Source organism: Chitinimonas naiadis, assembly GCF_054780835.1.
The window spans coordinates 1,966,206-2,022,660 of record NZ_BAAGVO010000004.1 but is presented as its reverse complement, the minus strand read 5'-3'; the positions used below and the strand labels follow the sequence as shown (position 1 = coordinate 2,022,660).

Genomic DNA, 56,455 nt, shown 5'->3' with positions numbered 1-56,455 from the left:
CCTCGAACTGGCTGACGAAGTTCACCGCCTTCTTGACCTTGTGCTTGAGGAACTGCGACAGCGACCAGTAGCCCAGCCCGAATTTGCCGCGGATATGGTTGAACCAGCGGTTGAGCTTGAGCGTGACGGTGTAGGCGTGATCGCCGACGATGGCGAGCCAGCGTGCGCACTGGATGACGCCGTCGAACAGGTCGCCGTGCAGGACCAGGAAACGCCGACCATCTGCGGTGGTGTGGATGACTTCGTCCTGGATGTCGATGCCGCCGAAGGCCAGGCCGATGAACTGCCGGACGCCCTCGTCGTGGTTGCCTGCGATATAGACCACCTGCGTACCCTTGCGGGCCTTGCGCAGGATCTTCTGGATCACGTCATTGTGCTGCTGGTTCCAGTACCAGGAACGCTTGAGCGCCCAGCCGTCGATGATGTCGCCGACCAGGTAGAGATGGTCCGAGTCGTTCTGCTTGAGGAAATCCAGCAGGTAGTCGGCCTGACAGCCTGCCGTGCCAAGATGGATATCGGATATCCAGATGCTGCGGTAGTGATGCAGGGCTTTGTCGCTCACGATGATCGCGCCGGATGCAGATGGCGCGAGCATGGCGGGCGATTATGACAATGATGCGCATGTGGTGTCGTTGCGACACGGCCTGCCGGGATCAGTTGCCCTGCTGCTGGTAGCGTTGCGCCAGCTCGCTGCTGACCTCGTAGATACGTTCGCTGGTCGTCAGCACATTCTGTTGCAACTGCGGATCGGTATTGTTGCGGGCCAGCTCGTCGATGGCCTGCTGGAAGAACAGCCACTGGGTGTCGACCAGCTGCAATTGCGCACGTACTGACACGTTATTGTGCTTCGAGGCCTTCAACTCCTTCATGCCGGCATCGAACTCACTGCGGGCGCTGGCCAGATCCTTCGCGAGGAAGGGCAGCTTCATGCCGGCGCTTTGCAGCAGGTAGATCTTGGCCAGCCGCTGTGACAGGGCGGCAATGTCTTCGGCAAGGCGGACCGGCTTTTGCGCCGATCCGATCTTTTCTTCCAGCATCTGGCCACCTTTCTGGGCAATCCAGGCCATTTCCTCGGAGGCTTCCAGCATAGGCCGGGCGTTGCTGTTGTCCGGCCGGGCGCTGACTCGGGGGCGGAAGTCGGCCCATTGCTGGCTGAGCAGGGCGTAGTTTTCCGCCAGATCGGCATCATCGCGGGTTACGGCGCTGAGTAGCTGCAATTGCTTATCGAACTGGTTGGCTGCGCTTTGTAACTGTTTCTGCCCATCGACCGTGGCGGGTTGAAGCCAGCGCCAGGCAAAAAGACGGGCCATGCGTTCCACCAGGACGCGCTGGCTGGCCGCCTGCGGGACCAGCGCGGGTTCCAGTCGGGCGGCATGGGCGGGTAGGCAAAGACAGAGGGCGAGCAGGTATTTGTACACGTTGGCGTGTCCCGGGTAGAGGTAGACAACGCTTGGTCGTGGCCTGGCCGGATTGCTTACAGGAATGGCTGTCAGCCCAGCGGGTACTGGCTATAGCGCTGGCTGAAGAAGTCGATGAAGGCACGCACCTTGGGGGCCAGAAAGCGACCGCTGGGATAGACGGCCCAGATGGCACTGGGGGCGATATGCCAGTCCGGCAGGACCTCCACCAGGCGGCCTGCACGCAAGGCGGGGCCGATGATGAAGGTGGCGCTTTGCAGGATGCCGTAGCCGGCCTCGGCCGCTTCGACCAGTGCCTCGCCGTAGTTGGCGCGTAGTCGTCCCTTGACGTGTATTTCCTGCGTCTCCGCGTCTTTGTGCAGCCGCCAGAACTCACCCTCGCTGTAGAGTGAAAAGTGCAGGCAGCTATGCCGCGTCAGTTCGGCCGGGTGCTGCGGCATGCCGTGGCGAGCCAGATAGTCCGGGGAGGCCGCAAGTAGTCGGCGGTTGTCGGCCAGTTTGCGGGCGACCAGCTGGCTGTCGTCCAGCCGTCCGATACGAATGGCCACGTCGATATGGGCCTCCACCAGGTCGAGGTAGCGGTCGTTGAAATCCAGGTCCAGATCGAGTTCCGGATAGGCCGCGAGAAAATCCGGCAGGGCGGGTACGACATGCAGCCGGCCGAAGTTGCTCGGTACGCTGGCGCGCAGCCGGCCGCGTACATGGCCTTGCAGATCGGCGAGGGCCGCATCGGCGTCGTCCAGTTCCTGCAGCCAGCGTTCGCAATGTTGCAGGTACTGCAGGCCGGCCTCGGTCAGGGTGACGCGGCGGGTGGTTCTTTGCAGCAAACGGACGCCCAGCCTCGCTTCCAATGCCTGCAATTTGCGGCTGGTGGCGGAGCTGGTCAGGCCGAGCTGGGCGGCGGCAGCGCCAAAACTGGCGAGTTTGGCAATGCTGACAAAGGCCTGGATTTCGGCATAGCGGTCATGATATTTCATTGCATAACGGGATAGTTATTTGCTGTTTTGTCAGTTTATCCCGATAAGCGCAAGTAATACGCTGTGGCCTTCTTTGCGATTGCCCCGGAGGCACACCATGCAACAAGTCGAGTTACAGCAGTTTGGCCTTGAACATCTGGTGCTGGGTGATGCGCCCAGGCCGGAGCCTGGCCCTGCCGAGGTGCTGGTACGCCTGCAAGCCCGGTCGCTCAACTACCGGGACCGTGTGGTGATTGATGGCAGCTATATGCCGAACCTGCGATTTCCTTTCGTGCCGGTATCCGATGCCGCGGGTGAGGTTGTGGCGGTCGGCAAGGGCGTCAGCCGCTTTACCGTAGGTGACCGGGTGGTAACGCACTACACCACCGGCTGGTTCGCAGGCCGGATGCGGGCCGAGCACCAGCAAAGCAAGCTCGGCGGGCCGCTGCCCGGCATGCTGCGGGAGTATGCCGCCCTCTCTGAGCAGATCCTGCTGCCGGTGCCGGCGCACCTGAGCCTGGCAGAAGCCTCGACCTTGCCGATTGCGGCGCTGACCGCCTGGAACGCCTTGCAGGAGAGTGAGTTGCAGGCTGGTGACACGGTCCTGGTGCAAGGCACCGGCAATGTGGCGCTGTTCGCCCTGCAATTCGCCAAGCTGCTGGGGCTGCGGGTGATCATCACCAGCAGTAGCGACGACAAGCTGGCGCGCGCCAGGCTGCTGGGTGCGGATGAGGGCATCAATTATCAGCACACGCCCGCCTGGGGGCAGGCCGCACACGAACTGACCGGCGGGGTGGGGGTGGATGCAGTGATCGAGGTGGGTGGCATGGCAACGCTGGCGCAATCGCTGGTGGCGGTACGGGTGGCTGGCACGATCGCGGTAATCGGCTTCCTCGGTGGGGTCAGCGGTACGGCCGATGGGCCGGATGTGACTCGCGCACTGGTGGCCAAGCGGGCGCGCTTGCAGGGTATCAGCGTGGGGCACCGCGACAGCTTCGAGGCCATGAACCGGGCGATCGCCCTCCATGGCCTGCGGCCGGTCATCGACAGCGAGTTTGCCTTGGCAGACTACGCCGCCGCATTCGCGCGCTTTGGCAGCGGCGAGGCCTTTGGCAAGGTGCTGATCACGGGTTGAACCATGGCAAAACGGCCACCCAAGGGTGGCCGTTCATTCAGCAAGGTAACGGGGTCAGGTCATGCCGGTCGGTTTGACCCGAAACCAGAACCACCAGAGGACGAACATCACGCCCACGACGAGCAGTCCGCGCAATACCCAGAACCAGTCTCGCCAACTGCTGGCTGCAACACCCGCCACCACGACGACGCGCATGGCGTTGATTTCAATGTTCCGGGCGTTGACCAAAGCGAGGACAGGGCGGGCCTGTTGGTCGGAATTGAAGCGCAAGGGTTGGCTCGCTGCCGTGATGATCAGCTTTTCGCCCGCCTTGGCATCCGCCTTGGAGAGTCCAGGCACAAGGCTGCGGCGACTCTGGCCATTTTCCAGTTCCCAACCTGCCTGCCACATGGAGGTCGCCGGACCTGCGGCCTTGGCCGTCGCGTAAAGGGTGATAACCACGGTGTAGGGGCCGTCAGCTGCATCGACACCTACGGCATGTCCATACCAGTCCAGCGTCTCGGCTGTTGCGCTGTTGATCAGTGCTGACTCGTTGGGGTTGGGGCGGGATGGCTTGAAGGCATTGAAGCGGTCCAGCATCGCCTGAGGCATTTCTGCCTCGGCCAAAATCAGCTTGCCGTAGCGGGGCGTAACCTCGGCGGCCGGTACATAGTTGGTTCGGCCACAGCTGCTGCATAGCATGAGCAAGCCAAGGCATGCCAGCCATCGCCCGATGGTTGGATATGGGTGACGCACGGTTTCTCCCTTGTTCCCTGTTGGGTTGGTCTTGTCGTCGCACTTGTTGTTGGTTCCGGCGCGATCAATCCCTTTATGTTCTCACGCACGCAGGCAACTGCCGATGGCGGCGGCGAAAAATTCCTGCCGCTGCGGCGGAAATCGCACGGCAGGCCAGCAACAAGAAAGCCACCCGAAGGTGGCTCGCTTGTACGGCTGGCCTATCCCGCCGTGTGCGGGAGGGCCGGATCAGGCGGACAGGGCCAGCATCAGGCCGTTGAGACGGCGTACAAAGCCCGCCGGATCGTCCAGTTGGCCACCTTCGGCCAGCAGGGCCTGATCGAACAGGATGTGCGACCAGTCGCCAAAGCGCTCGCCACCCAGCTCGGTGCGGAGCTTGCCGACCAGCATATGGTCGGGATTGATCTCCAGGATGGGCTTGCTGCCGGGGGCGGCCTGGCCCACTGACTTCAGCAGGCGTTCCATATTGCCGCTCATGGCGTGCTCATCGGCCACCAGGCAGGCGGGGCTGTCGGTCAGGCGGTGGGTGACGCGCACTTCCTTGACCTTGTCGCCCAGGGCGGACTGCACCTGTTCGACCAGGTCCTTGAAGTCGGCCGCCTTGGTTTCCTGTGCCTGCTTCTCGGCTTCGTCTTCCAGCGCGCCCAGGTCCAGCCCACCCTTGGCCACGGAGGCCAGTGCCTTCCCATCGAACTCGGTCAGCGAGGAGACGAACCATTCGTCGACGCGATCCGACAGCAGCAGGACCTCGATCCCCTTCTTGCGGAAGATCTCCAGGTGCGGGCTGTTCTTTGCGGCGGCGAAGGAATCGGCGGTGACGTAGTAGATCTTGTCCTGACCGTCCTTCATGCGGGCGATGTAGTCCTTGAGCGAAACACCCTGGTCCTCGGTATCGGCCGTGGTGCTGGCAAAGCGCAGCAGGGCGGCGATACGCTCACGGTTGGCGTGGTCTTCGCCCACGCCTTCCTTCAGTACCTTACCGAACTCCTTCCAGAAACCGGCGTATTCCTCGCTGCGGTTCTCGGCGATGTCCTCCAGGAGACCCAGCACCTTCTTCACGCAGCCGGCCTTGATCGCATCGATATCCTTGCTGTGCTGCAGGATTTCACGCGAGACATTCAGCGGCAGGTCATTGCTGTCGATCACGCCGCGGACGAAGCGCAGGTACTGTGGCAGCAGCTTTTCGGTGTCTTCCAGAATAAAGACGCGGCGGACGAACAGCTTCACGCCGTGGCGACGCTCGCGGTCGTACAGGTCGAACGGTGCGCGCTTGGGCACGTACAGCAGTTCGGTGTATTCCTGACGGCCTTCGACTCGGGCGTGGCTCCAGGCCAGCGGCTCTTCCCAGTCGTGCGAGACATGCTTGTAGAAGGCCTTGTACTCGTCCTCGGAAATGTCGTTCTTGCTGCGGGCCCACAGGGCCGAGGCTTTGTTGACCGTCTCCAGCTCGTCCGAGACGATGACTTCGCCGTTCTCGCCGTAGCTGTTGCCCTTCTTCATGCGGATGGGCAGGGTGATATGGTCGGAGTACTTCTTGATGATGGACTTGAGGCGCCAGTCATCCAGGAATTCGTCTTCGCCGTCCTTGAGGTGCAACACGATCTCGGTGCCGCGGGCTTCCTTGGCCACGTCTTCCAGTGTGTAGTCGCCGGCACCTTCGCTCTCCCAGCGGGTGGCGGTGTTGTCACCGGCACGGCGGGTGGTCAGGGTGACACGATCGGCCACGATGAAGGCGGAATAGAAACCCACGCCGAACTGACCGATCAGGTTGGCGTCGGCCTTGGCGTCGCCGCTCAGTTGCTCGAAGAAAGCCTTGGTGCCGGAACGGGCGATGGTGCCGATGTTGGCGATCACCTCATCGCGGTTCATGCCGATGCCGTTGTCGCGCAGCGTCAGCGTCCGGGCATCCTTGTCGAAGGCGATGTCGATATGCAGCTCGCCATCGTTTTCATACAGCGCGTCATTGTTGAGCGCTTCGAACTTCAGCTTGTCGCAGGCGTCGCTGGCGTTGGATACCAGTTCGCGCAGGAAGATTTCCTTGTTGGAGTACAAGGAATGGATCATCAACTGCAGAAGTTGCTTGGTCTCGGCCTGGAAACCGAGTGTTTGCTTGCTCATGGCTATCACCTTGTTGCTGACAGGGTTTCTTGGTGGGATGAGCCAGCAGATGGGGGCACCTGCGCCTGTTTCAAGCCCGCCCGGCCCGGTAGCAGAGACGCCTGCCATGGGCTGAGAGCAAAATAGGTATCTGCGCCACTGTTTTCAGGCGGTTACGCTCTACAGCCCGGATGCCGGGAGCGCAGTAGGTCGTATCGGGAATGTGCCCAACGGCTCAGGGCTTGGTGGTCTGGGTGGCGAGATAGGCCTGGACCGCTGCGCGAATACGATCATGAAACGCAAAGGCACGGGCAGGGTCCTCGCCACGCCAGGCCGTGTTCTCGAGGATCACGACGTTGAGCTGCTGCCGCGGGTAGGCGAGCAAGGTGGCGATATAGCCCCCGATATAGCCGCTGTGGCTGTATTCAAGCCATCCATCCTGCTTGAGTACCTGCAGGCCATAGCCATAACCCAGCTCGCCCCAGCGGTGCGCCCGGTGAGCGCTGGGGGCAGGCTGGGTCATGGCCTGGTATTGGGCTGCCTGCAAGGCGGGGCCGCCATGCAGGCAGCGATTCCAGGCGGCAAGGTCGCCCAGCGTGCTGACCAGGCCGCCTGCCGGTGCTTCCGCCTGCAGGTAAAGGCGCGTACTGGGCAGCAGCCAGCCATCGGCCTGCTCCACCTCTCCGCCCAGCAGCTTGGGTAGTGAAACCTGCATGTCGGCGACCGTGCCGGAGTCCGGCACCTTGCTATGGTCCATGCCACAAAGCTTGAACAATGCCGAGGCCTGGCTGGCGTAAGTCTGACCGCTGCGTTGCGCCACCACCCGGCCAAGCAGCTCGTAACCCCAGTTGGTGTAGGCAAAACGTTGCCCCGGCCGGCTCTGCAGCACTTGCCCTGGACCGTTGATACCCGCTGTGTGGTCGAGTAACTGAGCGATGCTGACCTTGTCCGCCCATGGCTCTTGCAGGTCGGGCAGTGCCTGGTCCAGCGTGGTGTCGAGCGTCAGCCGGCCTGCTGATATCTCGCGCAGGACCAGGGTAGCGGTGATCTGCTTGCTGAGTGAACCGATCAGGTACTGGCTGTCCAGCGTCGGTGTAGGGCGGTCGTCCGGCGCCCCGGCATAGGTATAGAGCGGTTCGCCAGCCTGCTCCACGCGTACGCCGCCGCTGAAGGCGTGCGGCTGGGTGGCGCGCAATAGCTCGCCCAGCGTCTGCTGCAGATCGGTACGAGGATCCGCCCGGGCCGGGGAAAGGAGGCTGATCAGAAACAGGCTGAAGACTGCGCGTGCAATGAGCATGGTTAGGGGGCGGTTCGTCACGAAGATGGCCCGCATGCTAGGTGGCCGATCCTGATCCGGGCAGAGGCAGGGCTGCCACCTCGGCCACGACTGTAACGTCTGTAACATTGAATGGGTGGGCGGGAGGAATCACGGCACAATGGGCGCGACCATTCCTGATCGCTTCCCATGCCCCAATCCCTCGCCATTGAACTCGCCTCGCCCCAGACCGTGGCGGGTTGCCGTGCCGCCTACCAGTCACTCTGGCTGCTGGTGCGGCTCTGGCAGGCCCAGCAGCAGGGCGCGGGCGCCGAGCTGGTACGGTTGGCGGAATTGCGTGAGCAGTTTCCGGAGACGCGCAGCCTGCGCATGCTGGTGAGCCGCGCCTACAAGGACTTCGCCCGCTGGGGCGTCAGGGCCGGCTGGGGGGATGATCCGGGCCGGGACCCGCGCTTCCTGAACCCGGACGGACGTAGCCAGGGGCCATTCTGGCTACCGGCGAGCGAAGCGGCTCGGGTGGTCGTGATGGTCGAAGGTCGGCCGGCCCAGTCGGGCGAGGTGGCGGATTTCTTGGGCCAGGCGCGGCCGCATGCAGGCCTCGCGCCCATCGCCGGGCGTGGGATCGAGTTCTGGCTGGCCCTGGCGGGTGCCCAGCAGGATCTGCGTCAGGGCCGATTGCTGGCGGTGCTCGATACGGCCGGCGGCAGCAGCCAGTTGGGGGCGCTGGCGGGATTCAAGGCGGCCGGTGAGCTGGCCGCCAATGGCCTGCAGCAGGCCTTGTCCGCGCTGGGAGAGGCCAGTGTCTGGCGCCGGCTGGATGATCTTGGTTCTGCGCGGCAGACCCTGGCGCTGCTGCGGCGCGCACTGAAGGAGGCGGGGAGCGGCGAGAGCGGTTATCTGGATGCGATGGAGCAGATCCTGTCCGCCTGGGTTGCCTGGGGCCAGCGGGAAAGTGGCCAAGCCGAGGCGATATTGACAGGTATGCGCAGTGCCGAGCCCAGGGCCTCGGTCGTGCGGCACCATCCGCGTATCCGTTTCGAGTGGTACAACCTGGCCGCACTGATCGCCCGTGCCCGGGCCTTGCAAGGCCAGGGGCCTGATCTTGCACTGCGGCGACAATCGGCCGAAATTGCGCTGGCGCACTTCAATCGCGCGCTGGAGGCCGCGTTCGAAATCGGTTCCTTCGACGCGGCCCAGCAGGTCGCGGCCAATACCGGCATGGCAATCTGGTTGTTTGCCGGAGAGGGCCTGTGTGGCGACAAGGTCAGCGCCAGTCCCGAGGCGCTGCGCTGGCTGCTTTATAGCGAATGGCTTTGCCGTTGTGCCGGTAGTGGTGGGCAGTCAGCCTGGAACGCCATCTACCTGATGCGGATTGCTCGCGGACATTGCCCGCGGGATGTCGAGCCCTCGCTGGCGAGCTTCAAGGCCTATCGGCCCATCGTGCCGGCCGAGGTGCTGGGGCAGGCGGGCGCCTGGGCCGGGCTGGATGCGGCCACCTTGTTGCCGAGCAGTTGGCTGACCTTGGCGACCGATCTGATCCGTGCCCAGCGCGAGGGGAAAGCGCGCTTCAGCCTGCTGCAGCGCTGCGGCCTGTGGCTGGAGCACGCCTGGTATGCCCTGCACGCGGGGGAAACGACGCTGGCGCGACAGTCGCTCATCCAGCTTGCCAAGGAGCAACAGGGCCTGCCGGCAAGCGACCGGGCCTTCTTCTGCGAGGTACTGCGCAGCCTGCCTGCGTGCTGAAAGGCCGGTCTGGCGAAAAAGCGACAAGGCCTGGGCAGGAAGGCGACAGACCGCGTTGAACAATCCGGTGTTGCACTGCCGCATGATGTACAGTCTCAGCTGCATCCAACCCCCGGCCCAGACGGGGGTAGTCCATAAGCAGGCACTGTAAATCCCTGCAAACTCAATTGCTTAGAGGGGGCGCAGCATGAAGCGGGTCATCTTCAACCAGAAGGGCGGGGTCGGTAAGTCGACCATCGCGGTCAACCTTGCGGCGATCGCCGCGCACCAGGGTAAGCGCACGCTGCTGATCGACATGGATCCGCAGTGCAACTCCAGTCGCTACCTGATGGGCGAGGCCGCCAAGCAGGCCAGCCCCACGCTGGCAGAGTATTTCGAGCAGGCGCTGAATTTCAGCCTGTTCTCCAAGCCGGCATCGGCTTTCGTGCACGAAAGCCGTTTTGACAACCTGTCGGTCATCCCGTCACATCCGGAAATCGGCGAGCTGCAGGCCAAGCTCGAGGCGCGCCACAAGATCTACAAGCTGCGCGACACGCTCAATGAATTGAGTAAGGAGTACGAAGAGATCATCCTCGATACGCCGCCGGCCTATAACTTCTTTACTCAGTCGGCGTTGATCGCGGCCGACAGCTGCCTGATTCCTTTCGATTGCGACGATTTCTCGCGACAGGCACTCTATACGCTGATGACCAATGTGGCCGAGATCAAGGCTGACCATAATAATGCGCTGGAAATCGAAGGCATCATCGTCAACCAGTTTCAACCCCGTGCCAGCCTGCCGTTGCGGCTGGTGAACGAACTCAAGGAAGAGGGTTTGCCGGTACTGGACAGCAAGCTGTCCAGTTCGGTAAAGATCCGCGAATCGCATGATCGCGGACTGCCTATGATACATCTCGATGCGCGCCACAAGCTCAGCCAGGAGTTCCTGGCCCTCTACCAAGAATTACAGGCTGCCTGACCAGCCAGACTGCGAGCCGACATGAAGCGGCGGCTGGCGGCTGCCGCGGTCCTCGCCGGTGGCCTCGTATTGACTGCCGGGCTCGACGCCTGGCGCAGCAGCCATGCGAAGGAAGCAATGGTCGGGCAACTGGCGCGGCAAGCCCGCCAGCGCGTGACCACCGCCTCGGTGACGATTCAGCGGGCCATGAGCCTGGAGCTGGTCCGTACGCTTTTCCGGAGCGACCCACATCCCAAGCCGCAGGATTTCCGGCAACTGGTACTGGCCTTGCAGCGCACACCCGGCATCAATACGGTCCTGGTGGCTGAGGCTGTAGAGGAGGCGCAGCGGACCGAGTTCGAGGCGAACTGGCGGCGCAGCTATCCCGAATTTGCCCTGCGGTTCCGCAATGCAACCGGCCAACTGGTGAGATCGCCGCAGCGGCCCCGTTACCTCCCTGTCGTGTATGGACCGATATCGGTCATGGCGCGCTATAGCGTGGGTCTGGACGTGGCGGCCGACAATCTGGTGGGGCCGCTGTTGCAGGACCTGACACCACAGGCGCTGAGCCTGTCGGCACCTTTCCGCGATAGCGAAGGCCAGCTCACCACCTTGTTGCTGGGCTGGCAGGGTGGCCAGGCCGGTCCGGCGCGCTTGCTTGGCGTGGGGATCAATCCCGATGGGCTTGCCCGCAGCCTGCCGCGGGAAGAAGCCATACAGGACATCTGGTTCGATGTGACCGACAGCACGCGGGCGGAGCCGCTCTACCCGGCCGAGCTCGACAATGCCTCCCTGCCGTTGCGGCTGCTGGCAAAGCAGGAGTTGCAGCTCGGTGGCCGGCGTTGGTTGCTGGAGGCGAGGCTCAATGAGCATGCCCTGACCGTCGCCGCCGAGGCCGGCCGCGTACCGCACTGGTTGCTGGGCGGGGTGCTGTCGCTGTTGCTGTCGCTACTGGTCTGGCGTGGAGACCGACTGAAATGGCCGCGCGGCGAGAGCGTGGGGGACGAGGCGAGCCGCCTGCAGCGTGAGCTGGAGGCGGCCCAGGCAGCGGCCAACCTGGCGCGCCGCGATGGCACGCGGCTCAAGACCATACTGGATACGACCAGCGAGGCCATCGTGCTGATCGATGGCTTGGGGCGCATCGAGCACTTCAACCAGGCGGCCGAGCGCCTGTTCGCCTATACGGCGGAAGAGATACGTGGCCTGGGCGTCAAGGTGCTGATACCCGACCTGGAGAACAGCCGCCAGCCTATCCGGGTCGATTGGGCTGCGGTGGGTGGTTGCAGCTATGAGTTGCTCGGGCGCAAGAAGGATGGTTCGGCGGTGCCGATCGAACTCTCGCTCAATCCGTTCACGCTCGACGAGACGCGCTATTTTGTCGGGGTGATCCGTGATGTGAGCGACCGCAAGCGTGCCGAGCGCATGCTGTTCGAGAGCGAATACAAGCACAGGGCGATTCTCGATGCGGCCCATGTAGGCATCTATGTCTTGCAGGGCGACCAGCTACGCTACGTCAACCCGGCCTTTGCCGACTACTTCAACTGCAGCGCCAATGAATTGATGACGCGGGGCAGCCTGCATGAGCTGGTGGCCAGCTCCTGGCGCGAGGCGCTGGCGGTGGCGCTGGACCCGGAGCGCTCCGGCGGCAAGGCTACCGAGGTCCTGATGCAGCGCCTCGATGGCAGCCTGTTCTACGCGCTGATCACGGCCAAGCCCATCCTGTTCAATAACCAGCCGGGCCTTGCCGGTTCGCTGCTGGATATCAGTGAGCGCAAGGCGGCCGAGCAGGCCATGCTGCGCGCAGAAATACGCAATGTCGCCATCCTGGAGGCCATCCCCGACCTGATGCTGCAACTGGATGCGACCGGCACGGTCGTCGATTGCCGCGGCCGGGCGGGTTCGGGCGAGTTTGGTCTGGGGCGCGATGTGGTGGGTCAGCATCATCGCCGCCTGCCGGGCGAGTTTGGTGTGAAGCTCGATGCCGCCTTGTCCGAGGGATGGCCGGCACGGGTGCGCAGCTTTGAATACAGCCTGCCGCTGGCCGATGGTGAACACCTGTTCGAAGCGCGGATCACACCGGCCAGCGATGGCGAGTGCCTCGTCATGTTGCGGGATATCACGGCCCGCAAGCTGATCGAGACCGAGCTGATCCATCACCGGGACCACCTGGCCGAGCTGGTACGCGAGCGCACTGCCGAGCTGCAGGCGCTGTTTGCCGCCAGCCCCTTGCCGACCGTGTTCCTGTCGCACCGGCGCATCGTGGAAGTCAACGCGGCCTTCGAGATCCTGTTCGTCTACCCCAAGGCCGAGTTGATCGGCCAGACCACCGAAAAACTGTTTGCCGACCCTGCCGTGTATGCCCGTCTGCCGCAGGAGGCCTACCTCGCCATGGTGGGAGGCGAAGTGGTGCGGCTGGAATTGCGCTACCGGACCGGCGATGGCCGGTTGATCCTGTGTGAAGCCTTCGGCAAGGCCATCGATCCGGCTGACCCGCTCAGTGGCTCGATCTGGGTCTATCAGGATATCGGCGAGCGTCGCGCTGCAGAGGATGCCCTCTACAAGGCCAAGGAGCTGGCGGAGACCGCCAACCGGGCGAAGTCCGAATTCCTGGCCAATATGTCGCATGAGCTGCGCACGCCCATGCATGCGGTACTGAGCTTTGCCGAACTGGGCGAGCGACGCTCGCAGGATACGGGCGCGGAAAAGCTGCAGCACTATTTTGGCCGTATCCGGCAAAGCGGGCAGCGGCTGTTGCAGATTCTCAATGACCTGCTCGACCTGTCCAAGCTCGAGGCCGGCAAGATGAGCTACCAGATGCAGTCGCTGGACGTGACGCCCATCGTGGCGGAGGTCGCCGACGAATTCCTGCCGCTGGCCCGCGAGCGGGGGATTACCCTGGAGACGGTACTTGGTGAGGCCCTGCCAAGGGTCAAGGGTGATGCGCTGCGGTTGATCCAGGTATTGCGCAACCTGCTCTCCAACGGCATCAAGTTCAGTCCGGCCGGCAGCACCGTCCACCTGCATGCCTGGCATGAAGACGGCCAGGTGATACTGGCGGTCGACGATGAAGGCGTCGGCATACCGGCCGAGGAGCTCGCGGTGATCTTCGACAAGTTCATCCAGAGTTCCAAGACCAAGACCGGCGCGGGGGGGACGGGCCTTGGGCTGGCCATCTCGCGCGAGATCGTCGAGGCCCATGGCGGCGCCATCCGTGCCGAAAACCGGCCCGGCGGCGGCGCCCGCTTTGTGCTCAGCCTGCGGGCCCTGCAGGAAGCGCCCTTGCCGCAGGCGGACGACGCTGCACGCCACTGAGATGGCTGCAAAGACGGTCAGCCCTACGGACCAAACCGCCTACAATGGCGGTAGTGCACAGCTTGGTTTAGCCCCAGTCCCGGAACGGGCAATCGGGGAGGAGAGAAGTCGATGTCTGATAACAGCAAGCTGCAATCCACCCTGCTCTTGGTGGATGATGAACCGTTCAATCTGGAGATATTGGCCGAGCACCTGACCGAAGCCGGCTATGCGGTAGAGACCGCAGAGGACGGCGAGCAGGCCTGGGAGTGGCTGACCCGTGCCGGGGACCGGTTCGACGCCGTGCTGCTGGATCGCATGATGCCGGGTCTCAACGGAATGGAAGTGCTCAAGCGCATGCAGGCCAATGCCAAGCTGGCCGGCCTGCCGGTGGTGATGCAGACCGCTGTGGGCTCACCGGATGCCGTCCGCCAGGGCATGGAGGCCGGCGCCTACTACTATCTGACCAAGCCGTTCGAGCGTGACATCCTGCTGGCTATTGTCGCCGCTGCGGTGGCGCAGCACCGGGCACGTCGTTCCGTCAAGGCTGCGGCTGCGCAGCCACTGGAAGGCTTGTCCTTGCTCGACGAAGCCCGCTTCCGGCTGGCGACGCTGGACGATGCACAGCGCGTGGCCGCCCTGCTGGGCCGCCTTACCCCTACGCCGGAAAAAGTGGTGCTGGGCCTGACCGAGCTGATCGTCAATGCCATCGAGCATGGCAATCTGGGCGTGGGCTATGGCGAGAAGAAATCGATGATGCAGGCCGGTCGGTGGCGCGAGGAAATCGAAGCCCTGCAACGGACCGAGACCCATGCCCACAAGCGGGTACAGGTCGAGGCCCGGCGTGATGGCGACAGGCTGATGGTGGAGATTCGCGATGAAGGCGAAGGCTTTGACTGGGCCCGCTACCTGGATTTCGATCCCGATCGTGCCTATGACCCGAATGGCCGGGGTATTTCGATGGCACGCGCGATGAGCTTCGAGTCACTGGACTACAAGGGCGCGGGCAACGTGGTCGTGGCGACGATACGGCTTGCCAGCCGCGCAACGGACTGAAGCCGGCCAAGCGCCGGTGCCGTCAGTCCTCTGTCTGCGCGCGGGGTTTGCCCGGCCCCTGGTAGTGATAGCGAACGCCATTCACCAGCAAGCCTTGCTGCAGAACCTGCTGTTGCTTCAGTAGCGGGTCATCCACCGGCTGGGTCACGTGATAGTCACGGGTATCCAGGACGGTCGGTTTGCGTGTGGGTGTTTTGTGCTTCATGCGGTCTCGCGGATTGGGTCATGGCCGGATGTCGTGCAGATGGCGCTGATCGGGCCGATTGCAAGCGGCATGGGGCCGGCAGATGTCATGCCCGGCCATCTGCTGCCAGGCTCAGTGCTGACGCGAGCGGCTGTAGCGCGGCAGCTTGGCTGCCAGATAGTCGTGCTGGTCGGCCAGCACATTGCGGCCACTCAGCAGGAAGTGCTCATAGCGGCAGGGTGCATAAGGCACATAGATCAGCGGCCGGAAATCTTCGACCATTCTTGAACCCTTGGCCTGATTGCAATCCCGGCAGGCCGTCACGCAGTTGGTCCAACTGTCACGTCCGCCACGGCAGCGGGCGAGGATATGGTCGCGGGTCAGAAAGCGACGCTGAAACTGTTGGCCACAATAGGCGCAAATCCAGCGGTCCCGACGGAACAGCAAGGCATTGTCGCGGTCACTGAGGGGCAGGGGCGCCCAGGCCAGCGAAGCCATGACCTGACTGCCTGCAATGGCGATGATGGGGGCCACCTCAATCAGGCTGCGCAGGCCGTGGCGATTGCGCCCGCCATGGAAGGTGGTGAGGCGCCGGCCCAGCTCCCAGGCGACGCGACCCTTGGCGTAGTGGGTGACCGCCTCGTGCGGATCCAGCCACGCATACGGGCGTCCCGAGATATCCAGTGTGAGGACCTGTTGTGAAGACATGCTTCACCATAGCTGTATTGGCCTTTCATGATTGATTTGATTGATGAATGGCGAATGACGCTGCTGGCAGAAGGGGATGGGCAGGTTCTGCAAGCGGGACACAGGTAGCGGTAGTAGCGGGCTGGGTAATTGTGCCAATCTCAGCATGGCGTAGCATCCTTGCGTGGCCATCGCGTTGTGCTAGGATTTGATGGCATTGCAAATATGCAAGATACGGCACTGATGTGCCAGATATGTATGTTCATCTTTTGGGAGAGTATGCGTGTCACTTAAAAACTTCCTGATCAAGGCGAAGCTGGTGGAGCCCGATCCGGTCGAACCGGCCGAGACGCCACTGGATTTCGAATTGATCGGGGGCAGTACGGCGGTTCCCGACGTCGAGGCGCCCAGGCCGCCCGCAGCGCCCACCGCTGCGACGAGTCCCACGGGCGCGATCGCCGAAAATACGCCGCTCGATGCCATCTACGCCGTCTTTGGCGTGCCGGGCACCACGTTTCCTGCCGAGCGCCTGCTGAAGGTGCTGGAAGGCCTGCGCGCCATGGATGCGGCGAACCAGCGTGCCGCCATCGCGGCGATGGATGCCGCGGACGATAGCTGGGCGATCGAAGACGTGCTGGCCGACGCGGCGCGCAAGGTCGTCGCATTGAAAGCGCATGTGGGCAAGCTGAACGAGGCCGTTGCCTCGGTGCGTGAGCAGGAACAGAGCCAGAAGGCTGTCCTGACCAGGGATTACGAGGCGTTGCGCGCCTCCATCGCTGAGCAGATTGCCCAGCTGCAGGCAGCGGCAGAGCTGGCCGCCACCGAGAACGCGAATGCCCTGGCGGCGCTCGAGGCCAGGACCCTGGCTGCAAGCAATGCCGGCCAGCGCGAGCAACTGCGTATCCAGACCGAAATCGAGCGGCTCGACAGCATTGCGCGGCAGCTTGGCCAGCCAAGCAACTAGATCAACAAGAATTCAAATTTCCTGAGGATGCAAAGATGAAACTTACCCCGTTGTCGAAAGGCTTGCTGTCGTTGATCGTCCTGGCAGGCCTGGGGTCCGTGGGCTGGAATCTGTACAAGAACAAAGCGGCCGAGCAAGCAGCGTCGGCCCCTGCCGAGACGGCGTCGACGGCACCTGCCGCTACCGACGCTGCGCCGGCCGCGAGTGCTGCCACACCGGCAGCCAGTGCGCCGGCTGCCAACAATGCACCGGCCGCCAGGTCGGCTTTCAATACCTATCGGAATATCCTGGAAAAAGGGGTGGTCCGCGTCAGCGTGCAATCCCCTTCCAAGCCCTTTTTCGTGGTGGAGAACGGTGCGCCTAAGGGCTTCAACGTCGAGTTCATGAAGCTGCTGTTCGCGCAGTCCGAATTCACCCAGAAGCAGCCGAAGATCGTGCTGGATACCGACCATGCGGTGGACACCTACCCCGCGGTGCCGGAGCAGCTCACCAAGAACGATAGTCGAGGCAACCCGATGGTCGATATCGCCATCGACGGGCTGACCTTTGCCGACGATGACCAGCCGGGCGTGGTGTATACCGTGCCCTATGTGAGCGACTTCGGCTACTCGCTGATCACCGGCCCGAACTCGACCATCCGTGGCGCGAACGACCTGGCAGGCAAGAAGGTCGGCGTGCTGCAGGGCGATCCGGACGTCAAGGCCTACGCACAGCAGCACTTCCCTGGCGCGCAGATCGTTGAGCTCAGCGATGCGAGCACGAATGGGGTGCGGGACTGGATCAAGCGTGCGATCAAGTCATCCCAGGTGGATGCCCTGATCTACGACTACCCGTTCGGCGTGGCGGAAATCGCCGGTACCGACCTGGTGTTTGCCGTCGCCAAGCTGCCGCAGTCCGACGTGCGCTACAAGATCGGCGTGCGCAAGGCTGACACCGAGCTGCTGCAGAACCTCAATACGGCGATCAGCAAGGTCAAGGAAACACCGGAATACCTGAACCTGCTGAAGAAGTATTTCATCAGCAACAACCTGGGCCGGGTGACCGCCGCAGGCGCCAATGAAACGGTCTATGTGGTCAAGTCCGGCGACACGCTGTCCATCATTGCTACCCGTCTGCTGGGTAACAAGGCGCGTTTTGTCGAGATCGAAACCCGTAACAACCTGCCAAATCCCGACTTGATCCAGGTTGGCCAGAAGCTTGTCATCCCGAAGGGCTAAAGCATTGCAATGAGCGACCCTCAACCCGGCTATCTCTCTGAATTCCTGCAAAGCCCCGGCAACGTCACCCTGTTGCTGTGCGGCCTGGCGACCGCCGTCGTGCTGTCGTTTCCTTATGGCTTGCTCGGTGCGGCCATGCCGCTGCTGGCGACGGCGGCGGTGGAGTTCGTGGCTTGTCTGTTCGTGCCGGACATGAGCACGTTCCGGCGTTGGGCCGACCAGCGCCGCGGTCTGAAGGGGCGAGACGAGCTGGCCTTGCGGGTGATCGGGGAGATACGCAAGCGCTGCCCGAACCCGCACCAGTTCCGCAAGTACGAAGAGGATCACAAGGCCATCTCGCAGCAGGTTGCCAGCCTGCTTGATCTGGCGCCGAAGAAGCCGGGATCGCTCGGGTTGGAGGACATGGATCGTATCGCCAATGTGCCCAGCGAATACCTGAGCCTGCACCTGTCGTTGCTGGTGATGGACGAGCGGGCCAGCGCCATCGATCTGCGCGAGATCAACCGCAAGCTGGAACAGATCAATGGCCAGATCGAGCGCCCTGGCGATGGCAGCGATATCCGCCAGCTTGAACGCGCAAGGGACGAGTACAAGGCCTTGATCGCCCGTCATCAGCGCATGCTGAGCAAGCGGGCGGCCATCGAGGCGGCGGTCGTGGCCTTGCCGGACCAGTTGGCGGAGATCTACCAGATCGTAGTGGGGGAAAGCACCCAGCACGATGGTGCCCGCCTGGCCGACGCCATCGCCAGCCTGCGCCTGAGGCAGGATATCGAATCGGAAATCGCCGAAGACCTGTCGGGGGCCATACCCAACCCGACCATGAAAAAAACCACCGACTCCCATGGCGTGCGCTCGCTGCGCTAGCCGTCGTCGTTCACATCGAATAACCAGGAAGGAAAATCATGTCGGATATCAGCTTCTTCTCGCGGGTGGGCAATCTGTTCAAGGGCTTCATGTCCTTGTGGATACAGGACGTGGAAAAGGAACATCCGGAGATCGCCTATCAGAACCGCATCGACGCCATGGTGGCCAAGTACGCCAGGCTCAAGGATGTGACGGCTGCCGTGTTGCGTCGCCGTGAGGATATTGATGCGCGCCTGAACAAGCAGGGTGAAGAGCTCAAACGGGTCAATGCCGACCTGGATGCCGCGGTGGCTACCGGCCAGGACGACCTGGCGGTGGTGTTGATCCAGAAGAAGGAGGCCCTGGAGTCGTCGATCGCCTCGCTGTCGGTCGAGTTCGAGCAGTCGCGTCGTGATGCCGAGGAAGCCAAGTCCTCGCTGAACAGCATGAAGGCCGAGATTGCCAAGCTCAAGGATGAACGGGACACCATGCTGGCCAAGCTGCAAAGCGCCCAGGCGCGTATCCAGATCCAGGATCAGCTCGAGGGCATGTCGGTCGAGGCCGATGTCCGTGCGCTGGACAACGTCCGCGAGCACATCAACAACACCGCCGCCCGCGCCAAGCTTGGCGCTGAGCTGGCTGATTCGGACCTGGACAACAAGCTGGCGCAGCTGCGTGAATCGAGCGGCGCGATTTCGGCCCGCGCCACGCTGGAAAAGCTCAAGCAGGCGCAAGCCGCCAAGGCCGCCGGGACCAAGACGCTGTAAGGGTGGGCGGGCATCATGACGACTGAACCGATCAAGCTGCCGGCCTGGGCAGAGCTGCTGCGCGAACGCTACCTGGCGGGTGAGGCTTGCGTGTTCATCCTGCACGGCAATGTGTTCGACAGCTATGCGCTGGGTGACGGATACGCAACGCTGCCCCGGGTGCTGGATGCGGTGCTGGCCAGGAAGGACAGCCTCCTGGAGCTGAGCCTCGCACAGGGCGTGCGTATCGTCCGCAGCCAGCAGACCCTGCGGACACTGGACGGCCTGCAGGAAAAGGGGCTCGGTGGTGCTCTCCAGTATCTGGAGGGGCATATGCGTGCCAGCAGCAATACCGCGGTGGTGGTGCCCTATGCGGAAACCATCTTCCCGGCAGCCGAGACACATTTTCTTTCCTTCGAGGAGAGAGCGGCGGTTTCCACCTTGCACCGCTGGTCGCTGGACGAGGTGCTGGGCAAGTCTGATTCCATCATCGTGCTGGTGGCTGAATCACTGACGGCGCTGGCCCCCTCCTTGCTCAGCAACCCGCGGGTTGTCGCCATTGATCTCGGCTTGCCGGACGAAGCGACCCGGGCGGATGCGATCGGTAAGTTCGCGCCGGGGCAGTCTGCGGCCCAGATCGCACGCATCGCGGAGCAGACGGCAGGCCTGCGCCTCGTGCAGATTGCCGGCATCGTCAGCGATGGTGGTCGTGCCGATGGGCTGGGTGAAGAGGAACGCCGCCGCTATATCACCGAGCTGCTGGGTGATGCCGCCGATGCGGCCCGACGCGCCGGTGAGTTTGCCCGCGTGACGGCGGGCATGACCAAGCAAGCCATCCAGGCCCTGATAGCGCCGACGGCGCCGGTGGATACGACGGCGGCGGACGGCGAGGTCATGGCGATCATCCGGCGCCGTAAGCGGGAAATACTGGAAAAGGAATGCTCGGGCCTGATCGAGTTCATCGAACCCAAGCATAGTCTGGAAGTGGTCGGTGGCAATGCTGCGATCAAGACCGAGCTGCTACGCGTCGCCAAGGCACTGCGCGAGGGAGATACCCGCCGCGCGCCCATGGGCCTGCTGGCAGTGGGGCCAATGGGGTCGGGCAAGACTTTCGTCATCAAGGCCTTCCTGAAGGAGGCGGGTCTTAACGGCGTCATGCTCAAGAACTTCCGTTCGCAATGGGTCGGCGCGACCGAATCCAATCTGGAGCGGGTGCTGGCCATGGTCAAGGTCATGGGCCCCGTGGCGCTGGTGATCGACGAGGGTGACCGCAGCTTCGGGTCCCGCAGCGAAGACAGCGATGGCGGCACCAGTTCCCGCGTGATCGCCCGGCTGAAGGCCTTCATGTCCGAGCCGGAAAATCGCGGCCAAGTGCTGTTCATCCTGATGACCAACCGCCCCGACAAGCTAGATATCGATATCAAGCGACCGGGTCGGCTCGATGTGAAATTACCGTTCTTCTACGCCCAGAGCGGCGAGGAGCGAGTCGAGATCGTACAGGCCCTGTTCGGCCGGCATGGCCTCACGTGGGGTGGGACGGATGCGCAGCGACTGCAATCGTGCGAGCGCCTCGAGGGCTATTCCAATGCCGACCTGGAGGCGGTCGTACTGCTCGCCGCAGCCAGTATCAGCGATGAGGGGACACTGATCGGCCCCGAGCATTTCGATCGGGCAGTGGCGGATTTCATGCCACCGCAGGACAGGAACATGGTGCGCTATATGGAGCTGCTGGCGGCGCTGGAGTGCTCGCGCCGATCCTGGTTACCCGTCCATTTGCAAGGCCTGACGACCGAGGCCATGCAGGCGCAGCTCTTGCAGCTGCAGCAAATCATTCATTGAGGAGACAGCATGATTACCGATACCACATTGCCGGTGTTTTCATCCCAGCAGGTCAAGGCGAGCTGCCTCGCCATGCTGGCGGTGGCGCGCGCCCATGGCATACATTCGGCGGAACGGGAACTGATCGAAGGTTTCTGGACTCAGGCGACACCTGGGCTGGGCAGTTTTGACGATGCCACTGCCGAGACCTTCTCGCCCGAGCTGTTCGTCGAGGCCGGACACAAGCAGCTGCTGCTGGACCTTTGCCTGGCCTGTGCGTTTGCCGATGGCCACTACAGCCAGGAAGAGAAAGACGTGATCACCGGCATCGCGGCCAGGCTGGGTTTGTCCGGCCAGGCTTTGCAGGAGCGGACTGCCGAGGTTCGGGTGGCCTTCCTGAGTAATCTGGCCCATTTGCCCGATGCCCAGTCGGTGGCGGCGCTCGCCAAGAATCTGGAGTGAGGTATGGCCAGGCGTAGTCGCGATCCGGTGGTGCATGCCATGCAGCTCAAGATTGCAGCGGCGAAGGCTTCGTGTGGCTATACCTGGCAGCAGATTTCCGTCGCCCTTGAGGCCTGCGATATCCGCTTGAGCCCGACCAACCTGATGAGCAAACAGAGCCGCTGCAGCTTCAAGGCGAAGGAGCTGATCGTGCTCCTGCGCATGCTGGAGGTGGCGGCGCTGGATTTGTCGGATGTGGAGGTGGCCGGATTGGAAAGGGCGAAAGCGCTGCTGAAGCAGGATTGATATCAGCCAAAACTGATTTGGTAGATTTCGCCGTTTCTGCGAGGTCTACGCACAAGATTCTCTATTCCCCATGGCCCATAGTCAGCCCCGGTAATGCCGCAAGGCCGGGCAACTTGCGTGGACTGCGCCAATGAGCGCAGTGCTGCAAAGCGGGTGCCCAGGTAACCATGGACTCCACAAGGGAATAGAAAATGAAACCAATCCAGCATCAGCACTGGCTGGGCGCGCTGCTATTCGCCAGCGTCGCCAGCTTTTCCCAGGTTTACGCCGATACCGCCGAGCGCAAGCTGCCCATGCCTCAGGTCAGGCAGAGTCTGCCGCCCAGCATGGAGCAGAGCCTCTATAACCTGGCCCCCAGCCACAAGCCACGTACCGACCTGCTGCCGAGCAAGGCACGTGATCCGCGCATGGCTGCGGCGACCACGCCGGGTTGCCAGGATATGAACCTGCTGGCGAGCTATAGCGGCAATGCGCTTGCCAACTACCTGGTGAGCCTGCCCGACTACGAATGCCATTACGGCCTGTTCTCGCTGAACGCAACCCAGGCCGCCAAGGTCTACAATGCGGCCAACCTGACTGCCGTCGCCAGCCGTTTCGCCCAGGAGGCCGCCGGCTATAACGCCGACAACCGCAACCTGGTCAACCTCCTGATCTACCTGCGCGCCGGCTACTACCTAGCGGATGGCGGCACCGTGGCAGCGCCGTCGCCCAGCCTGCTGACGACCTTGCGGCCGGCGATCAGACAGTTGGTGGATGGCCAGATATTGTTCCGCAGCAATACGATCGCACCCAGCACCGCCAGCGAGACCCTCAAGCTGATCACCAATCTGCATGACGAGGCCTATCACCTCGACAGCATGCGCAGCCTGGTACAGCGTTATACCAACACGACCAGCAACCCGACGGCGGCCCAGGCCTTGCTGGAACGCTCGGCGGCGGACGGCTTTACCGGTGTGCTGACGGTGTTCTTCTATGCGAACGGCCGGGCCGATGCGCAGCCCTTGCTGCAGAACGATGCCTCCTATGCCACCGCGCTCAACAACTTCGTGCAGAACAACAAGGCAACGCTGCTCGGCAGCAACGCCAGCTACCAGCTGACCGACGCGGCGCGCGAGGCATTCCGCTTCTTCAGCTTTCCGGCCCTCAAGCCGGTCGTGAAGCCGATGATCCAGAACCTGCTTGCCACCACCAGCATGACCGGTGCCGACATGGAACTGTGGCTGGCCGCCGCACAGTCGGTGAAGTACTACGACAATGCCAACTGCAGCCAGTACGGTACCTGCAACTATGAGCAGCGGCTGTCCGACATCGTGCTGCCGCTGAGCAAGACCTGTAGCAGCTCCATCCGCATCAAGGCGCAAGACATGACCGCTGCGCAACTGCAGGAAGCCTGTAATTCCCTGCAGGTCGAGGAAAGCTACGTTCACGACATGCTGCAGACCAATCGCACGCCGGTCGCCGACGACAACAATACCTCGCTGGAAGTAGTGGTGTTTGACGACTACACCAACTACAGCAAGTATGCCTCGGTGATCTACGACATCGACACCAACAACGGTGGCATGTACCTCGAAGGTAATCCGGCCACGCCGGGCAATCAGGCCCGCTTCATTGCCCATGAGGCATCCTGGTTGCGCCCGACCTTCAAGATCTGGAATCTGGAACACGAGTACGTGCACTACCTGGATGGCCGTTTCGATATGTATGGCGACTTTGGTGCCGGTACGGCCAAACCGACCGTCTGGTGGATCGAAGGCATTGCCGAGTACCTGTCGCTCAAGAACAACAACCAGGCCGGCATTGATGCGGCACGTACCGGTACCTACCGTCTCAGCCAGATCTTTGGCAACAACTACAGCATGGCCGACTACACCAACCGCGCCTATCGCTGGGGCTATATGGCAACCCGCTTCATGATGGAACGCCATCGTAGCGATGTGGATGCCATGCTGGCTCGCTTCCGCGTCGGTGACTACAACGGCTATCAGCGCGCGATGACGCAGATCGGCACGGGCTACGACAGCGAGTTCGCGAGCTGGGTACAGACGGCCGGCACCACGGGTGAGCCGCCCATGCCTGGTGGCGGCATCCTGCCGTCGTGCAACCATCCCTACTATCTGGGCAAGGGCTGCTCGATCTCCGGCTTCAGCTCATCTACCCGCAGCTACGCCTACATCATGCTGCCGGCCGGTGCACGCAACCTGAAGCTCTGGACCACGGGGGGAACGGGTGATGTGGATCTGTACCTGGGCGTGGACCGCTATCCGACAACCAGCAGCTACGATGCGGCCTCGGTGCGGACGGGCAACAATGAAAGCATCAGCATTGCCAGCCCGACCAGCGGCAAGTGGATCTATCTGTTGATGCAGGCCAAGCAGCCTTTTAGTGGCGTTGCGATCAACGCCAGCTACGATTGAAGTAGCCCTTAACGCAAGGCGGGAGCCACTGGGAACACTCGGTGGCTCTTTGCTATTGCCCCGTGACCGGATTGCTGCGAGTAAATCTGGATTGTATAAGAAATGCAATTGGCATATTTTAGAAACGAGTCGTTGATACCAACCTAGTTGAACTTGGCGCCGGACTGTTTGATGCGCCCAGGAGTTGCCCATGCTTGCAACCCATGCCCTGACCAACTATCGGCCCTATATCGTCAGCCAGATGAGCGATGTGCTGTTTGTCGAGTCGCTGTTCGAGCGTCTGCCGGACGTGGTGTTTTCCGTCAAGGACCGGGAGGGCCGCTATCTGGCCATGAGCAATGCCTGCGTGGCGCGATGTCGTTTGCGCCACAAACGGGAGGCGATAGGCCGTACTGCGCATGACCTTTTCCCGCGCCATATGGCCGAGCGCTATCAGCGGCAGGACGAGGTGGTGTTTGGCGCCGGCCGCCCCGTGGTCGATAGCCTGGACCTGACGATCTACAACGATGGGCAGAGTGGCTGGTGTCTCTCCAACAAGCAGCCTATCCACAATATGGCCGGCGAATTGCTGGGATTGGTCTGCATTTCCAAGGACCTGACGGAACCCAGCCGCGAGGGGTTGATCGACGAAGGATTCGCCCGCACTGTCGACTATATCCAGGCGCATTGCCGCCGCCAGCTCAGCATTCAGGAACTGACCGAGGTCGCAGGCCTGTCGGCAGCCCAGCTCGACCGCCGCATGAAGCGGATCTTCCATGCCAGTACCAGTGAATTTGTCCGCCGTACCCGGCTGGAGGCCGCCTTGCATGCCCTGTGCGAGACCGACCGCTCGATTGCCGATATCGCGAGCGAGGCCGGTTTCTTTGACCAGAGTGCCCTGCACCGACAGTGCCGGCAGGCGACCGGCCTGAGCCCGCGCCAGGTCAGGCTGATGCAGCGTGGTACCGAAGGCCGGGCCTAGGGCGGGATGGAGGCCGATGACGAGCCCTCCGCAGCGGCACCACGACTTTCTGGCCCGTGCCAGTAGCGGGGTCTTGTGCCGCGCCAGCGCTGAGCCTGCCAGCCGCGTTCATCCGCCGCCAGAATGACAGCCCCATCATGGTCACTGCGCCAGAACGTGGCCCCTGCAGCCCGATAGCGCGCCACGATGTCGGGCCGTGGATGATGAAAGCGGTTGAGATAGCCGACGGTGGCGATGGCGAGCCTAGGAGCGACCGCCTGGACAAAGGCGGGCGATGAAGAGCTGTTCGAGCCATGGTGGGGCAGGAGCAGTACATCCGATTTGAGCTGGGTCGCGTTGGCTATCAGCTGGTACTCCTGCGCCACACCGATATCGGCCGGGATCAGCAGGCTACCTCCCGGGCTGCTGATCCGCAGCACGCAGCTCTGGGCGTTGTCGCCTTCCTTCGTGGGTAGCGCATCGTAAGGATGCAGCATGTCGAAGCGTACGCCGTTCCATTGCCATTGCTGACCGGCGAGACAGGGTTGGCTGTGCGGCAGCGCGACACCGGCCTCCATAGCCGCCACATAGGGTGTGACGCCCAGGACATGCGTGACCGGCGTCTGCGCCAGGATGGCGGAGGCGCCGCCGGTATGGTCGTTATCGCCATGGCTCAATACCAGTACATCTAGCGTGGAGACGCCGGCTGCGCGCAGTGCGCCGGGCAGGACCCGGCCACCGCCGCCGGGCGGGCCGGTATCGAACAGCAGGCTGTGTTCACGAGTCTGCACCAATACGGCCAGGCCCTGGCCGACATCGTAAACGGTGGCCTGATACGCACCTTCGGCCAGGCCGGTCGGCAGGGGTAGTAGCAGCGGCAGCAATAGCACGCTGGCAGCGAGCTTGCCGGGCGTGCCGCGCGGCAGTAGCAGGGCCAGCACGGCAAGGCTGGCGGGTAGCATCGCCCAGGCGGCCGGAGCGGCCTGGCTCCAGACCAGGCGGCTGTCGGACAGGGGTGTCAACAACCAGAGCGTGGCCTGCAATACCCAATGCGCCAGCAATAGCAACATCCCGCTCGGGTCGAGTGCACCGGCCAGTGCCAGTGGTGTTGCCACGCTGCTGATCAGCGGAATGGCGATCGCGTTGGCGAGCGGCGAGGCCAGCGGTAGTTGCTGGAACAGGATCAGCAGCAGCGGCAAGGAACCGAGCGTGGCGGCCCATTGCACGGCGCCCCACTGCGCGATCTTGGCACGCCAGCCCAGCGCCTCGCCCTGCTGGCCGGCCAGCGCCCACAGCATGGCACCCACCGTCAGGTAGGAGAGCCAGAAGCCTGCCGACAGCACCGCCCAGGGATCGAACAGGACGGTCAGACCTAGCGCCAGCAGCCAGATGCGGGATACGGACAGTGAGCGCCCACTGAGCAAGGCACAGGCGGCGACCGCCAGCATGAAGCAGGTCCGCTGGGTCGGGATCGAGAACCCGGCCAGCAGGCTGTAGGAGATGGCGGCAAGGAGGCCGACCAGCAGGGCGGCCTTGCGGGCTGGCAGGCGCAGGGTCAGGCTGCTATTGCGGCGCCATAGCCAGCCACCCAGGCCACCCAATAACCCGGCCACCAGCGTGATATGCAGGCCGGATATCGAGACCAGATGGGTGATGCCGGTATTGCGGAACAACTGCCACTGCGGTTGGCTGATGCCGGACTGTTCACCGACGACCAGGGCGACCATGACTTCGGTGTAGGGGCGGCCGGCCAGCGATTGCCGTATATGGGCGGCGAGCCTGGCGCGCGCGGTATCGAGCAGGGTGGACGGCGCGAAGGTCCTTTCCTCCAGCAGTTGCCGGCCCTGCCTGGCGATGCTGCCGGTGGCGCCTATGCCTTCACCAAGCAGCCAGGCTTCGTAATCGGCTGCACCGGGGTTGGCGCTACCGTGAGGGCGCTTGAGCCGTACCGACAGACGCCAGCGTTGACCGCTGGCCCAGTTGCCGGCTGGCTTGGCATAGTCGCTCAGCAGCAACAGGCCCGGCACGCCGTCAGGGGCGTGTTCGACCTTCAGCCGCAGTCGCGGACCATAGTCCGATGGTTGCGGCAGGCCGACGATCACGCCTTCCACGGTCACCGGCTGCTGTTCCAGCGTCGTGGCCAGCCGGTCCGACAGCCGCAGTTCGGCCCGGCCGGCAGCATAGCCGGCACCGATTGCGGCCGCAGTCAGGGCGAGCAAGAGATGGCGTGTCCATCGCTGCCTCACATGGGCGTTTGCTGCCACGGCCAGTCCGGCTAGCGCGACGCAGGCCCACCATGCCGGCAGCTCGGCCTGATACTGCAGCCAGACGATACCGGCCACGAATGCGATAATCGCAATCCGCACCTTTCCCCCTCGGTTTTTGAGATCTTGTGGTGCTTACTCTAACTGTCTCATCGTGAATACGCTGCCCCCTTTGTTCTGTACGACTCCCGCCCGGCTCCCCTACGCCGAGGCTTTGGCACTGCGCTACGGCCTGATGCTGGTGGCTGCGCTGCCGGAACAGGGCCACGCGCTGGTGCTGGATGAAAGCCGCCTGCTGCTGCATACCCTCGGGCGCGGGGCTCCCGGGCCGGTCGGCGTGGACCTGGCGGGTGGCGCGGCGGACTGGCGGCGCAAGCATGGTGGCGGCCGGGGGCAGGGCGTCGCCAAGGCCTGCGGGCTCAAGGGCGGGGCTACGCCCAGGGTCATGGATGCGACCGCAGGGCTCGGGCGTGATGCCTTTGTACTCGCCAGCCTGGGCTGTGAGGTCGACATGCTGGAGCGCTCGCCCCTGGCGGCGGCCTTGCTGGAGGATGGTCTGCTACGAGGTCGTGAGGACGCCGGTGTCGCCGAGATTGCCGCTCGCATGCGGCTGCACCATGGTTCGGCAGTGGCAACCATGCAGGCATGGTCGGGCGAACAACCGGAGGTGATCTACCTGGACCCGATGTTTCCGGAGACGAAAACCAAGTCCGCCTTGTCCAAGAAGGAAATGCAGGCTTTCCAGCAGGTCGTTGGGCCAGACGAGGACGCCGATGTGCTGTTGGCGCCGGCCCTGGCACTGGCGCGTAGCCGGGTGGTGGTCAAGCGCCCCCGTCACGCACCGTTGCTGGCGGGGGTGAAGCCTTCCTACAGCCTTGAGGGCGAAAGCGTGCGCTTCGATTGCTATATCGCAGCGAGTTCCAGCACCGGTGGCAACTGAATGGTCTGCAGATTGGGTTCGGTCGCATCGACGGACACATAGCTGTAGACCGCTTGCATGGGATCGCATCCGGGTAGGTTGCTGCGCAATTCGGCGATCATTTTGTCTTCCAGCTCATGGCGGCGGCGGTACTGCGAACGCTTGCGCGATGGGATGTCGATCACGGCCTTGCGGGGCAGGGTGCCGAGCAGATGGAAGCTGTCGCCCAGGCGTTGGCCACCCATCTCGGTCCAGAAGCTGTCGTAATCGGCCGATACCCGCTTATTGCGGCGCATCCGCGCCTGGTAGATATGGCTGTCGTTGCTGACGGCATGGAGCTGCCTGATGCGGTAGCCACTGGTCAGCGCGTAGAGGGCGGTCAGCACGGCCTGCTTGGGGCGCAAGCCGTACATGTCCTGGGTGGCCAGCTTGACGGCTTCACGACCGAGCTCGGGGCGCGGCCCCTGGAGGCAGCCGATGTTGGCGACCCAGGCATCGTTGCAGCGATGGATGGAGAAGGAGAGGAAAGCGAGCGGTTGCTCGTTGCATTCCAGCGCCAGTAGCAGGTCACCTTCCTTGTCACATTGCTCCGTGGGGCGCAGGAGCAGGCGATAATGCTCACCGCTGTCGCCGGTCATGCAAGCCAGTTCGATGCCGCGCTGCTGGTACAGGCGCAGGACGAAGGTCCAGGGCCATTGCGCCAGCATCCAGCCGTAATGCTCGCGTAACCACTCAAGCTTTTGCTTGATGCAGACTTTCTTGCGCAGGTAGGGGCGCTGCAGCTTGAACAGCAGCCTGGGCTGGAGTTGTAACAATTGTAAGCACTGCTCGTGCCGCAAAAGGTAACTGGCCCAGCGTTGCGAGGTACGGTAGGTAAGCAGGCCGCGCAGCAGGTATTTCCAGGCGTCCATTCCGCCAAAAAGCTTGTCAGACTTGGCTAAGTGGCGGGCGGAACGAACGAGCATCATGACAGCAGGAACCAGGATTTTTGATGCGCGAATGATATAGAGAAACAGCTTAAGGCGAGCTTAAAATGTAAAAATATGTAACGAATTTACATTTATGACTCAGCGGCACCCCCCAACCATCCACCCACCGGTAACCCGCTGGCGGATGAAAAAAATCGTCATCGCCAAGAGCGGTGCACGGAGAAGACAAGATGGCTATCAGTGTTTTTGATCTGTTCAAGATCGGTATCGGCCCGTCCAGTTCGCATACGGTGGGTCCCATGCGGGCGGCACGGCAGTTCGTGCACCGTCTGGAGAAAGATGGCCTGCTGACGCAGGTCGCAAGCGTACGCGCCGAGATGTATGGCTCGCTCGGCGCCACCGGCAAGGGGCACGGTTCCGACATCGCCGTGCTGCTGGGCCTGCTGGGCGAGGAACCGCAACTGGTCGATACCGATGCCGTGCCGGGCATCATCGCCGGTGTTCGGGCGCAGAAGCGCCTCAAGATTCTGGGCGTGCACGATATTGCCTTCGACGAATCCGAACACCTGATCCTGCACAAGCGAAAATCGCTGCCCTATCATCCCAACGGCATGATCTTCCAGGCGCTGGACGCCGCCGGAACCGAGCTGTCCAAGCGGGCCTACTATTCCGTCGGTGGCGGCTTCGTGGTGGATGAGCATGCGGTCGAAGGCGGCTTCACCCCGCCCACTGCCGAGGTATTGACCCACCCGTTCAGCTCCGGAGCGGAGCTGCTGGCGCTGGCCCAGCGACACGGCAAGTCCATCAGCCAGTTGATGCTGGAGAATGAACTGGCCTGGCGTAGCGAGGCCGAGGTCCGCAGCAAGCTGCTGGAAATCTGGCACGTGATGAAGGCCTGCGTGGAGCGGGGTTGCCGTACCGAGGGCATCCTGCCCGGCGGCATGAAGGTCAAGCGTCGTGCCTATGACATGTACCGGCAACTGGCGGGCAAGCCCGAGGCGGCACTGCGTGACCCGCTGACGGTCCTGGACTGGGTCAACCTGTATGCGCTGGCGGTCAATGAAGAGAACGCCGGTGGTGGCCGGGTCGTGACGGCGCCCACCAATGGCGCGGCCGGCATCGTCCCGGCGGTACTGCACTATTACGCCAACTTCGTCCCGGGTGCGAACGAGGATGGCATCGTCCGCTTTCTGCTGACGGCCGGCGCCATCGGTATCCTGTTCAAGACCAATGCCTCGATCTCCGGCGCGGAAGTTGGTTGTCAGGGCGAGGTCGGCTCGGCTTGCTCGATGGCGGCCGGTGCGCTGGCCGAGGTACTCGGCGGCACGCCGGGCCAGGTGGAGAATGCGGCCGAGATCGGCATGGAGCACAACCTGGGCTTGACCTGTGATCCGGTTGGCGGCCTGGTGCAGGTTCCCTGCATCGAGCGCAATGCGATGGCTTCGATCAAGGCGATCAATGCGGCCCGCATGGCGCTGCGTGGTGATGGAACGCACTTTGTCTCGCTTGATCGCGTGATCAAGACCATGCGCGATACTGGCCGCGACATGCATGCCAAGTACAAGGAAACCGCACGCGGCGGTCTGGCAATCAACGTGGTCGAGGTACCGGTCAACGTGGTGGAGTGCTGATCCAGCCACGCTGTAAGCGAGCGTGCTGCTTGCATTCTGTCGCAGCGGCACGCGTACCATCGCCTGCTGCTGCGCTGCATCGCATCGTTGCCGACATCCGTGTAGTGGCTGACGACAATGCAGTCATCAACCACCGGGAGCACAACAATGTCTGAAGTCCTGCTGGCCGATGAGGCCGAACAATCGCTGAAGAATACCGCCATGCTGGCCTACGTGCTGATCGGCGTGTCCTTGTTCACCGCCTTGCCGACGGGGCTCGTCGGCGTGATCATCGCCCACATCAAACGTGATGATGCTCGCGGCACCTGGCTGCAGTCGCACTATGACTACCTGATTGCGACCTTCTGGATGTCAGTCATCGGCATGCTGGCAGGTGGCGTGCTGTGCCTGACCATCATCGGCATTCCGCTGGCCTTCCTGCTGTGGATAGGCGTGTGGATCTGGACCTTGTACCGTGTCGTGAAGGGTGGCCTGCGCCTGAACGACCTCCGGGTGATCGAGAAATAAGCGGGCGAGGACGATAGATTTGAGAGTGTTGTTGCAAAGAGTGAGTCAAGCCAGCGTGGCGGTCGATGGCCGCTGCGTTGGTCGTATCGATGCCGGTCTGCTGCTCCTGGTGGGGGCGGAGGCCGACGATGGCGATGCCGATATCGCCTGGTTGGTACAGAAGATCAGCCGTCTGCGGGTCTTTGCCGATGATGCCGGGGTGATGAATCGCTCGGTGCAGGAGGTCGGTGCAGAGGTGTTGGCCGTGAGCCAGTTCACGCTCTACGCCAGTGTCAAGAAAGGCAATCGGCCATCCTGGAGCCGGGCGGCGCCGGGTGCGATATCGCAGCCCTTGTTCGATCGTTTTGTCGACGCCATGGCTCAGGAGCTGGGCAAGCCGGTACCGACCGGCGTATTCGGTGCCGACATGCAGGTCAGCCTGGTCAATGACGGGCCGGTAACGATCTGGCTCGATTCCAGAGCGCAGGAATAATCGACAGGTCGTCACCGGACCGGGACGCAGCGCTGCGGTTGTTGCCTCCCGTCCAGTGGTGCCGATGGGCGGCTGCCCAGCAGGCACCACTGACCGCCGCATCTAGTTCCCGCTGACTGTTTCCAATACCGTCCATTTGCCCTTGTCGGCCTTGTAGACCGTGATGTCGCCGAAGCGCAGGTCGCCGCGAGCGTCATAGGCGATCTTCGGCGAACTCGCGCCGGCGTACTGCGTCTTGGCCAGGAAGGGCAGGTAGCGTGCCGGCTCGGTCGAGTTGGCGGCCTTCATGGCGTTCACCATCACCATGGTTGCATCGTAGGAATACGGGGCATAGAAGTCGGCTGCGCCGAAGCGTGCCTTGGCGCGCTGGATGACGGCGGCGCCACCGGGCGCCTTCTCGGTCGGCAGGCCGGCCAGCGAGGCGATCACGCCGTTGCCGGCATCGCCGGTCAGCTTGAGGAAGTTGTCGGTACGGGTCATTTCACCCGAAACCAGTTGGGCCTTGAGGCCGAGCCGGCGCATTTGCGTCGTCAACGGAGCCGACTGGCTGTCCGCGCCACCGTAGAAGATCGCCGCGGGCTGCTTGGCCTTGATGCTGGTCAGGATGCTGGCAAAGTCGGTGGCCTTGTCATTGGTGTACTCGCGGCTGACGATGGTGCCGCCGGCGGCCTTGGCTGCCTTCTCGAATTCATCGGCCAGGCCCTGGCCGTAGGCCGTACGGTCATCAATGATGGCGATGGTCTTCATGCCCAGCTTTTTCACTACGAAGCCCCCCATCACGCTGCCCTGCTGCGTATCGCTGGTCATTGCGCGGAAGGTGGTCTTGAAGCCCTGCGCGGTGTAGGCCGGTGCGGTGGCCATGGCGATCTGCGGAATGCCGGCATCGGAGTAGATCTTGGACGCTGGGATGGAGGTGCCGGAATTGAAATGGCCGATGATGCCGCTGACCTGGGCGTCCACGAATCGCTGGGCAACGCTGGTGGCGGCGCGTGGATCGGCCTGGTCATCCTCGGCCAGCAACTCGAATTTCACCGGCTTGCCGCCGATGACCGGCGCGGTCTTGTTGATATCGTCGAGCGCCAGCACGATGCCGGCCTTCATGTCGGCACCGTAGTGCGCCTGCGGCCCGGTGAGCGGAGCGGCAAAGCCGAGCTTGACGATCTGTGGGTCGGCTGCGTGAGCAGACAGGGCCAGGAGGCCGCTGCCCAGTGCCAGGGTAATCGGGTGGGATGCAAAGTGTGGCATGTCTTCCTCTTTTTGGTCGTAGTGGTGGTGACAAAACGATGCGCTGATGCCGCGCTGGCTCCATAGTAGGCGCTCTGGCGCCGTGTGTTATTGCCTTTGCCGCTCTCCGTCCCAAAGCCGCCACAGCCCCAGCGGATTGGCCTGCTGCAGGGCCGGTGGCAGTAGGGCATCCGGCCAGTTCTGGTAGCAGACCGGCCGGGCAAAACGCAGCATGGCCATGGTGCCAACCGAGGTGCTGCGGCTATCGGCTGCGGCGGGATAGGGGCCGCCGTGAACCATGGCATGGCTGACTTCGACGCCGGTCGGGAAGCCGCCGAACAGGACACGGCCGGCCTTGCTTGCCAGCAAAGCCGGCAGGCCGGGCCAATCGACCAGCTCAGCGGGCTCGGCATGCAATGTTAGGGTGAGTTGCCCCTCGAGCTGGCTCACCACAGCCAGCAGTTCCGCCGCGGAGGCACAACGTACCAGCAAGGTGGCGGGACCGAAGATCTCGTGCGCCGAGGCAGGTTCCGCCAGCAGGTGGAAGGCATCGGTTTCCAGCAGGGTAGGGCCGCTGCGGCCTTCCGCCGGTGTCTGCCCCAGCAACTGCACCACGCCGGGCTGCTGTGCCAGGGTGGCGATACCGTCGTGGAAGGCGGCGGCGATCCCATGGCTGAGCATGGGGGCGGAGGGTACGAGGGCGAGCTTGGCGATCAGGCGGTCGCGCAGGCGGGCATAGCCTTCGCCGTCGATGGCCAGTACCAGGCCAGGACAGGTGCAGAACTGGCCATTACCGAGCGTGACCGAGGCGGCGAGGCCATCGGCGATCTGCTCGGCGGTACGGGCCAGTGCCTGCGGCAGGACCAGCAGTGGATTGACGCTCCCCATCTCGGCGTAGACCGGTATGGGCTGAGGGCGGGCCGCCGCGAGATCCATCAGCGCGCGGCCGGCACGCAAGGAGCCGGTAAAGCCAACCGCCCGTATGCCCGGGTGACGGACCAGCGCCTGGCCGACACCGATGCCGTCGTCGAACAGCAGCGAGAACACGCCCTCGGGCAGGTCGAGTGCGCGGGCCGCGTCGACAATGGCATGGCCGACCAGCTCGCTGGTGGCCGGGTGGGCGGGGTGCGCCTTGACCACGACCGGGCAGCCGGCGGCGAGTGCGGAAGCGGTATCGCCGCCGGCGACCGAGAAGGCGAGCGGAAAGTTGCTGGCGCCGAACACGGCGACAGGCCCCAGTGGCTGCAACATGGCGGCCAGCGCCGGCCTGGGTTGCGGCAACCGTGTGGGTTGGGCGCTATCGAATCGGGCATCGACCCAGCTACCCTCTTCGGCTTGCGTGGCGAACAGCCGCAACTGACCGGTGGTACGCACCAGTTCGCCGCGTATACGGGCCTCCGGCAGGCCGGTCTCCTGCGGGACCAGCCAAGCCAGGGTGTCGGCCAATGCTTCGAGCCGCTCGGCGATGCCACGCAGGAAGGCGCCATGCAGGGCCCCGCCAAGCGCGGCATAGCGGGGGGCGGCCCGCTCCGCCAGCAAAACGGCGCGCTCGACATCGTCCTGGCTGGCACGGTGAAAGAGTGGTGTCAGGCGCAGACCGGTGGCCGGATCACGCGCCTGGAAGGTAGCGCTGCCAGCCATCGCCGGTTCGCCGCCGATCAGGGACAGGCCCTGCAGCATGGCGGTGCTCATAGCGCAGGCCGGTGGGCCAGGGCGTGGCTGATGATGGCCTCGGCCTCAGCCAGTTCGGTGCCTTCGAGCGCCAGCCGCGGCGGACGGACCCGTTGATGGCAGATGCCCCGTTTCTCCTGCACCAGTTTGATCAGTTGCACGAACTTGGGCACGGTATCGAGCCGTAACAGCGGCAGGAACCAGGCGTAGAGCGCAGCGGCTTCCTCGTGGCGGCCGGCGCGGGCAAGCTCGAACAGGCGGACCGACTCTTCGGGTAGCGCATCGACCAGGCCGGCGATCCAGAACTCGGCACCGGCAGCGACCCCTTCGAGCAAGGCATCGTCGACACCCACGCCCAGTTGCAGGCGATTGTCGGCGAGGGCCTTGATGGCGGTGATGCGGCGGACATCGGTGGAGGATTCCTTGACGGCCTTGACGTTCTCGAACTCGTTGGCCAGTTCGAGGATCTGTTCCGGCGTAAAGTCGGTCCGGTACGCGACCGGATTGTTGTAGATGATGCAGGGCAGCCGGGTGGCGGTGATGACGGCAGTCAGGTGGGCTTTCATCTCGCGCCAGTCGGTCGAATACAGATAGGGCGGCAGGACCATGAGGCCGCGGGCACCGTGGGACTGCGCCGCCCTGGCGAGGCGCACGGCTTCGTCTGTCGAGAGGGCAGCGATACCGGGGATGACCGGCACGTCCACGGCTCGGGCGCAGGTATCGATCAGGGCGACCTTTTCCTCGAAGCTCAGCGTTGCACCTTCGCCCAGCGAGCCACAGGGCACGATGCCGCTACAACCGGCACCGACCAGCCATTGCACGGTGCGGGTCACATTGTCGTGGTCGATGCTCAGATCGGCGTTGAAAGGGGTGGTGATGGCGGGCATGACGCCCTGGAAGTTCACGGTCATGACGGCGAGGCCTCGGCGTGGGTTGGACAGATGCCCGGCTGGAGCAGACTGCCCAGCCGAACGGGTTGGATAGGGGGACGGCTGCCCTCTGGCGACCAGCCGTACAAGGTTTCGCAGGCGGCACCGCAGATGCGGCCCTGGCAGGGGCCCATGCCGCAGCGCGTCTGCAGCTTGGCCTCGCGCCAGTTGTCGTAGGCGCGCAGGCGGCCGTGGCTCACATCCTCGCAGCGGCATACCAGCGTGTTGTCCTGCGGTAGCGTGGTGATGGTGGGTCGCAGGCTGAAATGCCGGGACAGCAGGGCGGCAAACCCCAGTTGCTGCTGCCGCGCGGGGATCAGCGCCCTTGCCGCGTCGAGCGCGCCGCTGGCCGCCAGCCCTGCCAGGCGGCCTTCCAGCATGGCTTTGTCGACGCCACCGATGCCGGTGGCCTCACCCGCGGCGTAAACGTGGGGGACGCTGGTCTGCAGCAGCTCATTCACCAGCGCCGCGCCTTCCGCGAGTTCGCAACCCAGTGCCGCCAGCAGTTCGGTATTGGGTAGCAGGCCATAGCCCACACCCAGCCAGTCGCAGGCCAGCTCCACCTGTTTGCTGCCAACTTGCAGGCGGACCTGCTGCAGGCGTTGCGAGCCCGTCGCGGCGATGACATGGCTGCTGGGCTTATAGCGGCCGCCACGCAGGGTTCCGGCAAATCCGAATGCCTGTCGCAGCTTGGCCGGATAGCTACGCAGACCCCAGGCGAAGCCCGCCAGGCTGGCGGCGTCGGCCTGCTCGGCAATCAGGAGCAGCTCGGCGCCGGCCGCACGCAGGGTCTGTCCGGTAGCGAGCAGCAGCGGGCCGCTGCCGGCCAGGACCACCCGCTTGCCGGCGATGGCCATGCCGCCCTTGACCAGTGCTTGCAGGCCGCCCGCACCGCACACGCCGGGCAGGGTCCAACCAGGGAAAGGCAGCAGCTGTTCGCGGGCGCCGGTAGCGAGGATCAGCTTGCCGTAGCGCAGGCTCAGCGCACGGTCGGCTTGTTCGAGCAGGAGCAGGCCGGATCCGGGTGCGGCGACGACGCGACACTGGCTCAGTAACCTGACCTGGCTTTGTGCCAGCGCGGTGAAGCTGGTCCGGGCGGTGTCGGGAGCGACGGCCGGCCCGCCTCGCCAGATCTGCCCGCCAGGGCGTGGGTTGTCGTCGATCAGGCAGACATGGGCACCCTGTGCGGCGGCCGCGATGGCGGCGGCCATGCCAGCCGGTCCTGCGCCGACGATGGCGATATCGGTCTGCAGGTCAGTCTTCACGGCGGACCTCCATACCATCGCGCACCAGCAACTGGCAGGCGCGTTGATGCGGGCGGCCGTCGACCGTAGTCCGGCATTCGAAGCACACCCCCATGCCGCAGAGTGCCGCCCTGGTCTGCCCGTTGACCGAGCGGCGACCGGGCATGCCGGCCATCACGGCGGCGAGCGTGCTATCGGCCGGTGCGAGGCAGGGCACACCGTCTATGGTCAGGCGGACTTTCATGCGCTGGGCTCGAGCATCGATGTTTCCACCGGGGCGTGGCAGGCCGCAAAGCGACCCGGATCGTAGGGGCGCGGATCGAGCGTGGTGACCTCGCCGCAGAGCTGTTGCGCCAGGAGCTCGCCGCTGGCGAGGGCGGTGGTGATGCCCAGTCCTTCATGGCCTGTTGCCAGCCAGAGCCGGGGTCGGCCCGGGACCTGTCCCAGCAGCGGGAGCTTGTCGGGCGTGGAGGGCCGAAAGCCGCTCCAGGCGCGGATGGCCTGCATGTCGCGCAGGCCGGGCAGGTAGTCGAACGCGCGGGCCAGCATGGCCTGCATCAGGGGCCAGGCGATGGCGGGGTCGGTATCGTGATACTGACGGGAAGAACCGATCAGCAACTGGCCGGTTGCGCGGGGCTGCACGTTGAAGGCGACCGAGTCGGCCTCGCCGCTGTGGGCTGAACGTACATAGCCCAGCTCGACCAGTTGGTGCCGGATGGTGGCGGGATAGCGCTCGGTGATCAGCAACTGGCCTTTGCGGGGTTTGAGCGGCAGACCGGGCAGCAGGGCGGCGGAGCCATTGCCCGCCGCGATTACGATGCGGTCGGCTTGGAGTCGGCGGCCGTCGGCCAGTACGACATGGCCATCGGCCCCGAGCGACTGCACGGGGCTATGGCGATGCAGGCGCGCGCCGTAGCTTTGCGCCTGGGCAAGCAGCCAGGCACTCGCCACCGGTGGGTAGAGCACGGCGTCGCCGCGGACCCTGAGGGCACCGGCCAGGCCGGATGTCAGGGCGGGTTCCAGCTGCCGCAGTTCGGCGGCCCCGACCAGACTGCTGGCCAGGCCATGCTGCTGATAGACCGTCTGCTTGCGCTCGGCTTCGGCCATTTCGGCGTCGTCGCGCGCCAGCCAGAGCGTGCCGCAGGCACGGTACTCGGCATGGCTGGGAAGCAGGTGGCTGCAAGCTTGCCAACGTTGCAATCCGTCGCGGCAGAGTGCGAGTTCGGCAGGGTTGTCATCGAGCACCACCAGGTGGCCCATCCCGGCCGCCGTGGTGCCGGCTGCCGGGATGCCGGCTTCGAGCACCTGTACCGACAGGCCGCGGCGGGCGCAGCTTTCTGCCACCGCACTGCCGATGATGCCGGCACCGATGATCAATATCTCGCTGCCGTTCTTCACAGCCGGATGCCCCAGACGAAGGGGTCGGCGGGGTCGAGCAGCAGGGTGGATTCGGCGGTGATATGGGCTGTACCGGCGATGCGCGGATAGAGCTGTGCGTCATGCTGCTCGAACGAGCCCTCGAAGACGCTGCCGATCACGCTTTCCTGACGCCAGGTCTGGCCTGCAGCCAGCTTGCCGTCGGCGGCAAGGCAGGCGAGCTTGGCGCTGGTGCCGGTACCGCAAGGCGAGCGGTCATAAGCGAGGCCGGGGCAGAGCACGAAGTTGCGGGAGTCAGCCACATCGCTGGGGCCGAACAGTTCGATATGGTCGATCTCGGCACCGTCCGTACCGGTAATGCCGTGCGTGGCCAGGGCCGCGCGGATGCGGCTGCTGCAATCGGTCAGGTGCGCAATATTGTCGGCGGCGATACGCTGGCCGTGATCGTTGACCAGGAAGAACCAGTTGCCACCCCAGGCGATGTCGCCATGGACCAGGCCATAGCCCTCGACCTCGACGGCCACCTGGCGCGCCAGGCGAAAGCTGGCCACATTGCGCAGGCTGACCCGGTGGGCGCCCTCGAGCGTAGCCTCGATCACCCCGACCGGGGTCTCGATGCGGTGGGTGCCCGGGCCGATGCGGCCGAGGTGGGCCAGCGTGACCATCAGGCCGATGGTGCCGTGGCCGCACATACCCAGCGTGCCGACATTGTTGAAGAAGATCACGCCGGCGACGCAGCCGGGCTCTCTCGGCTCGCACAGCAGGGCGCCGACAAAAGGGTCGGCGCCGCGAGGTTCATTGACGATGGCGGAACGGAAATGATCGAACTCGGCACTGAAGCGGCTGCGACGCTCCGCCAGCGTGCCGTGACCGAGTTGCGGACCACCGCTGATCACGACGCGGGTTGGCTCGCCACCGGTGTGGGAGTCGATAATCTGGATGCGATGCATGGGCGGCCCCTGGCATAAGGTCAGCCTGGGCTTGCCGCCCAAGCAGGAATGCCGTCATGCTAGTTTTGGAGACCGGTGGCGATCTTGTGCGATCCGCGCATGAAACAGGCCACTTTGAGCAAAACACGGGAAAACCGGATGGATGCAACCTTGAAGGCCTGGCGTGACGACTTTGTCGCCCGCCTGGCGCAGCCGCTATTTGTCGAAACCCTGTTCGATCACATGCCCGACATGGTGTTCTCGGTGAAGGATCGCAGCGGCCGCTATATCTGCATGAGCGAGGCCTGCGCCGACCGCTGTGGCCTGGGACACAAGCGCGAGGCGATCGGCAAGACGGCGCACGAGCTGTGGCCGCCCCATATGGCGGACCGCTATGCCGAACAGGACGAGCTGTTGTTCCGCACCGGTCACCCGGTGCTCGATAACCTGGACCTGACCTTGTTCAACAACCGCGAACCGGGTTGGTGCCTGAGCAACAAGACGCCCTTGTTCGACGCACACGGCCAGGTGATCGGCCTTGCCTGCCTGTCGCGCGACCTGATCGAACCCAGCCATGCCGGCATCGTGGATGCGCGCATGGCGGAAGCGGTGGACCTGATGCTGGCGCAGTACGCCGAACCCCTGCGGGTGGAGCGGCTCGCCGAACTGGCCGGTATCTCGCCAGCCCAGTTCGAGCGGCGCATGAAGAAGATATTCCAGCTCAGCGCGGGGCAGTTCCTGACCAAGACCCGTATCGACGCCGCAACCCGCAGCCTGGCCGAGAGCGACGCACCGATCTCGGATATTGCGCTAGCGTGCGGGTACTGCGACCAGAGCGCCTTGTCCAAGCAGTTCCGACAGTTGACCGGTATGACGCCCAGGGACTACCGGCAGTGGGTAAGACGGCCTTGATTGGGCGATAGAGGGGGAAGGCGATGCGCTACGGGCGCCTTGCCGCCTCGGCTTCCCGTATTCAAACCGCACACCGCGTGGAGATCGCGGCGATAGCCGCTACAGCACGGTTACCAGACCCAAAACCAGAGCGACCATCCACCATCGACCATGAGGCAGGCTGCGAGCACGGTCAGCCACGCGACGCTACGGCGCGCAGTGGACGGCGTGTGCTGGCCCGCCACCTGCCAAGCCAGGTACAGCGACCATAGCGTGGCGGCGATCAGCAGGACGGCGCGGGTGGGCGAGACCCAGCTTACCGAGAGCTGCTCACCCTTGAGCAGGCTGACGGTCGTGGCCGACAGACCGAGGAAGACACCGACACCGGCCAGCGGCACCAGCGCCAGCGCCAGGTGGTTGAAGCCCTTCATGCCGGCTCGCAGCACGCGACTGGCCTGCGCCAGCAGGCCGGCGAGGGCGCCACCGACCAGCAGCATGCTGCCGAGCATATAGGCCAGCAGCAAGGCACCATCCAGCCAGGAAAAAACGTCATTGTTATCCGGGTAGTGGGTCAGCAGCCACCAGGGTGCATTGCTCTCCAGGGGCCAGTAGATGTCCCGGTTCACCAGCCACTCGGCGATGGCTTGCTTGCTGGCGATCAGCCAGGGGCTGGCCGACCATTCAAAGGCGCCCATGGCAAGACCGACCATGCCGAAGATCAGCAGGATGCTTTGCCACAGGCTGCCGTCGCGTTGGCCGCGCTGCAGGATCTCGGCGTTGGGGGAGCGGGCTTCCAGCTGGATGGCGTCACGATGGCCGCTGCAACGGCCACAGCTGTGGCAGTCGCTGGCGCTGTCGAGCCCGCGCAGCGGGAGCAGGGGGGCACAATTGACGGCGGCCACGCGGCCGTGGCCCATGCTGGCGTGCCAGGCGGCTTCGTCTGCCTTGAAGTGGACCGGCGCCAGCTTGGCCAGCAGACCGAATACGCCGTTGACCGGGCACATATAGCGGCACCAGACCCGCTTTTCGCGGGCGTACAACAGGCCGATGACCACGGCGCCGACCGTGGAGCCACCCAGTACCAGCAAGACGGCCTGCGGGTACTGATAGACGCTGACCAACTGGCCGTAGATGGTGGTGAGGGCGAAGGCGACAAAGGGCCAGCCACCCCAGCGCAACCAGCGAGGTATCGGACGGTTCAGCGACCAGCGGCTGGCGAATTCGGTCAATGCCCCTTCCGGGCACAGTACGCCACACCAGACGCGGCCCATCGCCACCATGCTCAGCAGCACGAAGGGCCACCACAACCCCCAGAAGGCGAACTGCGCCAGCACGGTCAGGTTGTTCCAGACGCGCGCCGTCTCGTCCGGCAGCGGTTCGAAGACCGGGGCGATCAGCAGGAAGGCGTAGGCCAGCACCACCAGCCACTGCAGGGCAAGGATGGCACGGCGATGGGTGCGCATCATCCCACCCAGGCGGGCCAGCTTGCCGGGGGGGCGACGGGAGTGGAACTGGATGGTGGAACTATGCATGGCGTTGGCTAGCAGTAGCGCCACCGCAGGGATGAGCCTGCGATGACGGTCAAACGGTGGCGGGCTTGCCGAGGGAGGGGCGGGACAGGCGGTTCAGCGCCCATTGCACCACGACCCAGTACGCGGCCAGGGCCAGCACCATGGTCAAGGCCGGGCGAGCCCGGTAACCGGTCAGGGCAGCGATCAAGCCGCCGACAGGACCGCCGTCGTCCAGCAGCCAGGTGCTGTTCCAGACCGGATCGACCAGACCGGACAGCCAGCCAAATGAGATCATGCGCTCCACGCTACCGACCAGCAGGGCGCCGGCCAGGAAGAGCAGCATCAGCTCCGAGAAGCGGAAGAAGGCGCGCCAGGAGAAGAGTCGGCCGCCCAGCTGCAACAGACCGAAGGTACCAAGCGCCAGGACAAAGCCGGCCAGTGCCGACAAGGCAAAGGGCAAGACCTGGCCACCTTGCTGGGCGGAGCCCAGGCCCCACAGGAAGATCACCGTCTCGCTGCCTTCGCGGGCGATGGCCAGCGCGACCAGGGCCAGCATGCCCCACCAGTTGGCGTTGCGGGCGTTGTGCGCCATGCCGGATTCCAGATCATGCTTGAGTGTGCGGCCATGCTTGCGCATCCAGAACACCATCTGCACGATCAGCGCGGCGGCGATCGACATCATGCCAAGCTGGAAATAGTCTTGCTGCTCGCCTTCGAAAAATTCGGCGAAGCCGAGGATGGCAGCGCCCAGGCCGCAGGCGGCCAGCACCCCGACACCGACACCGGCCCACAGATAGCGCTTGCCCTGGGCGGCCTCGGGATGGTTGCGCAGCCAGGCATAGAGGATGCCGACGATCAGCAATGCTTCGACGCTTTCACGCCAGACGATGAACAGGACTTCTCCCATCATGGTGCGATTTCCTTGAACTGAACCAACGGTGTTACTTGACGATCAACACACCACGACCGGTCTGCTGGTGGTAGTCGTCGTAGAAGTCATAGGTGCCGGGCGAGGGTGAGCGGATCACCACCACCGACTTGGCGCCCGGCGCCAGCACCTTCTCCTTGCGCAGCGAGTTGCTCTCGAACTCGATGGGCGTGTTGCCGGCATTGGTGATCTCGATACGGATCAGCTTGCCTGCCGGCGCGACCAAAGTGCTGGGCGTGAACTTCCCATCCTTCGCCACCAACTGCAGTGTGAATTCCTCTGCCGCAAAAGCAGAAAAGCTGGCGACCGCCAATGCGGCCAGAGCAAGGCGTACAAACATCCGGTTCTCCATCACCAGAGACGTCTCTCTGGCAGAAGTCTTAAAGTCGTATTGCGCAAATGGGGGAAATGCACCCCATCGAAGTCACTGACGAGCGTCAGCGAGGCACCCTCGCGGCGGCGAGGGCGGGGGGGCGAGGATATGAAAGCGAAAGCGCGCTTGCACATCAACTGCGGCTTAACACCCGGCTATGCCGGATGCTGAGTTGCCGCGTGGGCTCGCCACCCCGCTGGATCGGGTTCAGTACCCGCCCTTTTTCCCCGTACCCGCATAGGTGAATTCGTAGTTGGTCTCGATCGGCTTGAACCAGGGGCCTACGCCGGTTTCCTTGTCGACGTGGCGGCCGAAATGGGCGTGCTCATTGGCGGTCGGCGGCAGGATGGTGAGCTTGAGCTTGTACTTGCCCGGGCCTTGCAGCTTGACGTTGTCGCCGTAGTGCGGACCATCGCTGGCCACCATGGCCATCAGATCGCCGGACTGCTTGTTGCCGCCTACCTTCTGCAGTTCGTACTTGACGACCAGGTAGGGCATCCAGTCTCCCTCGGCAAAGCCGGTAGGGTTGTTCTTGACGGCGTGGATGTCGGCTTCCAGGTGGATGTCGGACTTGGTGGCGTCCAGCATCATGCCGGCTGGTTCCATCTTTACTGGCTGCAGGTAGACCGCGCCGATTTCCATGCCACCGGCGATGGTGGGCTTGCCCAGCGGGGTTTCTGCGGCAAAGGCAAACAAGGGGGTGACCAGGCTGGCGATCAGCAGGGGGCGGACGAGACGACGCATGTGGACTCCATGGAGGTGGGCTTGAACGTAGCGGACGGGCCGTTGCGCAGCGTGAGCGGCAACCGGCGGTTTTGCGTAAATATATTGATAATCGTTATCAACTAATGGGCGAAGTTTACCAGTCGATGCATGTTACGGGGAGCCCCGAGGCTTGATCAGGGTCAAGACTTTGTGTGTAAATTCGTAACAAAGCTGAGGATGATCAAGTGTTTGGGGCGAATGCATGGGTGGCAATGCATTGCACGATTCTGATCGTGCCGCAGTTTGCTTAAAAGAATCTTAAGGAGAATGATTCTTGATAAAAAGATAGTCTGCCTGGCAAGCATGAAGCGCTTGACGCGATTCTCGCCGCCGTAATACAGTGTGGTTACAGCGCCGATTTGACCCGATCAGCTTGCAGGCGCTTTATAAATTTGGCTAAAGCGTGGGCACAGGCAGACCCGGTCTTCCTCTGCCAGCAACCCGCTAGCCAACCAGGCAGCGGGTTTTTTGTTTTCCGTTTCAGGCTGTACCAGTTTCAACGCGCCGATTTAATCGACAACTTGCGGGGCGCGTGGCGATCAGACGCCGAACCCAGAACCGCTAAAGCGCCGCCCGGTCGTCGGGCTTCGCTGTCGCCAACCTGTTTTGGAGAAGCCATGTTTGATTACCTCGACGCCCCCCTGCCCAGTTTCGACGACAACGGCACCAGCCGCGATCGTGACACCACCCCTACCGTCGAACCGCTCGACACCCTCGCCATCACTCGCCGCCATCCTGGTCGCAACTGGGCGCGTTTCGTCGCCCGGCCGGGCCGGCAAGCCGCCCTGGCGCGCTTGCGCGAAGTGGCGCTCTATCTCAATGCGCAGGTCGAACGGCTGGCCGATGGTGGCCTGCTGGTGCTGGGCCTGAGCTTGAACGAGACCCTGAGCCTGGCGGAGCGCTTTGGCGAGGAACTGGCGGTCGAGGCCGGGATCTCGGGGCATGCGCAGTATCCGGCGTAAGCCTTTTCCTTTTACGAAAAGTATTTAACAGGTTTAACGGCTGACGCCGTGAGTCCGCACTGCGTGCGGTTTGAATGCGGGAGTCCGTCCCGCAGCCGGGTGACTTTCTTTTGCTTCGCCAAAAGAAAGTCACCAAAGAAAAGGCGACCCCGACAGCACCGCCCGCTACGCGGGTTCCTTGCGCTTCTCACCCGTCTCGGCCGGAGAGCGAAACTCGCCCTTCGGGCTCAGACAACGCTCCCCGGACAGCCCCGAGACGGGTTGCGATGCTCAGCGGCGCTCACGGGGACCCCGGCGCTCCGTAGCAGAGAGTCACGATGCGCTACCACCACTACCTCTGCCTCTGTCATTGTTGCCGTTGCCTTGGTAGGGTGGAAAAGCGAAGCGCCTTCCACCAGATATGTGCGAGAAAATCGGGCAAGGCTACTAACTAATTCGCGATAGACCGCACGCAACCCCCACTCAAATGCCAACCACGGAGTACCCAAAGCCCCCGTGAGCGCCGCTGAGCATCGCAGCGACCTGCGGGGTAGTCCGGGGAGCGTTGTTTGAGCCGGCTTGCCGGCGAGTTCCGCTCTCCGGCCGCAGGGCGCGAGAAGCGCAAGGAACCCGCATAGCGGGCGGTGCTGTCGGGGTCGCCTTTCTTTGCTTCCTTTCTTTGGCGAAGCAAAGAAAGGGAGCCGGCCGCGGGACGGACTCCCGCATTCAAACCGCACGCAGTGCAGACATCGCGGCGTCAGCCGCTTCAATAATCAAAGCCAGATCACACCAGCACCCCCAAGATATATCGCACCAAATCCGGGCATAAGTCACTGGGCTACAGCTAGAATATCCGGCCGGGCTTGCCCGTTCTTATTGCTTGCTTCCCATGCCGCTACGCCTGATCAATACCCCCGCTGTCAAAACCGAAGCCGCTGCCCTCTGGCAATTGGCCTGGCCCATGCTGATCGGCCAGTTGGCCACTGTGGGCATGGCGGTGGCCGACGTAGCGATGGCGGGGCATGCCAGCGCCAACGACCTTGCCGCCGTGTCGCTGGGCGCGTCGGTCTGGTCCATCATTATCGTGACCCTGATGGGGGTGATGATGTCGGTCAATCCGACCGTGGCCCACCATGTCGGCGCCGAGGAGTTCGACCAGATTCCGCACGTGGTGCGGCAGGCGCTATGGAAGGCGCTGGGGGTGGGGGTGGTGGCGTTCCTGATCGCCAACCTCTCGACCCTGGTGTTCGACACCATGACGCTGGACGAGCCTATCCGTGTGATGGCCAAGCGCTTCCTGCACGTGGTCAGCTTTGCCTTGCCGGCCTTCTCCTGCTACCGAGTGCTGTATGGCTATAGCGCCAGCCTGAACCAGACCAAGCCCATGATGATGATCGCGCTGGCGGCCTTGTTGCTCAACGTGCTGCTGAACTGGCTGCTGATTTATGGCCATTTCGGTCTACCGCGGTTGGGTGGCCTGGGTTGCGCCTATGCGACGCTGGCCTGCGTCTGGTTCAACGTGCTGGTGCTGCTGTGGTGGATGCACCGTGCGCCGGCTTACAGGCAGACCTGGCCGCTGGGGCAGTACGAGGCGCCGCACTGGCCAGAGATACGCAAGCTGATGAAGATCGGTGTACCGATCGGCATCACCTATTTTGCCGAATCCAGCGCCTTTGGCCTGATCGCCTTGCTGGTGGCCGTATTCGGCGCCGAGGAGGTGTCGGCGCACCAGATCGCACTGAACTTTTCCTCACTGGTGTTCATGGTGCCCTTGAGCCTGGGCGTTGCATTGATTACCCGGATCGGCCATGCATTGGGAGAGGGTGATCCTGAGGCCGCGCGTTTCCGGGCTTGGGTCGGCGTGGGCTTGTCGTTCGGCTTCGCCATCCTGTCGGCGGCCTTCATTGCCCTGTTCAACCACCAGATTGCTGCGGCCTATACCAGTGATGTTGGCGTAGCGGCACTGGCGGCACACCTGCTGGTCTATGCCGCCGTGTTCCAGTTGTCGGATGCCACCCAGGTGTCGACCAGCTGTGCCATCCGTGGCTACAAGGTGACCCGCCCCCCCATGATCATCCACATGACGGCCTTCTGGGGTTTCTGCCTGCCGCTGGGTTGTGCGCTGGGCCTGGCCCCTGCATGGCTGCCGTGGCGGCCGGCCGAGCCGATGGCGGCGGCGGGTTTCTGGCTGGCACTGGTGGTTGGTCTGACCATCGCGGCTGCGGGGCTGACCTGGTATCTCGATCACCTGTCGCGTCAGCGTTTGCCGGCTCGCGGTCAGTAAACGGCCGGCAAGAAAAAGGGCTCCCTAGGCGAGCCCTTTTTTCGTCCGGGACCGGCGCGTCCGCTATGCCGGTTTAGTCCAGCAGGCCCTGGAACAGGGCCGTGGACAGATAGCGCTCGCCAAACGAGGGGATGATCACCACGATCAGCTTGCCGGTGTTCTCCGGCCGCTTGGCGACTTCCAGTGCGGCCCAGACGGCGGCACCGGAGCTGATGCCGACCAATAGGCCTTCTTCGGTCGCCATGCGGCGGGCGGTGGAGAAGGCATCTTCGTTCCTGACCCGCACCACCTCGTCGTATAGCGAGGTATTGAGCACGCCCGGCACAAAGCCGGCACCGATGCCCTGGATGGGGTGGGGGCCCTTGGTGCCGCCGCTCAGGACCGGGCTGGCATCCGGCTCCACGGCGATGGCCTTGAAGCCGGGCTTGCGGGCCTTGATGACCTCGGCGACGCCGGTGATGGTGCCGCCTGTACCGACGCCCGAGATCAGGATATCGACCTCACCGTCGGTATCGTTCCAGATTTCCAGCGCGGTGGTCTCGCGATGGATCTTGGGGTTGGCCGGGTTCTCGAACTGCTGTGGCATGAACCAGCCATTGGTCTCGGCCAGCTCGCGCGCCTTGGCGATCGCGCCGCCCATGCCATCCGGGCCGGGGGTCAGTACCAGTTCGGCACCGTAGCCACGCAGCAAGGCGCGACGCTCGCGGGACATCGTCTCCGGCATGGTCAGCACGCACTTGTAACCGCGTGCAGCACACACCATGGCGAGGCCGATACCGGTATTGCCGCTGGTAGGTTCGACCACGGTGCTACCGGGCTTGAGGGCGCCGCTGGCTTCGGCACTGTTGATCATGCTGACCGCGATCCGGTCCTTGACGCTGTGCGAAGGGTTGAAGTACTCCAGCTTGGCGACCACGCGGGCAGCGAGGCCGTCGGTCACGCGGTTTAGTTGGACCAGTGGAGTGTTGCCGATCAGTTCGGTGATGTCGTGGGCGATGCGCATGGGGGCTCCGTTCGGGTTTGGTCGTCATTCTAGGCGTTCTGCCGGGCCATTGGGTCCAGGCCCGGATAAAGTTCGGCCGCCAAGGCCCGGTGCAGCCAGCGCTGGCAACGATACAATGCCGTCAGGATGTATTTACTGGCAGGCTGAAGACTTCATGAAAATCTATACCGTGGGCGGCGCCGTGCGCGACCAGTTGCTGGGGCTGCCGGTCAAGGACCGCGACTACGTGGTGGTCGGGGCGACGCCCGACGAAATGCTGGCGCAAGGCTACCGGCCGGTGGGCAAGGACTTTCCGGTGTTCCTGCATCCCAGGACCCAGGCGGAATACGCACTGGCGCGCACCGAGCGCAAGTCGGGCCGGGGTTACAAGGGCTTTACCGTCTACGCGGCACCCGACGTGACGCTGGAGGACGACCTAGCGCGCCGCGACCTGACCATCAACGCCATCGCCGAGGATGAAGAGGGCGAACTGTTCGACCCCTATGGTGGGCGGGAGGATCTGGCCAGGCGCACGCTCCGCCACGTCGGCCCGGCCTTTGTCGAGGACCCGGTGCGCATCTTGCGGCTGGCGCGCTTCGCAGCCCGCTTTGGCTTCGAGGTGGCACCCGAGACCATGGCCCTGTGCCGCGAGATGGTGGCGATGGGCGAGGTCGACCATCTGGTGCCGGAACGGGTCTGGGCGGAGCTGGCCAAGGGGCTGATGGAACAGCAGCCGTCGCGGATGTTCCTGGTACTGCGGGAGTGCGGCGCCCTGGCACGGCTGATGCCGGAGCTGGATGCGCTGTGGGGCGTGCCGCAACCGGCACTGCATCATCCCGAGATCGATACCGGTGACCATGTCATGCGCGTGCTGGACTACGCCGCCAGCCAGGACTGGCCTCTGGATACCCGCTTTGCCGCGCTGTGCCATGACCTGGGCAAAGGTACGACGCCCGAGGCCGAATGGCCGCGCCACATCGCCCATGAGGAGCGCGGCGTACCGCTGGTGGAGACCCTGGCCGAGCGGGTCAAGGCGCCCAATGACTGTCGCGATCTCGCGCTGCTGGCCTGCCGCGAGCATCTGATCGTGCATCGCGCGGCCGAGCTTCGATCATCCACCGTGCAGGATCTGCTGGGCCGTTGCGATGCATTGCGCAAGCCGGAGCGCTTTGCCCGTATGCTGGATGCCTGCGTGGCCGATGCGCGCGGTCGGCTGGGATTTGAAACCAAGGCCTACCCGCAGGCGGACTACCTGCTGGCCTGCCGTGATGCAGCCCGCGGCGTGGACGCCGGTGCCATAGCCCAGCAAGTGGCGGACAAGACGCAGATTGCCGAAGCGGTACTGCGTGCCAGGGTCGCCGCGATAGCGGGTCTCGATAAATCCATCTATTTCCCTAAACCTGAATGAGGACATCATGCGTTTGCTAGCCGTCTGGTTGATCAATGCCGTCAGTCTTTTACTGCTGACTCACCTGATGCCCTCGATCAAGGTGGCGAATTTTACGACCGCCCTGGTGATCGCGCTGGTGCTAGGCCTCGTCAATGTCCTGCTGCGACCGGTACTGCTGATCCTGACCCTGCCGGTCAACATCCTGACGCTGGGCCTGTTCACCCTGGTGGTGAACGGCTTCTGCTTCTGGCTGGTGGCCGAGGTGATCAAGGGCTTCAGCGTGCCGGGTTTTGGTACGGCCATCCTGGGTGCCCTGATCTTCAGCGTGATCTCCTGGTTGGCGAGTTCCCTGCTGCTGGGTGAAAGCTGAGACCATGCCGCTGTTCCGACTGCTCGCGACCCTGATGCGCGGCGGCACCTCCAAGGGGGTGTTCTTCCGCGCCGATGTGCTACCGGCGGATGCCGCCCAAAGGGACAGGCTGCTGAGCCGTCTGATCGGCAGTCCTGACCCCTATGAGCGGCAGATCGATGGCCTGGGTACCGGCATTTCTTCGACCAGCAAGGTGGTGCTGGTGTCGCCGTCCAGCCGGCCTGATTGCGATGTGGACTACCTGTTCGGGCATGTGGGTATCGCGGATGGTCGTATCGACTGGTCGGGCAATTGCGGCAATCTGTCGGCTGCCGTCGCACCGTTTGCCTTGCTGGAAGGCATGGTGGCTGCGCCACTGGATGGTGTGGTCACGGTACGTATCTGGCAGGCCAATACCAACAAGGTGATCGTTGCGCGGGTGCCCGTGCAGGATGGCCTGCCGGCGCAGGACGGGGACTTCCATATGGACGGCGTGGCCTTTGCCGCCGCGCCCATCGCGCTGGATTTTCTCGATCCGGCCGGTGGTGCCTCCGGCGCCCTGTTTCCCACGGGTGCGGCGCAGGACGTGCTCTCGGTCCCTGGCCTGGGCGATATCGCCGTGACGCTGATCGATGCCGGCAATCCCCTGGTCATCCTGCGGGCATCCGATCTGGGCCTGGATGGATTGGAGATGCCTACGGCGTTCAATGGCGAGACGGCACAGTTGGCGCGCATCGAATCCATCCGTGCCGCGGCGACCGTGCGCATGGGGCTGGCGGACAGTATGGCGGCCGCTACGCGTGATCGCCCGAGCAATCCGAAGTTGTGCTGGATAGCCGCAGCGCAGTCCTATGTGGCGGCGGACGGCACGACCGTCGCGGCGGGGCAGATTGACCTGACGGCGCGCATCGTCTCCATGGGCAAGCTGCACCATGGCTTCACCGGTACCGGCACGATCGCCTTGGCGGCCGCTGCCGCGCTGCCCGGTACGCTGGTGGCGGAACTGCTGGGCGGCGCGCTATCGGCCCGGCCCTTGCGTTTCGGCCATCCCAGCGGGATCAACGAGATCGAAACCGTGCTGGCGGCCGGCAAGGTCGTCGCATCGCGGCTGACCCGTAGCGCCCGCGTGTTGATGCGCGGCGAGGCGTGGGTGCCACTAGCGGATTGACCCCGGCTGTTCAGACCCTAATTTGATGCCCCCTGATATTCCCAATCCGAGCGACGCATGACGAGCAACCACCCCCCTTGTTTCTACCTGCATACCCCACGTGATGCCGAACTATGGCGCACGCTGTTTCAGGCCGCGCTACCGGAGTATCAAGTCTGTACCGAGATTGACGACGTCCAGGCCACGACGCTGCAGTACATGGCGGCATGGCAGCCGGCTGAAGGGGTGTTCTCCCGTTTTCCTGCGCTCAAGGCAGTATTTGCACTGGGTGCCGGGGTGGACCGATTTCTCAATCGGACCGATCTCGCCCCGGCCGTGGACCTGATCCGCCTGACCGACGCCGGCATGGCGCGGCAGATGACGGAATACGTGCTGGCCGGCGTACTGCGCTACCAGCGCGATTTCGACCTGTATGCCGCGCAGCAGGCGCAGGCCTGCTGGTTACCACAGCCCGGTAGGGCGGCCGAGGCGCTGCGGATTGGCGTACTGGGCCTGGGGGAGATGGGCGCGGCGGTTGCCGCGACCCTGGCGCAGCTGGGCTATTGTGTCACGGGCTGGAGCCGTAGCGAGCGATCGGTGTCGGGCGTGCACTGCGTACATGGCTGGGATGCCCTTGAGGGGCTGCTGGCGGGCATCGATGTGCTGGTCAACATCCTGCCCAATACGCCGGAAACGCATGGTTTACTCAGTGCCAAGCGGCTAGCCCGCCTGCCTGCCGGTGCGGCGCTGATCAATGCCGGTCGGGGTGAGCAACTGGACGAACAGGCCTTGCTGGCACTGCTCGACAGCGGTCATCTGCGTGGTGCGCAACTGGATGTGCTGAACCGCGAGCCGGCCCAGCCGGATCATCCGTTCTGGCGTCACCCGAAAGTGGTATTGACGCCGCATATTGCCGCCAAAACACTGCCGGGACCCTCGGTCCAGCAGATTGCCGACAAGCTGCGCGATGTGATCGCCGGTCGGCCGGTAGCCGGGCTGGTCGATCGCCGTCGCGCCTACTAGGGTTTGGGTTCAGGTTTGCTGGATGGCGATGTGATACACACCCCAGGGGCATAGCGAATAACGCTCCTTCACCGGCTTGAGCATCACGTCCGGAAAGCGGTCGGCATCGTAGACGGCCCACAGCGGCCCCAGGCCGCCCAGCGGCAGGGCCACGCCGTCGCGATGGGTGGCCAGGATGAAGCGGTACTTGCGGATCTCGGTGATCGGCACCATGACGGCGTAGCCGTCGATGGCCTGGATCAGCAGCCTGACGTTGTCGCCGGTGACGCCGGCGGCGGCCAGCACGTCACTCAATAGCGGTCCGCGCAGGGTATGGGCCTTGCCGTCATATTCCAGCGTGGGCTTGATGGTAACCGCTGGCAGCTTGCCCAGGGCGGCGAAATCAAAGGTATAAGCTTTGTCGAAGCTGGCCTTGTGCTTGCCCAGCATCTGGTCGAAATCCGGATCGAATGCCCCGCGATTGCTCTTGCCGACCTGGCCGGTCAGCGTCAGCAATGCCGGGCCGCTGGTGGCGCCAGTACCGGCTTTGGTGGCAAGGCTGGGCAGGCTGGCGACGCCGAGTGCGGCGCTGGCGAGCAACTGGCGTTTGTTCATACGCAAGGTCATGGTGGGCTTTCGAGAGGTTCAGCCCACGTTGTAGCGTAAGTGGCGCCAACAAAAAAGGGTGCCGGTTGATACCGGCACCCAAGGGGAGTTGCAGGGAGAAATCAGTTGCTCTTGGTGGCAGGCGCGACAGCGCTCAGGACCAGCTTGCCGTTTTCGACCGGGATACGATCACCGGTAGGCGGCTGTTCCATGCGCACGGTCGATTCCTTGCCATCGAGACGGTAGCGTACGTCGTAGCCCACCACTTGCTCATGGACCTTGGTCACGGTCTTGCAGCGCTCTTCGGTCGTGGTCGTGGTGTCCTTGTCCTGCATGTTTTTCTGCAGACGGTTACCGGCATAGGCGCCGCCGGCGAGACCGGCGACCGTGGCGATCTTCTTGCCGTTGCCACCGCCGACCTGGTTGCCCAGCACGCCGCCGAGTACACCGCCGATGACGGTGCCGGTGATACGGTTTTCGTCCTTGACCGGTGCCTTATGGCTGACCTGGACCTGTTTGCAGACTTCTTCCGGCGTCTTGACCTTTTCGCGCACGGCGGCGACCTGCAGCACGTCAGCGTACTCCGGACCCTTCAGCGCTTGGTAGCCGGCGACGGCGCCGAGGGACAAGGCGCTGGCGCCACCAATTGCAATACCGATCAGCATCGACTTGTTCATTTTGCAGACTCCTTAGAGGCGAGCGGCTCATGCCGCCTTACGCTGTTGATGTCTGCATCATGGTGCCCACGCACTGAATGGAAGCTGAATCGATTTATGACGATTGAATTAATTGCGTATTCAATAAATCTTTGAATATCAATTACTTGTGGATTCATGAATGAGTTTTCTCGTTCATTCCTGAACGATATTCAAGCTGGTGAACGGCTCAAGCAGGTCTGATAGCGCCAGTCCACCCGCTTGGCAAACCATTCGGTGGTGAGCTTGCGTGTGATCTTGGGGCTGTTGAGCCGGATTTGCGGCAGCGCCGCCCGTGCCACGGGTTTGCCGGCAGCCTTGTCAGCCAGCTCGTACAGGCGCTTGTACAGCGGGGTCTGGTCGAAGCCGCCCAGCTTTTCCAGTGCCAGGTCCCGGTCTATCTCGGCATGGCTCAACTGCAGCTTGCCGGCCAGCCGCCGCAAGGCACCCTGGGTGCTGCTCGGTGTTTTCGACGGTTGCCCTTGCTCATAGCGCAGCAGGTCGCCATCAAGCGCCATCTTTTTCTTGTCCAGCCGTATGATCGCCGCCTGGAAGGCCGCATTGCGGCTGGCGTAGCGGCCGGCGTTGTAGTCGGCAAAGCGGTACAGCATGTCGGTATAGGGCGCGCGGTAGTGCAGCAGGATGGCGATGCCGAAGTAGACACCGCCCTTGCGGCTGAATACTTCATGCCGGATGCTGTCCTTGACCGGGTAGGGGTAGGGCCAGGACTTGACATGGGCGTTGGCGAATTCGACGCTGACCTGCATGGGGCCGCCGGTGCGGATCGGATTCTGCATCTTGACCGGCAGGCCCAGGCGATTGGCCTCGGCAGCCATCTCCTCGAACAGCGCATTCATTTCAGTTTCGGTACGTAGCGCGTCGATGCGTGCGGTATAGCTGTGGCCATCGCGCGAGCTGACCAGCAGCGCCGCCTTGACCAAGGTCAGCGGCACGCCCTTGCCGTGGGCCTTCTGTTCGATCTGCCCCCAGACCATCTTGCCCAGGCCCGGCACCACCGGGTCGGCCTGCCAGGTCGATTCCTGTTCAATCACCGAGTTGGCGGCGCAGAAATACTCGGCGGTATAGGGGATCTTCAACGCTTTGAAGGCATTGAAGATGTCCTCCTGCCAACCGGCACGGTCCGGCATCTTGGCCGGCAATAGCCGCCCCAGCAGCGCCCGGCCCTGTAACGGGTCGGCCCAGGCGGGTGTAGCTGGCTGTTGTGGTTTGGGCGGCTCGGCGATGACCGGCTCGACGACCACCGGCGGCGCGGGCTGGCCCATGTCGCTGGGCATCAGGTCGGCCGGTAGCTCGGTGGGTTCTGCCGTCGGCGTAACCGGGAGTGGATCGGTGGCTGGCGGCACCGGATCGGTGGTGCTGGCACAGGCGCAGATCAGGCTGAAGGGCAACAGGGCAGTGAACAGACGAGCGGACACGATCAAACCAGCGGCAAGATAATCGCCGATAGTAGCTTGCCCGCCCCTGTTTTGCCGAGCTTGTCGCTGGGCTGCTCAGGGCGAGGGGGAGGTATGGGCGAAGCCAGCCTGCAGCCAGTTGGCGGCGCGCTGCCATGCATCCAGGGCGGCAGCCCGATTGGGGGCGATGGTCACGCCTTGACCAGGATGTGTGCCATTCGGCACGTCGGCACGGTGCCGTATGGTGACGAGTGCCGGGTTGTCGAAGTCGTGATAGGTGTCGGGGTAGCCATGTACTTGTAGCTGCGCCTCGCCAAGCTCGCCGGCCAATTGCCGGCAGGGGGCGATGGCGGTCCAGTCGTCCGCCTCGCCGGCGAGGATCAGGGTTGGGCTGAATAACTGGCGGACCTTGCCGGCCAGGCGCTCACAGCCCGAGTAGAAGGCGACCGTAGCGCGGAAGCGGTGATTGGCTGCCGCGCTGGCGGCGGTTCGCAGGACGGTTGAACCACCATTGGACCACCCCAGCAAGGCGACTTGGTCGGGACTGACCCGTTCTTGCCGATCGAGCCAGTTGCGTGCAGCCAGGGCGTCTTGCGCGCGTAGCTGTACCGTGATGCTGCGGTCGCCATTCTTTTCGGTGCATATCTGGGTTTTGCCCCGAGCACCGAAACTATCCGGCATCAGTACGGCGTAACCCTGTTCATACAGGAAGTCGGCCATGGCGGCATGGCGCCTGGCCAGCTCGCCATGTGGGCCATAGAGGCCACCGCAACCGTGCATCACGATCACGGCGGGCGCCGCATGATCGAGCGGTTGCCACCAGGCGGTGAGTTCCGCGCCGCCCGGGCCGGGGAAGTGCACGAACTCGGCAGCCTGTGCACCGTTTACGCACAGGCCGGCCAGCAGATAGGTCCAGATAAGATGGCGGGCTTTCATGGTGCGCAGCATAGCGGCGAGTTGCGTCGGAAGTATGTCAGGGCGGCCCGGCCCGCTACACGTACAATACTGCACATGAATGCTACCCCTCCGTATGACACCCTGACGCCTGATTGCCTGCTGGACGCCATGGATAGCGTCGGCCTCATGGCCAATGGCAGCCTGTTGGCGCTCAACAGCTACGAGAACCGCGTGTACCAGGTGGGCATGGATGAAGGCCCGCCCCTGATTGCCAAGTTCTACCGGCCCGATCGCTGGAGTGAAGCGCAGATACTGGAAGAGCACGCCTTCGTGGCCGAGCTTGCCGCAGCCGAAATACCGGTGGTGGCCGCCCTGACCCTCAACGGCAAGACCCTGCATGAGCATGCCGGCTTTCGCTTTTCGGTCTTCCCGCGGCGTGGTGGACGCAGCCCGGAACTGGACGATCCGGCGGTACTGGAATGGCTGGGCCGCTTCATGGGGCGGATCCATGCACTGGGTGCCAGCAAGGCTTATACGGCCCGGCCGGAGGTCGACATCGCCAGCTTTGGCGAGGAGCCGCTAAGCTGGCTGATGCAAAGCGACTTTATCCCGCGTGACCAGCGTGAGGACTTCGGTGTGCTGGCCCGGCAGGCGCTGGATGAGGTATATCGCTGCTACGAGCGGGCCGGTGCAGTCGCCAGCCTGCGCCTGCATGGCGATTGCCATGCCAGCAATATCCTGTGGACCGATGCCGGCCCCCATTTTGTCGATTTCGACGACAGCCGCAGTGGCCCGGCTATCCAGGACCTGTGGATGTTGCTCAGTGGCGAGCGCCAGGACCGGGTGCGGCAATTGGCCGACCTGCTGGCCGGCTACGAGGATTTCTGCGAATTCAACAACCGTGAGCTACATCTGGTGGAGGCGCTGCGCACGCTGCGGCTGCTGCACTACAAGGCCTGGCTGGCGAGGCGCTGGC

At 63.8% G+C, this 56,455-nt stretch carries 52 protein-coding genes and 1 riboswitch (2 of these 53 only partly in view); of the genes, 26 read left to right on the top strand and 26 right to left on the bottom strand.

Annotation, left to right across the window (positions count from 1 at the left end; genetic code table 11):
• The 3 genes from ACYVHK_RS15785 to ACYVHK_RS15775 form a co-directional block, all read right to left on the bottom strand.
• Positions 1–562: the 5' portion of a UDP-2,3-diacylglucosamine diphosphatase gene (locus tag ACYVHK_RS15785; protein WP_460533990.1), read on the bottom strand. 245 nt of this gene lie to the left of the window's left edge; 562 of the gene's 807 nt are visible here — the first part of the coding sequence; it begins with the start codon at positions 560–562; the stop codon falls past the left edge of the window.
• A 91-nt stretch (positions 563–653) separates the two neighbouring features.
• The gene (locus ACYVHK_RS15780) at positions 654–1,418 is read right to left on the bottom strand and encodes a hypothetical protein (protein WP_460533988.1); all 765 of its coding nucleotides are present in this window, start codon (positions 1,416–1,418) and stop codon (positions 654–656) included.
• 71 nt (positions 1,419–1,489) lie between these two features.
• On the bottom strand, positions 1,490–2,395 hold the full coding sequence (locus ACYVHK_RS15775) for a LysR family transcriptional regulator (protein ID WP_460533986.1): 906 nt from the start codon (positions 2,393–2,395) through the stop codon (positions 1,490–1,492).
• Positions 2,396–2,492: 97 nt separating this feature from the next.
• Between ACYVHK_RS15775 and ACYVHK_RS15770 the strand changes: the two genes are divergently transcribed.
• The gene (locus tag ACYVHK_RS15770) at positions 2,493–3,509 is read left to right on the top strand and encodes a zinc-dependent alcohol dehydrogenase family protein (RefSeq protein ID WP_460533984.1); all 1,017 of its coding nucleotides are present in this window, start codon (positions 2,493–2,495) and stop codon (positions 3,507–3,509) included.
• Positions 3,510–3,563: 54 nt separating this feature from the next.
• Here the strand turns inward: ACYVHK_RS15770 and ACYVHK_RS15765 are convergent, their stop codons facing one another.
• The 3 genes from ACYVHK_RS15765 to ACYVHK_RS15755 all read right to left on the bottom strand — a co-directional run bounded on the left by ACYVHK_RS15765 (position 3,564) and on the right by ACYVHK_RS15755 (position 7,638).
• Positions 3,564–4,190, bottom strand: coding sequence for a hypothetical protein (locus ACYVHK_RS15765; RefSeq protein WP_460533982.1), 627 nt, complete (start codon positions 4,188–4,190; stop codon positions 3,564–3,566).
• 282 nt (positions 4,191–4,472) lie between these two features.
• Complete coding sequence (gene htpG / locus ACYVHK_RS15760; protein ID WP_460533980.1) at positions 4,473–6,362, bottom strand: Hsp90 family chaperone protein; 1,890 nt, start codon at positions 6,360–6,362, stop codon at positions 4,473–4,475.
• Between the two features lie 214 nt (positions 6,363–6,576).
• Positions 6,577–7,638 (bottom strand): serine hydrolase domain-containing protein, encoded by a 1,062-nt coding sequence (locus tag ACYVHK_RS15755; protein ID WP_460533978.1) that lies wholly within the window; start codon positions 7,636–7,638, stop codon positions 6,577–6,579.
• 168 nt (positions 7,639–7,806) lie between these two features.
• Between ACYVHK_RS15755 and ACYVHK_RS15750 the strand changes: the two genes are divergently transcribed.
• The 4 genes from ACYVHK_RS15750 (at position 7,807) to ACYVHK_RS15735 (ending at position 14,644) form a co-directional block, all read left to right on the top strand.
• On the top strand, positions 7,807–9,360 hold the full coding sequence (locus tag ACYVHK_RS15750) for a hypothetical protein (protein WP_460533976.1): 1,554 nt from the start codon (positions 7,807–7,809) through the stop codon (positions 9,358–9,360).
• A 187-nt stretch (positions 9,361–9,547) separates the two neighbouring features.
• On the top strand, positions 9,548–10,318 hold the full coding sequence (locus ACYVHK_RS15745; protein ID WP_460533974.1) for a ParA family protein: 771 nt from the start codon (positions 9,548–9,550) through the stop codon (positions 10,316–10,318).
• Between the two features lie 21 nt (positions 10,319–10,339).
• Positions 10,340–13,609 carry a PAS domain S-box protein gene (locus ACYVHK_RS15740; RefSeq protein ID WP_460533972.1) on the top strand — a complete coding sequence of 1,090 codons (3,270 nt, stop codon included), beginning with the start codon at positions 10,340–10,342 and terminating at the stop codon, positions 13,607–13,609.
• Positions 13,610–13,720: 111 nt separating this feature from the next.
• Positions 13,721–14,644, top strand: coding sequence for a response regulator (locus ACYVHK_RS15735; RefSeq protein WP_460533970.1), 924 nt, complete (start codon positions 13,721–13,723; stop codon positions 14,642–14,644).
• A gap of 22 nt (positions 14,645–14,666) precedes the next feature.
• On the opposite strand, the gene ACYVHK_RS15730 is transcribed toward ACYVHK_RS15735, so the two are convergent.
• On the bottom strand, positions 14,667–14,849 hold the full coding sequence (locus tag ACYVHK_RS15730) for a hypothetical protein (protein ID WP_460533968.1): 183 nt from the start codon (positions 14,847–14,849) through the stop codon (positions 14,667–14,669).
• A gap of 111 nt (positions 14,850–14,960) precedes the next feature.
• The gene (locus tag ACYVHK_RS15725) at positions 14,961–15,536 is read right to left on the bottom strand and encodes an HNH endonuclease (RefSeq protein WP_460533966.1); all 576 of its coding nucleotides are present in this window, start codon (positions 15,534–15,536) and stop codon (positions 14,961–14,963) included.
• A 262-nt stretch (positions 15,537–15,798) separates the two neighbouring features.
• On the opposite strand from ACYVHK_RS15725, the gene ACYVHK_RS15720 reads away from it, so the two are divergent.
• From ACYVHK_RS15720 to ACYVHK_RS15680, 9 genes are all read left to right on the top strand, one after another.
• Positions 15,799–16,479, top strand: coding sequence for a hypothetical protein (locus ACYVHK_RS15720; protein WP_460533964.1), 681 nt, complete (start codon positions 15,799–15,801; stop codon positions 16,477–16,479).
• Positions 16,480–16,514: 35 nt separating this feature from the next.
• Positions 16,515–17,696 (top strand): transporter substrate-binding and LysM peptidoglycan-binding domain-containing protein, encoded by a 1,182-nt coding sequence (locus ACYVHK_RS15715; RefSeq protein WP_460533962.1) that lies wholly within the window; start codon positions 16,515–16,517, stop codon positions 17,694–17,696.
• Positions 17,697–17,705: 9 nt separating this feature from the next.
• On the top strand, positions 17,706–18,560 hold the full coding sequence (locus ACYVHK_RS15710) for a hypothetical protein (RefSeq protein WP_460533960.1): 855 nt from the start codon (positions 17,706–17,708) through the stop codon (positions 18,558–18,560).
• A gap of 38 nt (positions 18,561–18,598) precedes the next feature.
• Entirely contained in the window at positions 18,599–19,306 is a 708-nt protein-coding gene (locus ACYVHK_RS15705; protein WP_460533958.1) for a PspA/IM30 family protein, read from the top strand.
• Between the two features lie 15 nt (positions 19,307–19,321).
• On the top strand, positions 19,322–21,124 hold the full coding sequence (locus tag ACYVHK_RS15700) for an ATP-binding protein (protein WP_460533956.1): 1,803 nt from the start codon (positions 19,322–19,324) through the stop codon (positions 21,122–21,124).
• A 9-nt stretch (positions 21,125–21,133) separates the two neighbouring features.
• The gene (locus tag ACYVHK_RS15695; protein WP_460533954.1) at positions 21,134–21,565 is read left to right on the top strand and encodes a TerB family tellurite resistance protein; all 432 of its coding nucleotides are present in this window, start codon (positions 21,134–21,136) and stop codon (positions 21,563–21,565) included.
• A 3-nt stretch (positions 21,566–21,568) separates the two neighbouring features.
• Positions 21,569–21,850, top strand: a complete 282-nt coding sequence (locus ACYVHK_RS15690) for a DUF6471 domain-containing protein (protein WP_460533952.1) — start codon at positions 21,569–21,571, stop codon at positions 21,848–21,850.
• Between the two features lie 191 nt (positions 21,851–22,041).
• Entirely contained in the window at positions 22,042–24,267 is a 2,226-nt protein-coding gene (locus ACYVHK_RS15685; protein WP_460533950.1) for a M9 family metallopeptidase, read from the top strand.
• A 190-nt stretch (positions 24,268–24,457) separates the two neighbouring features.
• Positions 24,458–25,228: a PAS domain-containing protein gene (locus tag ACYVHK_RS15680; RefSeq protein ID WP_460533948.1), complete on the top strand. Its 771-nt coding sequence runs from the start codon at positions 24,458–24,460 to the stop codon at positions 25,226–25,228.
• On the opposite strand, the gene ACYVHK_RS15675 is transcribed toward ACYVHK_RS15680, so the two are convergent.
• Positions 25,225–27,573: a ComEC/Rec2 family competence protein gene (locus ACYVHK_RS15675; RefSeq protein ID WP_460533946.1), complete on the bottom strand. Its 2,349-nt coding sequence runs from the start codon at positions 27,571–27,573 to the stop codon at positions 25,225–25,227. The two genes, ACYVHK_RS15680 and ACYVHK_RS15675, sit on opposite strands and share 4 nt — an antisense overlap.
• 52 nt (positions 27,574–27,625) lie before the next feature.
• Between ACYVHK_RS15675 and ACYVHK_RS15670 the strand changes: the two genes are divergently transcribed.
• Entirely contained in the window at positions 27,626–28,411 is a 786-nt protein-coding gene (locus tag ACYVHK_RS15670; RefSeq protein WP_460533944.1) for a class I SAM-dependent methyltransferase, read from the top strand.
• On the opposite strand, the gene ACYVHK_RS15665 is transcribed toward ACYVHK_RS15670, so the two are convergent.
• A complete protein-coding gene (locus tag ACYVHK_RS15665) occupies positions 28,375–29,358 on the bottom strand; it encodes a VirK/YbjX family protein (RefSeq protein ID WP_460533942.1) in 984 nt (327 codons plus the stop codon). The genes ACYVHK_RS15670 and ACYVHK_RS15665 overlap by 37 nt on opposite strands.
• A 191-nt stretch (positions 29,359–29,549) precedes the next feature.
• Between ACYVHK_RS15665 and ACYVHK_RS15660 the strand changes: the two genes are divergently transcribed.
• The 3 genes from ACYVHK_RS15660 (at position 29,550) to dtd (ending at position 31,929) form a co-directional block, all read left to right on the top strand.
• Entirely contained in the window at positions 29,550–30,950 is a 1,401-nt protein-coding gene (locus ACYVHK_RS15660) for an L-serine ammonia-lyase (protein WP_460533940.1), read from the top strand.
• Between the two features lie 147 nt (positions 30,951–31,097).
• Positions 31,098–31,457, top strand: coding sequence for a DUF4870 family protein (locus tag ACYVHK_RS15655; protein WP_460533938.1), 360 nt, complete (start codon positions 31,098–31,100; stop codon positions 31,455–31,457).
• Between the two features lie 19 nt (positions 31,458–31,476).
• The gene (dtd, locus tag ACYVHK_RS15650) at positions 31,477–31,929 is read left to right on the top strand and encodes a D-aminoacyl-tRNA deacylase (protein WP_460533936.1); all 453 of its coding nucleotides are present in this window, start codon (positions 31,477–31,479) and stop codon (positions 31,927–31,929) included.
• 102 nt (positions 31,930–32,031) lie between these two features.
• Here dtd and ACYVHK_RS15645 read toward each other — a convergent pair whose 3' ends face one another.
• From ACYVHK_RS15645 to ACYVHK_RS15615, 7 genes are all read right to left on the bottom strand, one after another.
• Entirely contained in the window at positions 32,032–33,174 is a 1,143-nt protein-coding gene (locus ACYVHK_RS15645; RefSeq protein WP_460533934.1) for a branched-chain amino acid ABC transporter substrate-binding protein, read from the bottom strand.
• Positions 33,175–33,261: 87 nt separating this feature from the next.
• Entirely contained in the window at positions 33,262–34,845 is a 1,584-nt protein-coding gene (locus tag ACYVHK_RS15640; protein ID WP_460533932.1) for an aldehyde dehydrogenase (NADP(+)), read from the bottom strand.
• Positions 34,842–35,735: a dihydrodipicolinate synthase family protein gene (locus ACYVHK_RS15635; protein ID WP_460533930.1), complete on the bottom strand. Its 894-nt coding sequence runs from the start codon at positions 35,733–35,735 to the stop codon at positions 34,842–34,844. The genes ACYVHK_RS15640 and ACYVHK_RS15635 overlap by 4 nt, the downstream gene beginning before the upstream one ends.
• Positions 35,732–37,018 carry an FAD-dependent oxidoreductase gene (locus tag ACYVHK_RS15630; RefSeq protein ID WP_460533928.1) on the bottom strand — a complete coding sequence of 429 codons (1,287 nt, stop codon included), beginning with the start codon at positions 37,016–37,018 and terminating at the stop codon, positions 35,732–35,734. The genes ACYVHK_RS15635 and ACYVHK_RS15630 overlap by 4 nt, the downstream gene beginning before the upstream one ends.
• Positions 37,008–37,241, bottom strand: coding sequence for a (2Fe-2S)-binding protein (locus tag ACYVHK_RS15625; protein WP_460533926.1), 234 nt, complete (start codon positions 37,239–37,241; stop codon positions 37,008–37,010). Before ACYVHK_RS15625 ends, ACYVHK_RS15630 begins: the two co-directional genes overlap by 11 nt.
• Positions 37,238–38,395: an NAD(P)/FAD-dependent oxidoreductase gene (locus tag ACYVHK_RS15620; protein WP_460533924.1), complete on the bottom strand. Its 1,158-nt coding sequence runs from the start codon at positions 38,393–38,395 to the stop codon at positions 37,238–37,240. Before ACYVHK_RS15620 ends, ACYVHK_RS15625 begins: the two co-directional genes overlap by 4 nt.
• Positions 38,392–39,324, bottom strand: coding sequence for a proline racemase family protein (locus ACYVHK_RS15615; protein WP_460533922.1), 933 nt, complete (start codon positions 39,322–39,324; stop codon positions 38,392–38,394). The genes ACYVHK_RS15620 and ACYVHK_RS15615 overlap by 4 nt, the downstream gene beginning before the upstream one ends.
• 99 nt (positions 39,325–39,423) lie before the next feature.
• Here ACYVHK_RS15615 and ACYVHK_RS15610 point away from each other — a divergent pair, with 99 nt between their 5' ends.
• A complete protein-coding gene (locus tag ACYVHK_RS15610) occupies positions 39,424–40,215 on the top strand; it encodes a helix-turn-helix domain-containing protein (RefSeq protein WP_460533920.1) in 792 nt (263 codons plus the stop codon).
• Between the two features lie 110 nt (positions 40,216–40,325).
• On the opposite strand, the gene ACYVHK_RS15605 is transcribed toward ACYVHK_RS15610, so the two are convergent.
• From ACYVHK_RS15605 to ACYVHK_RS15590, 4 genes are all read right to left on the bottom strand, one after another.
• Positions 40,326–41,726 carry a 4Fe-4S binding protein gene (locus ACYVHK_RS15605; RefSeq protein ID WP_460533918.1) on the bottom strand — a complete coding sequence of 467 codons (1,401 nt, stop codon included), beginning with the start codon at positions 41,724–41,726 and terminating at the stop codon, positions 40,326–40,328.
• A gap of 49 nt (positions 41,727–41,775) precedes the next feature.
• The gene (locus ACYVHK_RS15600) at positions 41,776–42,615 is read right to left on the bottom strand and encodes an FTR1 family iron permease (protein WP_460533916.1); all 840 of its coding nucleotides are present in this window, start codon (positions 42,613–42,615) and stop codon (positions 41,776–41,778) included.
• Between the two features lie 31 nt (positions 42,616–42,646).
• Positions 42,647–42,973 (bottom strand): cupredoxin domain-containing protein, encoded by a 327-nt coding sequence (locus ACYVHK_RS15595; RefSeq protein ID WP_460533914.1) that lies wholly within the window; start codon positions 42,971–42,973, stop codon positions 42,647–42,649.
• 240 nt (positions 42,974–43,213) lie between these two features.
• Positions 43,214–43,750 (bottom strand): iron transporter, encoded by a 537-nt coding sequence (locus ACYVHK_RS15590; RefSeq protein WP_460533912.1) that lies wholly within the window; start codon positions 43,748–43,750, stop codon positions 43,214–43,216.
• A gap of 362 nt (positions 43,751–44,112) precedes the next feature.
• A riboswitch (SAM riboswitch) is annotated at positions 44,113–44,188 on the top strand.
• A 200-nt stretch (positions 44,189–44,388) separates the two neighbouring features.
• Here ACYVHK_RS15590 and ACYVHK_RS15585 point away from each other — a divergent pair.
• Both ACYVHK_RS15585 and ACYVHK_RS15580 read left to right on the top strand, forming a co-directional pair.
• Positions 44,389–44,733, top strand: a complete 345-nt coding sequence (locus ACYVHK_RS15585; RefSeq protein ID WP_460533910.1) for a hypothetical protein — start codon at positions 44,389–44,391, stop codon at positions 44,731–44,733.
• An 868-nt stretch (positions 44,734–45,601) separates the two neighbouring features.
• A complete protein-coding gene (locus ACYVHK_RS15580) occupies positions 45,602–46,996 on the top strand; it encodes an MATE family efflux transporter (RefSeq protein WP_460533908.1) in 1,395 nt (464 codons plus the stop codon).
• A gap of 73 nt (positions 46,997–47,069) precedes the next feature.
• Here ACYVHK_RS15580 and cysK read toward each other — a convergent pair whose 3' ends face one another.
• Complete coding sequence (gene cysK / locus ACYVHK_RS15575; protein ID WP_460533906.1) at positions 47,070–47,999, bottom strand: PLP-dependent cysteine synthase family protein; 930 nt, start codon at positions 47,997–47,999, stop codon at positions 47,070–47,072.
• A 154-nt stretch (positions 48,000–48,153) separates the two neighbouring features.
• Here cysK and ACYVHK_RS15570 point away from each other — a divergent pair, with 154 nt between their 5' ends.
• From ACYVHK_RS15570 to ACYVHK_RS15555, 4 genes are read left to right on the top strand one after another with little or no spacing between them, the layout of a single operon-like run.
• Positions 48,154–49,386 (top strand): multifunctional CCA addition/repair protein, encoded by a 1,233-nt coding sequence (locus ACYVHK_RS15570; RefSeq protein WP_460533904.1) that lies wholly within the window; start codon positions 48,154–48,156, stop codon positions 49,384–49,386.
• 7 nt (positions 49,387–49,393) lie between these two features.
• The gene (locus tag ACYVHK_RS15565) at positions 49,394–49,738 is read left to right on the top strand and encodes a phage holin family protein (protein WP_460533902.1); all 345 of its coding nucleotides are present in this window, start codon (positions 49,394–49,396) and stop codon (positions 49,736–49,738) included.
• A 4-nt stretch (positions 49,739–49,742) separates the two neighbouring features.
• Positions 49,743–50,885 (top strand): 2-methylaconitate cis-trans isomerase PrpF family protein, encoded by a 1,143-nt coding sequence (locus tag ACYVHK_RS15560; protein WP_460533900.1) that lies wholly within the window; start codon positions 49,743–49,745, stop codon positions 50,883–50,885.
• Positions 50,886–50,942: 57 nt separating this feature from the next.
• Positions 50,943–51,887 (top strand): 2-hydroxyacid dehydrogenase, encoded by a 945-nt coding sequence (locus ACYVHK_RS15555; protein WP_460533898.1) that lies wholly within the window; start codon positions 50,943–50,945, stop codon positions 51,885–51,887.
• Positions 51,888–51,896: 9 nt separating this feature from the next.
• Here ACYVHK_RS15555 and ACYVHK_RS15550 read toward each other — a convergent pair whose 3' ends face one another.
• The 4 genes from ACYVHK_RS15550 to ACYVHK_RS15535 form a co-directional block, all read right to left on the bottom strand.
• A complete protein-coding gene (locus ACYVHK_RS15550) occupies positions 51,897–52,493 on the bottom strand; it encodes a putative pterin-binding protein (protein ID WP_460533896.1) in 597 nt (198 codons plus the stop codon).
• A gap of 101 nt (positions 52,494–52,594) precedes the next feature.
• On the bottom strand, positions 52,595–53,149 hold the full coding sequence (locus tag ACYVHK_RS15545; RefSeq protein WP_460533894.1) for a glycine zipper 2TM domain-containing protein: 555 nt from the start codon (positions 53,147–53,149) through the stop codon (positions 52,595–52,597).
• A gap of 191 nt (positions 53,150–53,340) precedes the next feature.
• Entirely contained in the window at positions 53,341–54,603 is a 1,263-nt protein-coding gene (locus tag ACYVHK_RS15540; RefSeq protein ID WP_460533892.1) for a DUF1615 domain-containing protein, read from the bottom strand.
• A 75-nt stretch (positions 54,604–54,678) separates the two neighbouring features.
• Positions 54,679–55,518 (bottom strand): dienelactone hydrolase family protein, encoded by an 840-nt coding sequence (locus tag ACYVHK_RS15535; protein ID WP_460533890.1) that lies wholly within the window; start codon positions 55,516–55,518, stop codon positions 54,679–54,681.
• Positions 55,519–55,593: 75 nt separating this feature from the next.
• Here ACYVHK_RS15535 and ACYVHK_RS15530 point away from each other — a divergent pair, with 75 nt between their 5' ends.
• Positions 55,594–56,455, top strand: partial view of a stress response kinase A gene (locus ACYVHK_RS15530; RefSeq protein WP_460533888.1) — the 5' portion only. The gene runs 122 nt beyond the window's last position; 862 of the gene's 984 nt are visible here — the first part of the coding sequence; it begins with the start codon at positions 55,594–55,596; its stop codon lies off the right edge, out of view.

Excerpts from the sequence above, each read along its gene's own strand:
- ACYVHK_RS15680 (WP_460533948.1), top strand. The coding sequence starts at position 24,458 with ATGCTTGCAACCCATGCCCTGACCAACTATCGGCCCTATATCGTCAGC.
- ACYVHK_RS15580 (WP_460533908.1), top strand. The coding sequence starts at position 45,602 with ATGCCGCTACGCCTGATCAATACCCCCGCTGTCAAAACCGAAGCCGCT.
- ACYVHK_RS15635 (WP_460533930.1), bottom strand. The coding sequence starts at position 35,735 with ATGACCGTGAACTTCCAGGGCGTCATGCCCGCCATCACCACCCCTTTC.
- htpG (WP_460533980.1), bottom strand. The coding sequence starts at position 6,362 with ATGAGCAAGCAAACACTCGGTTTCCAGGCCGAGACCAAGCAACTTCTG.
- ACYVHK_RS15665 (WP_460533942.1), bottom strand. The coding sequence starts at position 29,358 with ATGATGCTCGTTCGTTCCGCCCGCCACTTAGCCAAGTCTGACAAGCTT.
- ACYVHK_RS15565 (WP_460533902.1), top strand. The coding sequence starts at position 49,394 with ATGCGTTTGCTAGCCGTCTGGTTGATCAATGCCGTCAGTCTTTTACTG.
- ACYVHK_RS15695 (WP_460533954.1), top strand. The coding sequence starts at position 21,134 with ATGATTACCGATACCACATTGCCGGTGTTTTCATCCCAGCAGGTCAAG.
- ACYVHK_RS15605 (WP_460533918.1), bottom strand. The coding sequence starts at position 41,726 with ATGCATAGTTCCACCATCCAGTTCCACTCCCGTCGCCCCCCCGGCAAG.
- ACYVHK_RS15775 (WP_460533986.1), bottom strand. The coding sequence starts at position 2,395 with ATGAAATATCATGACCGCTATGCCGAAATCCAGGCCTTTGTCAGCATT.
- ACYVHK_RS15705 (WP_460533958.1), top strand. The coding sequence starts at position 18,599 with ATGTCGGATATCAGCTTCTTCTCGCGGGTGGGCAATCTGTTCAAGGGC.
- ACYVHK_RS15585 (WP_460533910.1), top strand. The coding sequence starts at position 44,389 with ATGTTTGATTACCTCGACGCCCCCCTGCCCAGTTTCGACGACAACGGC.
- ACYVHK_RS15725 (WP_460533966.1), bottom strand. The coding sequence starts at position 15,536 with ATGTCTTCACAACAGGTCCTCACACTGGATATCTCGGGACGCCCGTAT.
- ACYVHK_RS15765 (WP_460533982.1), bottom strand. The coding sequence starts at position 4,190 with ATGCTATGCAGCAGCTGTGGCCGAACCAACTATGTACCGGCCGCCGAG.
- ACYVHK_RS15685 (WP_460533950.1), top strand. The coding sequence starts at position 22,042 with ATGAAACCAATCCAGCATCAGCACTGGCTGGGCGCGCTGCTATTCGCC.
- ACYVHK_RS15740 (WP_460533972.1), top strand. The coding sequence starts at position 10,340 with ATGAAGCGGCGGCTGGCGGCTGCCGCGGTCCTCGCCGGTGGCCTCGTA.
- ACYVHK_RS15555 (WP_460533898.1), top strand. The coding sequence starts at position 50,943 with ATGACGAGCAACCACCCCCCTTGTTTCTACCTGCATACCCCACGTGAT.
- ACYVHK_RS15655 (WP_460533938.1), top strand. The coding sequence starts at position 31,098 with ATGTCTGAAGTCCTGCTGGCCGATGAGGCCGAACAATCGCTGAAGAAT.
- ACYVHK_RS15645 (WP_460533934.1), bottom strand. The coding sequence starts at position 33,174 with ATGCCACACTTTGCATCCCACCCGATTACCCTGGCACTGGGCAGCGGC.
- ACYVHK_RS15600 (WP_460533916.1), bottom strand. The coding sequence starts at position 42,615 with ATGATGGGAGAAGTCCTGTTCATCGTCTGGCGTGAAAGCGTCGAAGCA.
- ACYVHK_RS15700 (WP_460533956.1), top strand. The coding sequence starts at position 19,322 with ATGACGACTGAACCGATCAAGCTGCCGGCCTGGGCAGAGCTGCTGCGC.
- ACYVHK_RS15595 (WP_460533914.1), bottom strand. The coding sequence starts at position 42,973 with ATGTTTGTACGCCTTGCTCTGGCCGCATTGGCGGTCGCCAGCTTTTCT.
- ACYVHK_RS15770 (WP_460533984.1), top strand. The coding sequence starts at position 2,493 with ATGCAACAAGTCGAGTTACAGCAGTTTGGCCTTGAACATCTGGTGCTG.
- ACYVHK_RS15750 (WP_460533976.1), top strand. The coding sequence starts at position 7,807 with ATGCCCCAATCCCTCGCCATTGAACTCGCCTCGCCCCAGACCGTGGCG.
- ACYVHK_RS15640 (WP_460533932.1), bottom strand. The coding sequence starts at position 34,845 with ATGAGCACCGCCATGCTGCAGGGCCTGTCCCTGATCGGCGGCGAACCG.
- ACYVHK_RS15560 (WP_460533900.1), top strand. The coding sequence starts at position 49,743 with ATGCCGCTGTTCCGACTGCTCGCGACCCTGATGCGCGGCGGCACCTCC.
- ACYVHK_RS15715 (WP_460533962.1), top strand. The coding sequence starts at position 16,515 with ATGAAACTTACCCCGTTGTCGAAAGGCTTGCTGTCGTTGATCGTCCTG.
- ACYVHK_RS15710 (WP_460533960.1), top strand. The coding sequence starts at position 17,706 with ATGAGCGACCCTCAACCCGGCTATCTCTCTGAATTCCTGCAAAGCCCC.
- ACYVHK_RS15755 (WP_460533978.1), bottom strand. The coding sequence starts at position 7,638 with ATGCTCATTGCACGCGCAGTCTTCAGCCTGTTTCTGATCAGCCTCCTT.
- ACYVHK_RS15590 (WP_460533912.1), bottom strand. The coding sequence starts at position 43,750 with ATGCGTCGTCTCGTCCGCCCCCTGCTGATCGCCAGCCTGGTCACCCCC.
- ACYVHK_RS15535 (WP_460533890.1), bottom strand. The coding sequence starts at position 55,518 with ATGAAAGCCCGCCATCTTATCTGGACCTATCTGCTGGCCGGCCTGTGC.
- ACYVHK_RS15570 (WP_460533904.1), top strand. The coding sequence starts at position 48,154 with ATGAAAATCTATACCGTGGGCGGCGCCGTGCGCGACCAGTTGCTGGGG.
- ACYVHK_RS15745 (WP_460533974.1), top strand. The coding sequence starts at position 9,548 with ATGAAGCGGGTCATCTTCAACCAGAAGGGCGGGGTCGGTAAGTCGACC.
- ACYVHK_RS15545 (WP_460533894.1), bottom strand. The coding sequence starts at position 53,149 with ATGAACAAGTCGATGCTGATCGGTATTGCAATTGGTGGCGCCAGCGCC.
- ACYVHK_RS15730 (WP_460533968.1), bottom strand. The coding sequence starts at position 14,849 with ATGAAGCACAAAACACCCACACGCAAACCGACCGTCCTGGATACCCGT.
- ACYVHK_RS15690 (WP_460533952.1), top strand. The coding sequence starts at position 21,569 with ATGGCCAGGCGTAGTCGCGATCCGGTGGTGCATGCCATGCAGCTCAAG.
- ACYVHK_RS15660 (WP_460533940.1), top strand. The coding sequence starts at position 29,550 with ATGGCTATCAGTGTTTTTGATCTGTTCAAGATCGGTATCGGCCCGTCC.
- ACYVHK_RS15550 (WP_460533896.1), bottom strand. The coding sequence starts at position 52,493 with ATGACCTTGCGTATGAACAAACGCCAGTTGCTCGCCAGCGCCGCACTC.
- ACYVHK_RS15735 (WP_460533970.1), top strand. The coding sequence starts at position 13,721 with ATGTCTGATAACAGCAAGCTGCAATCCACCCTGCTCTTGGTGGATGAT.
- ACYVHK_RS15625 (WP_460533926.1), bottom strand. The coding sequence starts at position 37,241 with ATGAAAGTCCGCCTGACCATAGACGGTGTGCCCTGCCTCGCACCGGCC.
- ACYVHK_RS15610 (WP_460533920.1), top strand. The coding sequence starts at position 39,424 with ATGAAACAGGCCACTTTGAGCAAAACACGGGAAAACCGGATGGATGCA.
- cysK (WP_460533906.1), bottom strand. The coding sequence starts at position 47,999 with ATGCGCATCGCCCACGACATCACCGAACTGATCGGCAACACTCCACTG.
- ACYVHK_RS15615 (WP_460533922.1), bottom strand. The coding sequence starts at position 39,324 with ATGCATCGCATCCAGATTATCGACTCCCACACCGGTGGCGAGCCAACC.